Here is a 57,671-nt window from a genome sequence, read left to right on the forward strand (position 1 = left end):
GTACGACCCCGCCGCCGCCACCAGCGTCCTGCCGCAGACCTCCGGCCAGGGCGGCGGGCACGCCGACCCGACCTCGGTCCTGCCGCCGGTGCCGCCCCGCCCGGACGGCCCGCCGCAGCCCGAGGACCCGCACCCCTGGCAGTCCCAGCTCCGGGCGGCCCGCGACCGCAACGAGCAGACCCAGGTCCAGTACCTCGACCCGAGCGAGGACCCGCTGCGCCGCCGCCCCCAGCGGCAGCCCCAGCCCCAGCAGCAACGACAGCCCCAGCAGCAGCGCCGGCAGCCGCAACCGCCGCCGCAGCACCAGCAATACCAGCAGCCGCAGCAGTACCAGCCGCAGCGGCAGCAGCAGTATCAGCCGCAGCCCCAGCCCCCGCAGCAGTACGCGCCCCCGCAGCAGCCGCAGCCCCAGCCCCAGCAGCCGGCCCCCCGGCCGCCCCGCGAGCCGCGGCAGCGCAGCGCCAACCCGATGCGGATCCCCGGCCTCGGCTGCCTCAAGGGCTGCCTGTTCACCCTGATCCTGCTCTTCGTCGCGGGCTGGCTGATCTGGGAGCTGACCCCGCTGCAGGACTGGATCGGCCAGGGCAAGAGCTACTGGAAGGCGATCACCGACGCGGTCTCCACCGTCACCGACTGGATCTCGGAGCTGGGCGGCGGCGACAGCGGCACCGGCACCCCCTGAGCCGTCGGCGCACCAATGAATCTGTAGCTATATCGACTTCTGCGGGCCGGTTTCCACGCATATCGCCCGCAGAAGTGAGGCTTGGCGCCAACCCGGGCACCCAACACCCCGATCGACGCGTAACTTTGTCGACCGGGGGTCATGAGTGACGGTCCATCGCCAGCCGCTGAGGGAGCAGTCTTGGCACGGAATATCGGCAGCCGGTACACCGCCCACCAGATCCTGGGGCGCGGCAGCGCCGGCACGGTGTGGCTCGGCGAGGGGCCCGAGGGCCCGGTGGCCATCAAGCTGCTCCGCGAGGACCTCGCGTCCGACCAGGAACTCGTGGGCCGCTTCGTCCAGGAGCGCACCGCCCTGCTCGGGCTGGACCACCCGCACGTCGTCGCCGTCCGCGACCTCGTGGTGGACGGCAACGACCTGGCCCTGGTCATGGACCTCGTGCGCGGCACCGACCTGCGCACCCGGTTGGACCGCGAACGTCGGCTCGCCCCCGAGGCGGCCGTGGCGATCATCGCGGACGTCGCCGACGGCCTCGCCGCCGCGCACGCCGCGGGCATCGTCCACCGGGACGTCAAGCCGGAGAACATCCTGCTCGACATGGAGGGCCCGCTCGGCCCCGGCGGTTCGCACCCGGCGCTGCTCACCGACTTCGGCGTGGCCAAGCTGATCGACACCCCGCGCCGCACCAAGGCCACCAAGATCATCGGCACGCCGGACTACCTCGCCCCCGAGATAGTCGAGGGCCTTCCGCCCCGCGCCGCAGTCGACATCTACGCCCTCGCGACCGTCCTGTACGAACTCCTCGCCGGCTTCACGCCCTTCGGCGGCGGACACCCCGGCGCGGTCCTGCGCCGGCACGTCACCGAGACGGTCGTCCCCCTCCCCGGCATCCCCGAGGAGCTCTGGCAGCTCCTGGTCCAGTGCCTGGCCAAGGCCCCGGCCTCCCGGCTGCGCGCCTCCGAACTCGCCGCCCGGCTGCGCGAGCAGCTCCCGCAGCTGGCCGGCATCCCGCCGCTCGACGTCGACGAACCGGACGCCGAGGAACCGGAACCCCGGGCCTACGACGGGCAGCAGTACACCCCCGCCCCCGAGGAACCCCGCCGCCGCGGCGCGGTCCCGCTGGTCCCCGGCTCCTCCGCCGACTCCAACCGCGACACCCACACCAGCATGCGGGTCCCGGGCCCCGACGAACTCTCCGGAGGCCCCCGCGGCACGGCCCGCGCCCCCCGTTCCCCCGGCACGCCCCGCCCCGGCTCGGCCCGCAACCGGTCCGCGGCCGTCCGCAAGCGCCGGCTGACCCTGGCCGCCGCGGCGCTGGTGCTGGTGGCGGCGGTGGGCGGCTGGCTGGCCCTGGGCGGCGACGACGGGGGCGCGCCCCCGCAGGAGACGGAGAACTCGGCCCCGGCCGCCCCCTGACCCGGCCCCGGAGCCCCGGAGGCCTCTCCGGTCCCGGCTCCGGAGCCCCGGCGGCGCACGGTCCGCGAGGGCCCGCGGACCCGTCCGCGGGGCGGTGATCATGCGGTCCGAGGAACGTCCGCGCCGACAGCCGTTACGCTGGACCCGTGGCAGTCGTCGATATTTCCGAAGAGCTGAAGTCCCTCTCCTCGACCATGGCGTCGATCGAGGCCGTCCTTGACCTGGATGCGCTGAGGGCGGACGTCGCCGCGCTCGAGGAGCAGGCGGCAGCGCCCTCCCTCTGGGACGACCCGGAGGCGGCACAGAAGATCACCAGCAAGCTTTCGCACCTCCAGGCCGAGGTCCGCAAGGCCGAGGCGCTCCGTGGCCGGATCGACGATCTCGAAGTCCTCTTCGAGCTCGCGCAGGACGAGGGCGACGCCGACGCCCTGTCCGAGGCCGAGTCGGAGCTGGAGTCCGTCCGCAAGGCGCTGGACGAGATGGAGGTCCGCACCCTCCTGTCCGGCGAGTACGACGCGCGCGAGGCCCTGGTCAACATCAGGGCCGAGGCCGGTGGCGTGGACGCCGCCGACTTCGCCGAGAAGCTCCAGCGCATGTACCTGCGCTGGGCCGAGCAGCGCGGCTACAAGACCGAGGTCTACGAGACGTCGTACGCGGAGGAGGCCGGCATCAAGTCGACCACCTTCGCCGTCCAGGCCCCGTACGCCTACGGCACGCTCTCCGTCGAGCAGGGCACGCACCGGCTCGTCCGGATCTCGCCCTTCGACAACCAGGGCCGCCGCCAGACGTCCTTCGCGGGCGTCGAGGTGCTGCCGGTGGTCGAGCAGACCGACCACATCGAGATCGACGAGTCCGAGCTGCGCGTGGACGTGTACCGCTCCTCGGGCCCCGGCGGCCAGGGCGTCAACACCACGGACTCCGCGGTCCGCCTGACCCACCTCCCGACCGGCATCGTCGTCTCCTGCCAGAACGAGCGCTCGCAGATCCAGAACAAGGCGTCCGCGATGAACGTCCTCCAGGCGAAGCTCCTGGAGCGCCGCCGCCAGGAGGAGCAGGCCAAGATGGACGCCCTCAAGGGCGACGGCGGCAACTCCTGGGGCAACCAGATGCGGTCGTACGTCCTGCACCCGTACCAGATGGTCAAGGACCTGCGTACGGAGTTCGAGATGGGCAACCCCGAGGCGGTCTTCAACGGCGAGATCGACGGCTTCCTCGAAGCGGGCATCCGCTGGCGCAAGCAGCGCGAGAAGTAGCCGGACGGGCCCCGGAGGCCCGCGTACGAACGGTTCACGGCGGTGCCGGAATCCCCACGGGGTTCCGGCACCGCCGTTTCCGTCGGGTCGGACTCGGGGCCGCTCCCGGACGGGAGTTGGGGTTCCGGTCGCGGCGGCGCCGTGGCGGGTGCGTCACAGTCGTGATGCTGAATGAGGCTCAACTACGGGCAAAACGGTCCAGATTGCATGGAACGGCCTTGACGTAGTCCTTAACTCTGGACAGGGTGCTAGGGCAGCATGCGTATGTCTGGGACGGGTGTGAACGGGGGCGGGCGGCTTGGCCACGGCGCTACGTGGGCCGGCGTTCGGAGCAAACCCCGCCGGGCCATCGCCCCGCATATGGCTGCTCCACTGACGAGAACAGCTACTGGGGGTAGCAGCACATGACGAAGAAGACGCGTGTACGCGTCGCGCGGATAGCCGCAGGTGCGGTGATCGCCGCAGGTGCCTCGCTCACCGCTGCCGGTGTGGCTTCGGCCGTCGGCGTCGATGTCGACGTCGCCGGTCTGTCGGTCCAGGCCGAGGTCAACGGCGGCGACGGCGAGGACGGCGAGTGCAGCCCGCTCGACCCGCGCTGTGGCGAGGGTGACGGTGGCGGTGACGCGGCTGGTGGCGGTGACGCGGCCGGTGGTGGCGACGCGGCTGGTGGCGGTGACGCCGCTGGTGGTGGCGACGCGGCTGGTGGCGGTGACGCCGCTGGTGGTGGCGACGCGGCTGGTGGCGGTGACGCGGCCGGTGGTGGCGACGCGGCTGGTGGCGGTGACGCGGCCGGTGGTGGCGACGCGGCTGGTGGCGGTGACGCCGCTGGTGGTGGCGACGCGGCCGGTGGTGGCGACGGCGGCAACGGCAACAACGGTGGCAACGGCAACGGCGGCAACCAGGCCGGTGGCAACGGCAACGGTGGCAACCAGGCCGGCGGCAACGGCAACGGTGGCAACCAGGCCGGCGGCACCGGCAACAACGGTGGCAACGGCAACGGTGGCAACCAGGCCGGCGGCAGCGGCAACGGCGGCGGCGACAACGGCGGCACCAGCAACGGTGGCGGCGACAACGGCGGCACCACCGGCAGCGGCACGTCCGGCTCCACCACCGGTGGCGACGGCTGCACCGTCGACCTCGACGGCGCGACCTGCGAGGACAACACCACCCCCGACTCGGTCGGCAACCAGCCGGTCGAGCAGGGCAAGGGCAAGGACGAGCTCGCCGAGACCGGTGCGGCCGAGACCACGTTCCTGCTCGTCGGCGCCGCGACGATGATCGCCGGAGGCATCGGCTTCCGCATCCTCCCGCGCCTGGTGAACGGCCGCACGGCCGCCTGAGGCCCGTAGCGGTACGGACAAGCGCACAGAGGGGCCCGGGAAGCCGATCGGCTTCCCGGGCCCCTCCGCGTACACCTGCACGCCTTCGCGGCCGCGCCCGCCCGTTCCTGGGCGGGTCCGGCCCGCGCGTACGGCCTCGCTACGCCGTCTGGTGCGCCAGCAGCGCCACCGCGCCGAGCAGCACCACCAGCAGGGCCACCAGCATCGCCGGATTCAGCCCGGCGAACATTCCCTGCCCGTGCTCCTGCTGCAGTCGCTCACGGCTCGCCCGGCACACGGGGCAGCGGCCCTCGCTCACGGGCGCCGCGCAGCTCGCGCACACCAGTCGGTCATAGGTCATGCGCTTTCCTCCTCCCGCGCGGCGGAGCCGCATACGCCTTCTCTCCGCACAACGCTCACGGAAACGCAACCGTTCCCTCTACCACTGTGCCAGCTCACGCGGATTTCGGCGCGGCCCGCCGGACATCGCCCGTTCCGTAGTGCTTTCGGCGCCGATCACAGCCGGTACGGATCCGGCATAAAACGCCCATCCTCGGACGCTCGCCTGCATGCCTCGGCCCGGTTCGCGTATGGTCACGCACACCTACTCCCGGCCGACCGTGGTGCATCCGTGATCCGATTCGACAACGTCTCCAAGACCTACCCGAAGCAGAGCCGCCCCGCTCTACGGGATGTGTCCCTCGATATCGAGAAGGGCGAGTTCGTCTTCCTGGTGGGCTCGTCCGGCTCCGGCAAGTCCACCTTCATGCGGCTCATCCTCCGTGAGGAACGCGCCAGTCAGGGTGCGGTCCACGTCCTGGGCAAGGACCTCTCGCGCCTGTCCAACTGGAAGGTGCCGCACATGCGCCGCCAGCTGGGCACCGTGTTCCAGGACTTCAGGCTCCTGCCCAACAAGACCGTCGCGGAGAACGTGGCGTTCGCGCAGGAGGTCATCGGCAAGCCGCGCGGCGAGATCCGCAAGGCCGTGCCCCAGGTCCTCGACCTGGTCGGCCTCGGTGGCAAGGAGGACCGGATGCCCGGCGAGCTCTCCGGTGGTGAGCAGCAGCGCGTGGCGATCGCGCGGGCGTTCGTGAACCGCCCCATGCTGCTGATCGCGGACGAGCCGACCGGCAACCTCGACCCGCAGACCTCCGTCGGCATCATGAAGCTGCTGGACCGGATCAACCGGACCGGCACCACCGTGATCATGGCGACCCACGACCAGAACATCGTCGACCAGATGCGCAAGCGCGTCATCGAGCTGGAGAAGGGCCGTCTCGTACGCGACCAGGCGCGCGGCGTCTACGGCTACCAGCACTGAGCACCGAGCACTGAAAGGACGCCATGCGCGCCCAGTTCGTCCTGTCGGAGATCGGCGTCGGCCTCCGTCGCAACCTCACGATGACCTTCGCCGTCGTCGTCTCCGTCGCCCTCTCGCTCGCCCTGTTCGGCGGCGCGCTGCTCATGCGCGAGCAGGTCAGCACGATGAAGGACTACTGGTACGACAAGGTCAACGTCTCGATCTTCCTCTGCAGCAAGAGCGATGTGACCTCGACGCCCAAGTGCGCGTCCGGGGCCGTCACCGCTCAGCAGAAGAAGGACATCGAGGCCGATCTCGGCAAGATGGACGCCGTCGACACGGTCACCTACGAGTCGGCCGACGAGGCGTACAAGCACTACCAGGACCAGTTCGGCGACTCGCCCATGGCGAGCAACATCACGCCGGACCAGATGCAGGAGTCGTTCCGGGTCAAGCTCCACGACCCGAAGAAGTACAAGGTCGTCGCCACCGCCTTCGCCGGCCGTGACGGGGTGCAGTCGGTCCAGGACCAGAGAAGCATCCTGGACAACCTCTTCGGGCTGATGAACGGCATGAACGTGGCCGCGCTCTTCGTGATGGCGCTGATGCTCGTCATCGCGTTGATGCTGATCGTGAACACCGTCCGGGTGTCCGCGTTCAGCCGACGGCGCGAGACCGGGATCATGCGGCTCGTCGGGGCCTCCGGCTTCTACATCCAGATGCCGTTCATCATGGAGGCCGCGTTCGCCGGTCTCATCGGCGGCGTGCTGGCCTGCGTGATGCTGCTGGCCGGCCGGTACTTCCTGATCGACGGCGGCCTGGAACTGCAGAGCAAGCTGAACCTGATCGACTTCATCGGCTGGGACGCGGTGTTCACCAAGCTGCCCCTGGTCCTGGCAATCGGCCTGCTGATGCCCGCCGTTGCCGCGCTCTTCGCGCTCCGCAAGTACCTCAAGGTGTGACATGCGCCCCCTGTGCCGCACGGTCGACGGGCCGTGCGGCCAGGGGGCGTTGTCCTAGACTCGGCGACATGTCCGACCCCGAGCAGTGTTCCGGGCCCCGCGGTGTGCGCCGCGGGGCGGCTCTGACATTGGTCTTCGCGAGCGTGCTGGCCACCGGGGCGGTCACCGGCTCGTTGCCGCGCGGTGGTCCCAAGTCCTCGGAGATCGCCACCCGTTCCGTCGCCTCCGTCGTCGACGGCGACGAGGTGGCCGCCGCCGCGGCCCGCGCCGAGGCCGAGGGCAAGTCCGGCAAGGAGGCGGCCGAGGAGGTCGTCAGCCGCAGCGGCGACCGCTGGGGCGCGGTCTACGACGAGCGGCAGTACGAGGAGTTCGAGCAGGCCCTGGACGGCGCGTACACCGGCGTCGGGCTCTCCGCGCGACGTTCCGCCGACGGCCGGGTCGAGGTGGCCCGGGTGCAGCCCGGCGGCCCCGCCGACCTGGCCGGCATCCGCTCCGGCGACCTGCTGCGCACGATCGACGGCCACCGCGTCGACCGGCGCCCCGTCGCCGAGGTCGTCGCCCTGCTGCGCGGGGACCGCGAGGAGGCCTCCGAGGGCAGCACCGTCGTCCTGGGGGTCGGACGCGGCACCGCCCTGCGGACCGAGACGCTGCGCAGGGCCAGGCTCAGCACCGAGCCCGTCACCGTGCGACGGATGGGGCCGGAGCGCTCCGGCCCCTCATCGGCCGTGATGATCGAGGTCGACTCGTTCACCAGGGGCTCGGGCACCAAGGTCCGCGACGCGGTCCAGGACGCCCCCACGGGCGCCGGGGTCCTCCTCGACCTGCGCGGCAACTCCGGCGGACTGGTCACCGAGGCCGTCACCGCGGCCTCGGCCTTCCTGGACGGCGGCCTGGTCGCCACGTACGACGTGCGCGGCGAGCAGCGCGCCCTCTACGCGCAGCCCGGCGGCGACACGGACCGGCCCCTCGTCGTCCTGGTCGACGGCGGAACGATGAGCGCCGCCGAGCTCCTGACCGGCGCCCTCCAGGACCGGGGCCGCGCCGTCACCGTCGGCTCGCGCACCTTCGGCAAGGGCTCGGTCCAGATGCCCAGCAGGCTCCCGGACGGTTCGGTCGCCGAGCTGACCGTCGGCCACTACCGCACCCCGGCGGGGCGCAGCGTCGAGGAACGCGGCATCACCCCCGACCTCACGGTCGACTCCAGGGCCGAGCAGCGGGCCGAAACAGTATTGAGTGGCCTCGGGGGTGGGTCGTAGTGCGAAAATGGCCGCACTATGGCTAAGGAAAAGGACACGGGGCGCAAGCTCATCGCGCAGAACAAGAAGGCGCGGCACGACTATCACATCCTCGACACCTACGAGTGCGGCCTCGCGCTCATGGGCACCGAGGTCAAGTCGCTGCGGCTGGGCCGGGCCTCCCTGGTGGACGGCTTCGTCCAGATCGACGGCGGCGAGGCGTGGCTGCACAACATCCACGTCCCCGAGTACGTGCAGGGGACCTGGACCAACCACTCCGCCAAGCGCAAGCGCAAGCTGCTGATGCACCGGGCGGAGATCGACAAGCTGGAGTCGAAGGCGGGCGAGACGGGCCACACGATCGTGCCGCTCGCGCTGTACTTCAAGGGCAGCCGGGTCAAGGTCGAGATCGCGCTCGCCAAGGGCAAGAAGGAGTACGACAAGCGGCAGACCCTGCGCGAGAAGCAGGACACGAGGGAGACCAACCGCGCGATCTCGGCGGCGCGCAGGCGCCAGCGCAGCGCGTAGCGACCGGCTCCCGCCGGCCCCGGCGGGAATAGGCTGGCATCGTCGCGCGTTGGTCACGTACGATGGCATCGCACCTCGCAGAAGGTGCACGCATTGAAAACACAACATGGGGATGATCGGTTTCGACAGCGGCTGTCGAAGCAGGGGAAGCGTGTCGAGGAAGCGGCAATGATCTCGTAAACCATATGTCGCAACCAATAATCGCCAACACCAAGCGCGATTCCTTCGCCCTCGCTGCCTAAGTAGCGACTTGCGAAGTGTCAGCCCGGGGGTGATCCCGACCCGGATCCTGGCATCATCAAGGGATCTAAACTTCTAGACCCGGTCACGGGGCCTGGAAGGAAATCAAACAGTGACTGAGCCCGTCGGAGACTTGTTCGCGTGATCTCCGGGGCCGAGAAAATCGCAGCGAACTGCACACGGAGAAGCCCTGATTCCGCACCGTTGGACGCGGGTTCGATTCCCGCCATCTCCACAATTCCCATGTGAACCTCTGCCCCGCGAGATCCTTCGCGGGGCAGAGGCTTTTTCATGCCCGGCGGGCGGCCGTCCGCCGGACTCACGGCGTGAGCAGGTTCTTCACCGCGGACGGGCCGCCGAACTCCGACGCGACCGCGTCCATGACGATCTCGTCGCAGACCTGGCCGAGCCAGTACCCGGCCCGGCGCAGCGTTCCGGCCTTCTGGAACCCCGCCTTCGTGTAGGCGCTGATCCCCGCGACGTTGGGGGCGAGGACCTTGAGCCACACCATGCGCAGGTTCGTCACGTGGAAGGCGTAGTCGAGCGTGAGTCGGGTGGCCTCGCGGCCCAGACCCCGCCCGCGTGCCTCGGGGGCGATCATGATGACGAATTCGGCCGTCCGCACACCGTGGTCCGGGAGCAGCGTGGTCACCCCGGCCGGCACCGGGCTGCCGCCCGTCAGGTCGTAGACCGTGAACCGGATGTTCTCGCCACGCAACTGGTGGGCCATGCCCTCGGTCCGGGCCTCCAGCGACTCCGGCCCCTGCCGTCCGTAGCCGACCAGGAGCGAGGGGTCCTGTTCCCACCGCCAGTACGTCTCCACGAGGTCGGACCGGTAGGGACCGAGGGCGCAGGTCTTGGTGCCGATCCAGAGAATCGGGTCAGGGCTGGTGATGGGGGTCTCCGATCGTGAGGACGGGTGTGTACGCCCGTGTCGATTCGGGCTCCGCGACTGCGATCCCGTCCCAAGTCTGTACCCAGGCGTGCAGGCGCACCGGGTCGGCGGCGACACCGTGGCACCAGGTGACGGCGAGCCGTCGGGCGGCCAGGAGGAAGACAGCGGCAACGGACTCCTCCAAACAGGCCGTACGTTCCGGGAAACGCCATCCGGCCCGGCGCACGGCCTCGACGGCCCGGACGGCCTGGACCGTGGTGGCGGGGCGGCGACAGGTTGACGCGGCGCACCGTACGGCAGTGGTGAGGCGGTGCATGGTGGTCGGCGTCGGGCCCGCCCGTTTGACGGCGAACACCGCTGCCAGGGCCCATGAGGCGGCGAAGGAAGGGCCATGGGGTGGGCGGACGAGTCCGGCGGGGTGCTCGGTACTGCCCCAGCTCGCTTCGGGGGCAGGCGCGTCCACGGGGGGATTCCACGGTTCTGCCATCGGTGTGGGAACCAGGAGTCCAGCGGCAAGGAGATGACGTGCGGCAGCGGGCGGTACCTGATCCAGACGTCCGGTGATGGCTGCCGCTCGCCACCAAGCTCCGGCTTCGGGGAGCAGACAGCGGACGCGGCCGGTGCGGTAGTCGATCAGGACCAGGACGTGTCCGAAGTCCACGGCACGGACGTGGCCGGGTGCGGTGACATGAGGGAAGAAGCCGGTCACGAGACGCTCCGTGCGGGCCGGGAGGTCCAGGCCGGGGCGGGTTCCCGGTGGTGTGCGACGAGCCATGCCTCGGTGGTCAGTGCCTGCTCAAGCGCGGCGAGCGGCATGGGGATTCCTGCGGCGGCCCGGCACAGGCGGCTTCTCAGGCGCCGGGGGTCGATGAGACCGAGCCCGGCAAGGTGTCCGTCAGCCAGCGCCGAGAGGTCGTCCAGGTTGGCGCGCATTCCCGCGTAGTGATCGGTGTCGAAGCCCCCTTTCGTGGTGCGGGCGGCCACTTCGGGCGGTAACAGATCCCTGACAGCACGGACCAGGAGCGGCTTGTACGCGTGAACGGCCGGCCGGTGCTCCAGCGGGGTGGTGAGCACCGCGTTCACGACGGAGGGGTCCAGAAAGGGGTTGTGGAGGTCGATGCCGCAACGTGCCGCGAGTTCCGCGTCGGCTGCTGCCGTACGGGCCACCTCCCGGATCTCCTCCGTGAGGGTCCGCACGGAGGCGTCGAGCCCGGCCGACCGATCGGCGCGCTCGCCCGCTCGCCCGGCGGCCTCGACGACGTGCCCGACAGCATCCGGCTCGGCCCAGTCGGGAAGGGGCAGCAGCGGAAACCAGCGCACGTTGCCCCGGTGGTCGGCCTTTTGCCCGGTCAGGTGCCCGGCCAGGGTAAAGAGGGCTTCGCGGCGAGGTGTGCGCGCCATGGTGATGGCATCCCGCAGGAGTGGTGTCACGGAGACGCGGCGCAAGCGCGCCCAGCCGAACACTTCGCTCGTTGCCCGCCGCAGGTGCCGGTGGCGAATGAGATCGGCGAGGTGCGCCGGAGGCTGGAAGAGCACACTGTCCCCGCCGTCGCCGGTCAGGTGAGTCCGTGTGCCGAGACGGTCACACATCCATCGGAACTGCTCCCGCAGCCTGGCCTGGGTCAGGGTCGACGGGGCTGGCTCATCGGTGGGCGGCACAGTGGCGATGCGTGTGTAGGGCAGGTGTCGGATGCCCAGGGGGAGCAGGTGGTGCACGATTCGGCCACCGGATGCGGCAGCGGCCAGCCGGGCGTGGCGGAGGTCGGCTCCGTCCTGGTTGCCCTCGGGATGGATGGTGACGGCGTTCAGCCGGTGCGGGGCAGGTAGGGCGTCGGTGGCGAGGACGGCGACAGTGGTGGAGTCCAGACCGCCGGACAGGTCGCTGGAAAGCGTCGGATCGGCCTTGGCCCGCAGCGCGACGGATTCCGAGAGGGCGTGCCGCAGACGCCGATGAGCCAGTCGCGATCCCTCGGGAGCGGGCCTCCACAGGGTGATGCTGTGGGGAGCGGTACCGACGCGCGGCAGCTCTGTGCGGCAGCCAGGCGTCACCTGCTCCACATTCGTGAAGTAGCTGCGTCCGGCGGACAGCACCGGAACCGACGGGGTCAGGATTGCGCAGGCCATCCGCTGCGTATCCGGGCCGGAACCGATGAGGGCGGCGAGCAGCCGGGCGGAGGTGGACCATGCCCAGCCCGACCGCCAGGGCACGGAGTACAGAGGAAAGGCCGACACCGGGTCGGTGTGCAGTACGACATTGTCGGCGTTCTCTTCAACGACCGCGTAGTTCCCCGGCCAGCGCCATGCCACGTCGGTGGGGACGGGCCGATCGGTCAGGGCGGACAGTTCCGCGTCTGTGGCCCCGCACCAGCCGAGAAGCAGTACTCGACGAGTGCCTCCGCCGGTGGTCAGCGTACGGATGGGGGTGGTGCCGAGTCGCCATGTGGATGACGTCGGGGCGATCGGCTCTGCGCCGAGAGGCAAGGGACTTGCGTCCTCTGTTGTGCTGAAGCCGCCGAGGGCCACGGATCTCCTCCAGAGGTGGGTGGGACAGGGGGCGGGCCGGACATGTCCGGCCCGCCCCTACGCCTGCGGGACCGGTCAGCAGTTGTAGGCGCGGCGCTTGTCCTCGCTGTGGCCGCCGCCCTGGCCTTCGGTCAGCACGGCGACGTCGCCGATCTCGACCAGCGCGGCCTCCTCCTCATCGCCTTCGGCGGGCCTGCCCCGGGTGTCCTCGGCGGCGATCGGTTTGCGCATCGGCTTTTCTCCTCTTCCAGAAGGGGGATCGGACAGAATTCGCTGCTGTTGTGTGTGGGCAGCGACCCGAGCCACGTCGTCCGTGCCCTGCGGCGCAGCGGGCGATGTGCCCGGGGGTCTCGGAGCCGGTCTGCAGTGCCGCTCAGGTCCGCCGTTCGTGCCGTTGAACGTGGGATGCGTAGCGGAGCAGGTGGTGGACGGCCTTGCCCAGGAGCCGGAGCATGGCGGCCGGGTCGCCGTCCTGATCGCGGAGCAGGCCGCGGGCGTGTTCCACGGTGCCGGAGGCGATGTCGCGGGCCCGGGGGTCGGTCAGGTCCTTCGCGTACTCCTCGGCCGGGTCGACGAGCAGCCCGATGTGGGAGCGGAGCCGCTTGCGGACCTCGCCGGAGGCCGGTCCGACCGGTCGGCCCTGGGCGAGCACGAGTGCCAGGTCCGCGTCCCGGGCCATGTCGGCCGTGGTCGGGGGCGCGTCGGGGACGGCGCTCACAGCGCGGCGCTTTCGTTGTCATGCCGGAGGTGTTCAGAGCTTTCGCCTTCGCCCGGCAGCGGCCCGGTGCGGGCGAGGAAAGCGTCCCAACCGTGCTGGGCCCGGGCGAGGAGCTCGGTGGACGGATGACTGCCGGGCAGGTTCGAGTCGGGGGCTTGGGTGAGAGACGAGCCGCTCTCGGGACGATCGGTCATCGAGGTCTCCGGTGGCCGGATGTGGTGGACGGCCGCCGCAGGGCCCGCCGGGGAACGGCAGGTCCGGAAGCGACACAGGGGAACCGCGCAGTCAGGAGGCGGGAAGCACGAGACGGATCAGGTTTCCCCAACTCTGAGCGGCTGCGATCAGTGAACCCTCAAACCACTGCCAGGAGTACCTTGTTGGCTACTCACAGTGGTTTATGCGGTTTACCGTCCGGAGGGGACGTCATGGCATCTGTGCGTGAACCCAACGCGGCGTTGGCCCGTGCCATCGCCGAAGCGGGCATGACCAATGAGGCGTTGGCCCATGCCGTGCGGCGTGTGGCAGCGGAGAACGGTGAAACCATCCAGACGAACAAGTCCACCGTGACCCATTGGGTCCGCTACGGTGTGCAGCCGTCCGGGTGCGTCGGACGGTACTTGGTCGAAGCACTCTCGCGCCGCCTGGGACGCGTCGTCGCCCTCGGAGAGATCGGGCTGCCCGAACCCACCCGAGATCCGCTGGATTGGCATACGGATACGCTGAGCGCCCTGGCCGCTCTCGGGAGGACCGACACCGTGGACATGGACCGCAGGCAGGCGCTGGGGAACGCGGCCTATTCGCTCGCAGCCCTCGTCCTGCCCGCCGATGCCTGGTGGACGCGCATGGCCGATCGGGGCAGCGGGCGACGGGCTTCGAGGCGCTCCGTCGGTCTGGGCGACCTCCGGGCCGCTCGCGACATGGCGGCCCTGTTATCCGCCATGGACCAGCGGCACGGCGGGGGCCACGCCCGTACGGCCGTGGTTCGTTACCTCACCACCGAGGTGGCCGGCTACCTCAACGGCACCTTCGCCGACGACGGCGTACGGCGTGGCATGTTCTCCACCGCTGCGGAACTCGCTTACCTCTCCGGGTGGATGGCATTCGACAACGGCGAACACCCCACTGCCCAGCGGCACTTCACTGTGGCGGTGAAACTCGCCGCCGAGGCCGATGACGCCTCCATGGCCGCACACGTGATCAGAGCGATGGCGCACCAGGCGAACGACCTCGGCCACCCCAAGTCGGCTCTGGACCTTGCTGCCGCGTCCGTCGACGGCAGGCGGTACACAGAGGCCGGCCCGCGCGAGCGTGCCCTCCTCGGAGTCGTCCATGCTCGCGCTCTCGCCTCCACCGGTGCAAACCGGACTGCTGTGCAGGCCTTGCTCCGAGCCGAGGACGATCTTTCTGCCGCAGTGCAGGGGGACGATGAGCCGAGCCGCGTGTTCTTCTTCCAGGAAGCCTCCTTGGCCCATGAAACAGCGCTGGCGCTTCGGGACATAGGGGATCTGGCCGGTGCCGAGCAGCAACTTCGCCGGTCCGTCCGCACCCGCAAGGCGGATGAGTTCACCCGAACCCACGCCGTGACCCTCGGCTACCTGGGCGACATCCAGGCACGCCAGCACCGCACCGAAGAGGCCTGCGAGACATGGTCCGCGTCCCTGGACGCCATGGACGGTGTCCGGTCCGCACGCACTCGCAAAGCTGCCTCCGACATGCGGGCCACTCTCTCCCCGCTGCGCCGACGAGGCATCCGGTCCGTCGCCGCCGTGCACACTCGAGCCACGGCCTACCTGGCCGCCACGGCCTGACAGCGAAAGGAACCTGATGGCAGAGAAGTTCGAGGTCGAGGTTCTGGGCCGTGTCGTCGGAGGCCGTACCGAGCCGACCGATGACTACTGGGGCGGCACCCGCGCGATCATTCGTCTGGACGCCCGCTTTCCGGTGGAGGCCACGAAGGGGCTGGAGGAGTTCTCCCACCTCGACGTGGTCTTCCGGTTCCACCTGACCGACCCCGCAGACCTGCCTCTCCACCCCCGTCGGCCCCGGGACAACCCCGACTGGCCCGAGGTCGGCTTCGTCGGGCACCGCAACATGCGCCGCGTCAACCGGCTCGGTGTCTCGCGCTGTCGACTGGTCGGGGTGGACGGGCTGGACCTCCACGTCGAGGATCTCGACGCGGTGGACGGCACCCCGGTCGTCGAAGTGAAGCCCTGGTTCGAGGAGATGGGCCCCCGGGGCGAGGTACGTCAGCCCCGGTGGGTCAGCGACATGCTCGGTGATTACTACGCCCCAGCCAGGGACTGACTCCCGCGCACCCGGGCCCGGCCCGCAGGCCCCTCGGGCCAGGACCGTGGAAACCGGGTTCGGTTCCGGGCCGTCCCGCCGGGCCCGTCACCGGGTCCGAGTGGTTCGTACTCCCACCGCCGTGACGGCCAGGGCCAGGGCCGCCGCGCACATCGGGGCGAGGTAGCCCGTCGTCCCGGCGGTGTGTTCCACCAGCCAGCCGCCGGTCGCCGAGCCCGCTGCGATGCCGCCCAGCAGGGCGGTCACGGCCAGGGTCATGCCCTCGTTCAACTGGCCCTCCGGGGTGAGGCGTTGCACCAGGGTCATGCCGGTGACCATGGTCGGGGCCGTCGCCGCGCCGGCCAGCAGCAGTGCGGCCGCGAGGGCGAGCAGGGAGGGGGTCGAGGAGGCGGCGAGCAGCGGCAGGGACATCAGCGCCGTCATCCCCGTCAGACAGACCAGCAGCCGGCGCCGGATGTCCGCGGCCGGGCGCAGCGAGCCGTACAGGAGGCCCGCCGCGCACGATCCGGCCGCCTGGAGGGCGAGGATCGCGCCCCCGGCGTGGGCGATCGTGACGACCTCCATGGAGCCGAAGACCGCGCCGGTGGCGAGGAAGGCGGCGAGCAGGGCCGGCATGCCCCGGGTACGGAGCGGGGAGCCCGCCGGGGTGCGGGGCGACACGGGCGGCTCGGTGGCGCGCTGGGCGGCGAAGAACAGGATGCCGGTCATCAGCAGGATCGCCCCGACGAGCGTCCCGGCCTCCGGGAAGAGCGTCGCGCACAGCAGGGCGGCCAGGGCCGGGCCGAGCATGAAGCAGAGTTCGTCCACGGCCTGCTCGAAGGAGTTCGCGGTGTGCAGGGCGGCCGGGTCGCCCCGGTGCAGATGGGCCCAGCGGGCCCGGGACATCCCGCCGGTGTTGGGAGTGGTGGCGGTCGCGGCGTAGGAGACGAAGAGGGTCCAGGACGGCGCCCCGTAGTGCACGCAGAGCAGCAGGGCCAGCGAGCCGAGCGCGGCGATCGCGGTGGCGGGCACCGCGACCCGGGCCTGCCCGTACCGGTCGACGAGCCGGGCCGTCCACGGGGCGACCACCGCCGTGGCGGCGAGACCGGTCGCGGTGACGGCACTGGCCAGGGCGTACGAGCCCCGCGAACCGGCGATCATGATGACCGCGCTGACGCTGAACATCCCCATGGGCAGCCGGGCGATGAGGTTGCCCGCGGTGAAGGCGCGGGCGCCCGGGGTGGCGAGCAGCCTGCGGTACGGGTTGCCGGAGGCCCGCCGGGCGGGGGCGGCGGCGCGCGGGGCGATGACCAGCAGATCGCCGGAGAGGGCGAGCACAGGATCGGGGGCGGGAGTTCTCTCGTACGGCATGGAACAAGCCTCGGGGCGGGCGGGCATCGGGGTCCAACACCTTCTCCGGGCCGATTGACGCACCTGTGTTGTAAATTCTGGTGTGACCTCCTCCGCCGGTCCGGGCTCCCGGACGCACGACGCGCACACCGACCCCCGGCTGCTCCGCGCGTTCGTCGCGGTCGCCGAGGAACTGCACTTCACCCGGGCCGCCGCCCGGCTCTACGTCGCCCAGCAGGCGCTGAGCCGGGACATCCGCCGGCTGGAGCGCGAACTGGGCGCGGAGCTGTTCGTGCGGACCACCCGGCAGGTCGCCCTCTCCGCCGACGGCGAGCGGCTCCTGCCGCACGCGCGACGGGTGCTGGACGCCCACGCCGATCTCACGGCGGCCTTCGCCGACCCGGCCGCCAGACCGCTCCTCGTGGACCTCAACACCGACGGCATGACGGCCGCCCGGGTGCTCGCCCGCGCCCGGGAGCTGGCCCCGGCGTGCGAGCTGATGGCGCGCTTCGAGAGCGGGCTGACCTGGGCGGCGGGCGAGATCCTCGCCGGGCGGCTCGACGTCTCCTTCGGCCGCGCCGCCGGGCTCGCCCCCGCGGTGCTGGCCCGGCTCGGGACGCAGCCGGTGCGGTACGAGCCGATGGCCGTCATGCTCCCCGTCGACCACCCCCTCGCCGGGCGGGAGGCGGTGGAGCCGGGCGAACTGGCCGGGGAGACGGTGTACGCGGGCGCCGGCAACCCGCGCACCGAGGAGTGGACGGACCTCGCCCGGATGCTCTTCGCCCGGTGGGGCATCGAACTGGCGCCCCCCGCCCCGCTCGCCGTGGGCGTCGCCGAGTTCCAGCGGATCATGGCCAAGTCCCGGAACCCGGTGCTGGCCGTCGTCGACTTCCCCCCGATGCCCGGCACCGTGGTGCGCCCGCTGGTCCGGCCGGTACCGCTCTCGCCGCTGCTGCTGGTCTGGCGCAAGGGGCTCGGCCATCCCGGCCTCGACGCGCTGCGCGAGGCGGCGGCCCGGCTGGGGGCCGAGGAGGGCTGGCTGGTCCGGCCGGACGGGAGCTGGCTCCCGGGGACCGACGCGCTCCTCATGGCGGGGGCCGACTGATTTGCCCACCCGGCCCGGCGGCGGGGCGGCGGGCGGGGCGTGCGCCGGTATACGTTCGGCGCGCCCGGTACCGTCGGGCGGCGCCCGGCACGCCCGGTGTGCCGGAGGCGATCGTGACCGGTCGGTGTCATGCGACGTAACCGGCGGGAAATACGGGTGAACCAGATCCGTCACGCGCCGTTGGCAGGCTCGCGGATCGGCATCATCGGGCAGCAGCGGGACGAGAGCCGGGAAGACCACATGCACGAGGACGAGCGGTACGGGAACGAGCGGTACGAGGACGAGCGGGGCGGGAACGAGCGGTACGAGCCCCTCGTGGGCTTCACCGTGGGGGTCACCGCCGCCCGGCGCGCGGAGGAGTTCGGCGCGCTGCTGGAACGGCGGGGCGCCAGGGTGCTGCACGCGCCCGCCCTGCGGACCGTGCCGCTCGCCGACGACACCGAACTCCTCGCGGCCACCCGGGCGGTCCTCGAATCCGCGCCCGACGCGGTCGTCGCCACCACCGCGGTCGGCTTCCGGGGCTGGATCGAGGCCGCCGGGGGCTGGGGGCTCGGCGACCGGCTGACCGAGGTGCTGCGCGGCGTCGAGCTGCTGGCCCGCGGCCCCAAGGCCAAGGGCGCCGTCCGGGCCGCCGGGCTGACCGAGACGTGGTCCCCCGCATCCGAGTCCCTGGCCGGGGTGCTGGACCGGCTCCTGGGCGAGGGCGTGGTGGGCCGCCGCATCGCCGTCCAGCTGCACGGCGAACCCGCCCCCGGCTTCGTCGAGGCGCTGCGCGGGGCGGGCGCCGAGGTGGTCGCCGTGCCCGTCTACCGCTGGGAGGACCCCGAGGACCTGGCCCCGCTCGACCGGCTGATCGACACCACCCTGGCCCGGGGCCTGGACGCCGTCACCTTCACCAGCGCCCCGGCCGCCGCCTCGCTGCTGCGCCGGGCCGAGAGGCGCGGACTGCTCCCCGAACTCCTGGGCGCGCTGCGGGACGACGTCCTCGTGGCCTGCGTCGGCCCCGTCACCGCCCTGCCGTTGGAGGAGCGCGGCATCGGCACCGTCCGGCCCGAACGGTTCCGGCTCGCCCCGCTCGTCCAGCTGCTGTGCCGTGAACTGCCCGCCAAGGCGCACGCGTCGACGGTGGCCGGGCACCGGGTCGAGGTCCGGGGCCACGCGGTGCTCGTGGACGGCGTGCCGCGCCCGGTGCCGCCCGCCGGGATGGCGCTGCTGCACGCCCTGGCCCGTCGCCCCGGCTGGGTGGTGTCCCGCGCCGACCTGCTGCGCGCCCTGCCCGGCGGCAGCACGGACGAGCACGCGGTGGAGACGGCCGTGGCGCGGCTGCGCACGGCACTGGGCGTGCCCCACCTCATCCGGACGGTCGTCAAGCGCGGCTACCGACTGGCGCCGGACACGCGGGAGGGCGGACCGGGGAACGGGGCGGGAGGTGCCTCCGCCGGTTAGAACATCCGCCGGAACACCCGTTGTCGGACCCGCCTGTTAGAACGGGAAGGGACGGGGACGACGACACGGGAGGTCTTGTGGGTACCTGGGGCGCGGGCAACTTCGACAGCGACGCGGCGGCCGACCATCTGTCGGACGTCACCGGGCGGCTCGTCTCGCGGATCGGGGAGGCGATGTCCGGCGACCCGGTCGCCCTGGAGCCCGACGACTACGACGGCGTCGCGGTGCCGTGCGACATCGAGCTGCTGTGCCTGATCGCCGAGCAGGGGTACGTCGGCTCGGTGGTGCCGGACGCGGCGGTGGTCGCGGGCTGGCGGAAGACGTTCATGGACGTGTGGGAGCGGACCATCGACGGGCTGGAACCCGATCCGGAGCACAAGGAGGACAGACGCGCGGAGCTGACCCGCACCTTCGACCGGCTGGCGGCCCTGGCGGAGCGGAAGTAGCCGGGGCGGAAACGGCCGGAGCGGGGAGGGCACGCGGCCGGGGCGGGAACCGGAGCGGGCGGGGGCGTGTCGGGATAGCGTGCGGGGATGATTCCTGACACCCACCGACTCGACGCGGAGATACGGCTCCGCCCCACCGTTCCGTCCGACGCGGCCTCCCTCGCCGTCTCGCTGGCCCGCAGCCGCGCGTACATGCAGCCCTGGGAGCCCATCCGGCCCGACGCCTTCTACACCGAGGAGGGTCAGCGGGAACGGCTGGTCGCGCTGTTCGGGGACCGGGACGCCGGCCGGGCGGCGCCGTGGGTGCTCGCCGACGAGGAGGACCGCGCGGTGGGCGGGTTCAACCTCTCCGGCATCGTGCTCGGCCCCCTCCGCAGCGGCACCCTCGGCTACTGGGTCGACGTCGAGTACGCGGGCCGGGGCCTGGCCACGGCCGCCGTGCGGCTGATCTGCGAGATGGCCCGGGACGGGCTGGGCCTGCACCGGATCGAGGCGGGAACGGTGATCGAGAACGCCGCGTCGCAGCGGGTGCTCGCCAAGTGCGGCTTCGAGGAGTACGGCACGGCCCCGCAGTTCCTGTACATCAACGGGCGGTGGCGCGACCACCGGCTCTTCCAGCGCATCCTGCACGACGGCCCGCCGAAGGACCTGCCGACGGCCGCCGAGGGCTGACCGACGGCCGGCGCGGGGCGCCCCGTCGGATCGGCGCGCGGCGCGGGGCGGACCAGTGCGCGGCGCGGATGCCCCGGGACCGGCGCGGATGCCCCGGGACCGGCGCGGGTGCCCTCAGCGGTCGGAGCCGGCCGCCGCGCCGTTCCGCAGCCGGGTGTGCAGGTGCCCGTCCAGCGGCCACGGCGGTCGTGCCGGGAGGATCCCCGCGAGGCCGTACCCGCTCTTCTCCGCGACCCGGCAGGACGCCTCGTTGTCCAGCTGGTGCAGCAGGTCGAGCCGCGTCAGCTCGTCCTCGGCGAACGCCTCGAAGGCCCAGTCGGTGAGTGCCCCGAGCGCCCGCGGGGCGATGCCGCGCCCGCGGGCCGGGGGCATCGTCCAGTAGCCGACCTCCGCGTTGCCGGAGCCCGGCGCGGGGGCCGTGAGCGCCACGTTGCCGACCAGTTCGTCCCCGCGTTCGCGGTCCACCACCGCGAAGCCGAAGTAACTGCGGGACTCCCGGCCCTCCTGCCGCACCCGCAGCCACCGCCACGCCTCCGCCTCGTCAGTGATCTGGCTCCGCAGCGCGGTGCGCATGTCGGGATCGCGGTACGCCTCGACCAGTGCCGGGACGTCCTCGGCGAGCCAGGGCCTGAGCAGGAACGGGCCGGTCGTGAGGGTGGCGGTGGCGAGAGCGTCGTTCATCCGGACACCGTACGGCCCCGTGCCCGGACACCGCCGGGGGTTCGCGCGAGGAACCGTACGGCGGCAGGGGTTCCGGGCGGGCGCCCCGAGGGGCACTCTGGGAAAGGCCCATCGGAGACCCCGAGGCGGTGACATGCGCATGGCGGCAGGTAGGAGTTCGCGCGACTGGCGGTTCGACTCGGGTCGGCCCTGCCTCGATCTGGTGGCGACGGGGGCCGGTACCTCCGGCGCCTGCGAACTGCTCGACGGCGCCGAGCGGCTCGCGGACTGGCTGGTCGCCGCCGGAGTCGTACCGGGCGGCACCCGGCTCGACGCCGTGGACGACAGCTGGGTGGTGCGTTTCCGGCAGCTGCGCACGGGGGTGGACCGGCTGCTGAGCGCCGAACTCGGCGGGCGCAGGGCCGACGCCGCGCTGGAACGGGTCAACGCGCTGGCCGCCGGGGCGCCGCCGGGGCTGCGGGCCGTGCGCGGCAGGAGCGGCGCGCTGGTGCGGACGCTGAGCGCCGACCCCGAGTGCGGGGCCCTCCTGGCCGCCGTCGCCCGCGACGCCGTGGAACTGCTCACCGACCCCGTGGCACGGGCCGGGCTGCGCCGCTGCGAGGCCGACAGCTGCCGCCGCCTCTACCTGGACACCTCGCGCGGACACCGGCGCCGCTGGTGCTCCAGCGAGGTGTGCGGGAACCGGGAACGGGTGGCCCGGCACCGGCGCAGGGCGGCGGCCGTGACCGTACCGGCGCCGACGGCGCCATGAGACCTCCGGCCGGTGCCGGAGAGGGCGCCGGCAGCGGTGGTGACGCCGCCGCGGGACCCGGTCGGTGCGCAGACGTACCTCGCAGGTGCGCGGCGGGCCCCCTTCGCATAGGGTTGACGGCTGCCCAATGCACGTCAGAAGGGGGCCTCGGTGGCCGCGCAGGATGCCGCTGTCGATTCGTTGCGGGACCGGGAGATCGGTGTCGAGCAGGAACATCTCGACCGTGTGTACCACCGCCTTGAGGAGAAGATCCACGAGGCGGAATTTCTCATGAATGACGCCGTCAAGCGGGGTCAGGTCGGCACTCCGGGAGCGCTCGCCGAGCGCGACGCCCAGGTGTTCCGGGCCGGGATCCACCTCAACCGGCTGAACAGCGAGTTCGAGGACTTCCTCTTCGGGAGGATCGACCTGCTGCTCGGCAAGGACGGCGAACGCGGCCCCGACGGTGCCTACACCTCCGTCGAGCCCGCCGACGACGCCGTGCGCGAGGACAACTCGGCCGACATCGCGGAGACCCTGCACATCGGCCGCATCGGGGTCCTCGACGCCGACTACGCGCCGCTGGTCATCGACTGGCGCGCGCCCGCCGCCGCGCCGTTCTACCGGTCGACGCCGAAGGAACCGGGCCGGGTGGTGCGCCGCCGGGTCGTCCGCTCCAAGGGCCGCAAGGTCCTCGGCGTGGAGGACGACCTGATGCGTCCCGAGCTGACCGCGTACCTCGACGGCGACAAGCTGCCCGTCATCGGCGACGGCGCCCTGATGGCGGCGCTCGGACAGGCCCGCAGCCACACCATGCGGGACATCGTCTCCTCCATCCAGGCCGAGCAGGACCTGGTGATCCGGGCCCCCGCCGCCTCCGTCACCGAGGTCTCCGGCGGTCCCGGCACCGGCAAGACCGCCGTCGCCCTGCACCGGGCCGCGTACCTCCTCTACCAGGACCGCAGGCGGTACGCGGGCGGCATCCTCGTCGTCTCGCCGACCCCGCTCCTGGTCGCGTACACCGAGGGCGTGCTGCCCTCGCTCGGCGAGGAGGGGCAGGTAGCGATCCGCGCGGTCGGCTCGCTCTCCGACGAGGCGGCGGGCGTCGAGGGCGCCACCACCTACGACGAACCTCCGGTCGCCCGGATCAAGGGCTCCTCGCGGATGCTCGCGGTGCTGCGCAAGGCCGTCCGCGGCGCGCTGGAACAGCCCGGCACCCCCCGCGGCCCGAAGGGCGAGGAGCGGCAGGACGGCCAGTTGGCCCTCGGCGAGGAGGAGGCGGAGAACAACGGCACGGCCCCGGCCACCCCGACCCGGCTGCGCGTCGTCGCGTTCGGCGCCCGCATCGAGCTGGAGGCCGACGAGCTGCGCCGCATCCGGCAGTCCGTCCTCGGCGGCACCGCCCCCGTCAACCTGCTGCGCCCGCGCGCCCGCAGGATGCTCCTGGACGCCCTGTGGAACAAGTCCTCGGGCCGCGGCCGCTACACCGACCCCGAGCTCGCCGCCGAACTGCGCTCCTCCTTCGACGAGGACGTGTCCACCGAGACGCCCTTCCTCGACTTCCTGAACGCCTGGTGGCCCGAACTCACCCCGCGCGGGGTGCTCGCCGCGATGGCCGACGAGAAGCGGCTCGGCCGCTGGGCGCGCAGGGTGCTCAACCAGGGCGAGGTGCGGCGCCTGGCCCGTTCGCTGAAGCGGCTCGACGACGCGGGCAACGGTCCGCTCTCCGTGCACGACGTGGCGATCCTCGACGAGCTCCAGATGCTGCTGGGCACCCCCGCCCGGCCGAGGAAGAAGCGCGAGTTCGACCCGCTGGACCAGCTCACCGGCCTGGAGGAGCTGATGCCGCAGCGCGAGGAGACCCAGCGCGAGCGGGCCGAACGGCTGGCGGCGGAGCGCACCGAGTACGCGCACGTCATCGTCGACGAGGCGCAGGACCTCACGCCCATGCAATGGCGCATGGTCGGCCGTCGCGGCCGGCACGCCACCTGGACGATCGTCGGCGACCCGGCGCAGTCCTCCTGGTCGGACCCGGACGAGGCCGCCCGGGCCCGCGACGAGGCGCTCGGCAACCGGCCGCGCCGCCGCTTCACCCTCACGGTCAACTACCGCAACCCGGCGGAGATCGCCGAGCTGGCCGCCAAGGTCCTGGCGCTCGCGATGCCCGGGGCGGCGTCACCGGCCGCGGTTCGCTCCACCGGCGTACGGCCGCGCTTCGAGACCGTGCGGGACGGCGACCTGGCCGCCGCGGTGCGCGAGGAGGCCCGGCGGCTGCTGGACGAGGTGGACGGCACGGTGGGCGTGGTCGTGGCGATGAACCGCCGGGCGCAGGCCCGGAAGTGGCTGGCCGGGCTCGGCGAACGGGTGGTGGCGCTGGGCAGCCTGGAGGCGAAGGGACTGGAGTACGACGCCACGGTGGTCGTGTCGCCCGCGGAGATCGCCGACGAGTCCCCGGCCGGCCTGCGGGTGCTGTACGTGGCGCTCACCCGGGCGACGCAGCAGCTCACGGTGGTCTCGGGGGAGCGGGACCTGCCCGACGAGGACGGCGTGCCCGACCTGCTGCGGGACTGATCCCCCGTGGGCCGGTCCACACGACCGGCCCACGGCGCGGGGACCGTGTGCAGGATTGTTTTTGCAGTCAACCCGCACTGCGGGAATCACTTCTTCGGGGTCTTTGTTAGCCTGGTGTCGGCACCGGCTCGATCCAAGCCCCCGGGCCCAACCTTCGTCGCTACGAGCGACCACTTGCCGCGAGGCGAGCATGGCGGGTCGGTGCCGCTCAACTCGATGGACAGACCCGCGTCACCTTCCGGTGGCGCGGGTCTGTTCTCGTTTGGCGGGGCTGTTCGCGTCCACGGGACCGCCCCGGGGCTTCCGCTGAGGACGCCTCTTCTCGTATGGTGGAAAAAACTTTCCGAAGAGTGGCAGTCATTACCGGCTACCAGCCGGTAGGTGCGACGATCGGGGAGCGTGTCCGAGGCGAGCGCCCCGGCCGCGCGGCAATGAAGCTAAGGAAAGCGAAGGACTCGGCCATGGCAACGGCGCCCAGCGTCTCGTACTCGATGACGGTCAGGCTGGAGGTGCCCGCGAGCGGTACAGCGGTCTCCCAGCTCACCACGGCCGTGGAGTCCTCCGGCGGTTCGGTCACCGGCCTCGACGTGACCGCGTCCGGCCACGAGAAGCTGCGCATCGACGTCACCATCGCGGCCACCTCCACCTCGCACGCCGACGAGATCGTCGAGGGGCTGCGCGGCATCGAGGGCGTCGTCCTGGGCAAGGTCTCCGACCGTACGTTCCTGATGCACCTCGGCGGCAAGATCGAGATGGCGTCCAAGCACCCCATCCGCAACCGTGACGACCTCTCGATGATCTACACCCCGGGTGTGGCCCGGGTGTGCATGGCGATCGCCGAGAACCCCGAGGACGCCCGCCGCCTCACCATCAAGCGCAACTCCGTCGCAGTCGTGACGGACGGCTCCGCCGTGCTGGGGCTCGGCAACATCGGCCCGAAGGCCGCGCTGCCCGTGATGGAGGGCAAGGCCGCCCTCTTCAAGCGGTTCGCCGGCATCGACGCCTGGCCGATCTGCCTGGACACCCAGGACACCGACGCCATCGTCGAGATCGTCAAGGCGATCGCCCCCGGCTTCGCGGGCATCAACCTGGAGGACATCTCCGCCCCCCGCTGCTTCGAGATCGAGGCCCGGCTGCGCGAGGCCCTGGACATCCCCGTCTTCCACGACGACCAGCACGGCACCGCGATCGTCGTCCTGGCCGCGCTGACCAACGCGCTGCGCGTGGTGGGCAAGGGCATCGGGGACGTACGGGTCGTCATGTCCGGCGCCGGTGCGGCCGGCACGGCCATCCTGAAGCTGCTCCTCGCGGCCGGCGTCAAGCACGCCGTCGTCGCCGACATCCACGGGGTGGTGCACGCCGGACGCGAGGACCTGGTCTCCGCCGACGCCGACTCGCCGCTGCGCTGGATTGCCGACAACACCAACCCGGAGTCCGTCACCGGCACCCTCAAGCAGGCCGTCGTCGGTGCCGACGTCTTCATCGGCGTCTCCGCCCCGAACGTGCTGGACGGCGCCGACGTCGCCGCCATGGCCGACGGCGCGATCGTGTTCGCGCTCGCGAACCCGGACCCCGAGGTGGACCCGGCAATCGCCCGCCAGACGGCGGCAGTTGTCGCCACCGGCCGCTCCGACTTCCCGAACCAGATCAACAACGTGCTGGTCTTCCCGGGCGTCTTCCGCGGTCTGCTGGACGCCCAGTCCAGCACCGTCAACACGGAGATGATGCTCGCCGCCGCGGGCGCGCTCGCCGACGTGGTCGCCGAGGACGAGCTGAACGCGAACTACATCATCCCGTCGGTCTTCAACGACCGGGTCGCGGGCGCGGTCGCCGGTGCCGTCCGGGACGCGGCGAGGGCGGTCGGCGGCTCCGCCGCGGCGCAGGGCAACCTCGGCTGAGGTCCCGGCACCCGGAGGTCCCCGGGGCCCCGGCGGGCCCGGTGGAGCCCCGGCGGACCCGTCCGGGCCCGGCGACCTCGGCCGGGTCCCGGCTGAGGTCCATGTCACAGCGTTCGCCGCGGGCCCCGGGGCCTGTGGCGTGGACCACGTCCCCGGTGGCCGCACGTCGGCCCGCCGCACGGCGCGTCGCGGGGCACGATGCCCCAAACGCCCCTTTAGGGTGGGCGGGCGGCGCGTCCCATCGAGCCCCGCATCCGCTGCGGACCGCTTCCGGGGAGTCGACGGAACGTCACCACGACGAGGCGGTGGCGCTTTTCGTGTGACTCCGAGGGGTGCCGGATTGGCGTTACCGCCGCAGGTGGGGGCAGGATGCGTAATCGGGCGCGAGGGTCTGACGACAGACCCGGGTCCGGGGACTGTCCGAGGACCCTGGCAGCATCGGCTTCGATCTCACGCCTCACAGGCAAGAAGAACACGGGAGTAACAACATGAACCGCAGTGAGCTGGTGGCCGCCCTGGCCGACCGCGCCGAGGTGACTCGCAAGGACGCCGACGCCGTGCTGGCCGCGCTCGCCGAGACCGTCGGTGAGATCGTCGCCAAGGGCGACGAGAAGGTCACCATCCCCGGCTTCCTGACCTTCGAGCGCACCCACCGTGCCGCTCGCACCGCTCGTAACCCGCAGACCGGCGACCCGATCAACATCCCGGCCGGCTACAGCGTGAAGGTCTCCGCGGGCTCCAAGCTCAAGGAAGCCGCCAAGGGCAAGTAAGTCCCACGGCCCCACAGGCGCGACGAAGGGCGGTCACCCATCCAGGGTGACCGCCCTTCGGTGTACCGGCCGTCAGGACCCCGTTCTGTGCCCCTGCGAAGGCCCGCACCCGGACCGCCCCGCCTCCCGCGTCCGCCCCGCCCCGGCGCCCGGCGTCCCGGAACGGGCTCCGGGAACGCGGAACGGGGGCCCGGGAGCGTGGAGTGGAGACGCGGAACGGAGACGCGGAACGGAGACGCGGAACGGAGACGCGGAACGGAGACGCGGAACGGAGACGCGGAACGGAGACGCGGAACGGAGACGCGGAACGGGGGCCCGGGGCAAGTGCCCCGAACCCCCGTCAGCAGCCGTCGGCGGCCCTTCGAGGACCGCGCCCGGACCGGCGGTCCCGCCCGGTGCGTCCGGCCTCAGACCAGCGGCGAGCCGTTCGGCAGCTCCACCTTCGCGCCGAGCTTCTCCAGCTTCTCCATGAAGTTCTCGTAGCCGCGGTTGATCAGGTCGATGCCGTGCACCCGCGACGTGCCCTGTGCCGCCAGCGCCGCGATCAGGTACGAGAAACCGCCGCGCAGGTCGGGGATGACCAGATCCGCGCCCTGGAGCCGGGTCGGCCCGGACACGACCGCGGAGTGGAGGAAGTTGCGCTGCCCGAAGCGGCAGTCGGAGCCGCCCAGGCACTCCCGGTAGAGCTGGATGTGCGCGCCCATCTGGTTGAGCGCGGAGGTGAAGCCGAGCCGGGACTCGTACACCGTCTCGTGGACGATGGACAGCCCCGAGGCCTGCGTCAGCGCCACCACCAGCGGCTGCTGCCAGTCGGTCTGGAAGCCGGGGTGCACGTCCGTCTCCAGAGCGATGGCGTTCAGCGCGCCGCCCGGGTGCCAGAAGCGGATGCCCTCGTCGTCGATCTCGAACGCGCCGCCGACCTTGCGGAAGGTGTTCAGGAAGGTCATCATCGAGCGCTGCTGGGCGCCCCGCACGTAGATGTTGCCCTCGGTGGCCAGCGCGGCGGACGCCCAGGAGGCCGCCTCCAGACGGTCCGGGATCGCCCGGTGCGTGTAACCGTCCAGCCGGTCGACGCCCGTGATCCGGATCGTCCGGTCGGTGTCCATGGAGATGATCGCGCCCATCTTCTGCAGAACGCAGATGAGGTCCTCGATCTCCGGCTCCACGGCCGCGTTGGACAGTTCGGTGACGCCCTCGGCGAGCACCGCCGTCAGCAGCACCTGCTCGGTGGAGCCCACCGACGGGTACGGCAGCCGGATCTTCGTGCCGCGCAGCCGCTGCGGGGCCTCCAGGTACTGGCCGTCCGCCCGCTTCTCGATGGTCGCGCCGAACTGCCGCAGCACGTCGAAGTGGAAGTCGATCGGCCGGCCGCCGATGTCGCAGCCGCCGAGCCCCGGGATGAACGCGTGGCCCAGCCGGTGCAGCAGCGGGCCGCAGAAGAGGATCGGGATGCGCGAGGAGCCCGCGTGGGCGTCGATGTCGGCGACGTTGGCGCTCTCCACGTGGGTCGGGTCCAGGATCAGCTCACCCGGTTCGTCACCGGGCCGGACCGTCACGCCGTGCAGCTGCAACAGCCCGCGCACCACCCGCACGTCGCGGATGTCGGGCACGTTGCGCAGCCGGCTGGGCCCGCTGCCGAGCAGCGCGGCGACCATCGCCTTCGGCACCAGGTTCTTGGCGCCTCTGACGCGGATCTCGCCCTCCAGCGGGGTTCCGCCGTGGACAAGCAGGACATCGTCTGTGCCGGTCATGAATCTCGCGTTCCGGAGTGGTCGGGCAGGGGGCCAAACGAAAGAGTAATGGCCGACCGCCCCCACTCCGTAAGAGAACGGGGGGTGTACGAACGTCATGAATCCGCCACAACACGCTCTGCTCCCCGGGTCTTGCGGAGGGTTACCGTCCGCATGGCTCCCCGGAACGCGCGCTCCCCGTGCATCCGTGCGCCCTGAGCTGCGCCGCGGCCCGTTCGGGGGTCGGGTGGCCCACTTGGTCCCCGTGAGGAGCGAAGATGCGGGATCATTTCTGCCATGACCGAGGTGTCCTCGCTCACAGGGCGACTGCTCGTGGCCACACCCGCGCTCGCGGACCCGAATTTCGACCGTGCGGTGGTGCTGCTCCTCGACCACGACGAGGAGGGCTCGCTCGGCGTGGTCCTGAACCGTCCGACCCCGGTCGGCGTCCGCGACATCCTCACGCCCTGGGCCGGTCTGGCCGGTGAGCCGGACGTCGTCTTCCAGGGCGGCCCGGTCTCCCTCGACTCGGCGCTCGGGGTGGCCGTCATCCCCGGTGACGAGGGCCCGCTCGGCTGGCGCCGGGTGTACGGGGCGATCGGGCTGGTGGACCTGGAGGCGCCCCCGGAACTGCTGGCCGCCGCGCTCGGTTCGCTGCGGATCTTCGCCGGGTACGCCGGCTGGGGCCCCGGGCAGCTGGAGACGGAACTGGCCGAGGGCGCCTGGTACGTGGTCGAGTCCGAGCCCGGTGACGTCTCGTCCCCGCGGCCCGAACACCTCTGGCGCGCGGTCCTGCGCCGCCAGCGCAGCGAACTGGCGATGATCGCCACGTACCCCGACGATCCCTCGCTCAACTGAGGGCGCCGGCGGCGGGCCCGCCCCTCGCCCGCTCCGCCCCTCGTCGGCCCGCCCCCGCGCTTCCCGCCGCCGGGCGCTCCGAAGCTCCGGGCTCCCAGTACCCTTGGCGGTTATGAGCACTCTTGAGCCCGAGCGCGGGGCAGGAACCGGCACCCTCGTGGAGCCGACACCACAGGTGTCGAACGGCGACGGCGACCACGAGCGCTTCGCCCATTACGTCCAGAAGGACAAGATCATGGCGAGTGCCCTGGAGGGCACCCCCGTGGTCGCACTGTGCGGCAAGGTCTGGGTACCGGGGCGCGACCCCAAGAAGTACCCGGTCTGCCCGATGTGCAAGGAGATCTACGAGTCCATGGGCGCCGGTGGCGACAAGGACAAGGGCGGCAAGGACAAGAAGTAGTCCCGAGCCCTCCGGCGGCATCGCTCCGGGCCCCCGGGGCACGCGTTTCGACGCGTGCCCCGGGGGCCCTTCGCGTTGCACGGGCTGCTCCCACGGGTCACAGAGTGGTTGAGACCACTTGTCGGCGTCCGCACGCGCACCTACTCTCCTGCCAGTTGTGCAGAACGAAACGCGCGTTGCGCATGTTGCAATGCTTGTCGGTAGGGGTTCCGATATGAAGCTTTCTGCCCGAATTGCCGCTCCGGTTGCGGCGCTTGTGCTGGCGGGGCTCACCGCCACCGCCTGCGCGCCGCAGACCTCCGACACCGCGGCCGAGGGGGACGAGAAGACCGGCACGCTGCGGGTCTGGCTGTTCCAGGAGGTCGGCAACAAGCCCAAGGAACAGGTCGTCGACGCGGCGGTCGCCGAGTTCGAGAAGTCCCACGAGGGCGCGGAGGTGGAGGTCGAGTACATCCCGGTCGACACCCGCGCCCAGCGCATCAAGGCGGCGTTCAACGACCCCGGGAGCGCCCCGGACCTCATCGAGTACGGGAACACCGACACCGCCGGATACGTCAAGGACGGCGGACTCGCCGACGTGAGCGCCGAGTTCGCCGCCTGGGACGAGGCGAAGGACACCGACCCGACCGCCCGGCAGTCCGTGACGGTCGACGGCAAGGTCTACGGGGCGCCGCTCTTCGTCGGCGTCCGCGCGCTCTACTACCGCACCGACGTCTTCGACGAACTGGGCATCGGGGCCCCGAAGTCGCAGGCCGAACTGATCTCCACCGCGAAGAAGATCCACAAGAAGAAGCCGGACCTGTACGGACTGGCGGTCGGCGGCGCGTACACCTACGGCGCGATGCCGTTCATCTGGGCCCACGGCGGCGAACTCGCCGACGAGAAGGGCGGTACGTACACCTCGGCCATCAACGGCGACGAGGCCCGCAAGGGCATCGAGGCGTACACCTCGCTCTTCGGCGACGACAACTGCCCGGCCGCCAAGTGCGCCTCCATGGGCGGCAACGCGACCGTCACCGCCTTCGCCTCCGGCAAGGCCGCCATGGCGATCGGCGGCGACTTCAGCCACGCGGCCGTCGAGGCGGGCACGGTGAAGGGCAAGTACGCGGTCGTCCCGCTGCCCGGCGTGGCGAAGGACTCCATAGCCCCGGCGTTCGCGGGCGGGAACAACATCGGCGTGCTGAAGAGCAGCTCGCACCGCACCCTGGCCGTGGACCTGATGAAGTCCCTGACCGGCAAGCGGACCCAGGCGAAGATGTTCGACGCGATGGGCTTCCTGCCGACGTACACGGACGTGCGGGCCGCCGCCGCGAAGAAGGAGCCGTTCGTCGAACCGTTCGTCGAGACGCTCGGCGCGGGCGCCAAGTTCGTCCCGGCCTCGCCGGGCTGGGGACAGATCGACGCCTCGCTGGTCCTGCCGACGATGTTCCAGGAGGTCGTCAGCGGCCGCAAGGACGTGGCGAAGGCCGCGGACGACGCGGCGAAGAAGATGGACGCCGCGTTCGCCGACGCGGGCTGACCATGACCGCGAACACCACGACGTACAAGGCACCCGGCACGTCCGGGGCGGGCGGCACCTCCCCCCGCCCGCCCCGGCGGCGCCCGGCCCCGTCCATGCGCCGCTCCGGCTGGACCCCCTGGCTCTACCTCCTGCCCGCCCTCGTCCTCCTCGGCGGACTGCTCGTCTACCCGATCTACCAGCTCGGCCTGATCTCCTTCCTGGAGTACACCCAGGCCCAGGTCAGCGGCGGCGAACCGACCACCTTCCGGGGATTCGGCAACTACGCGACCCTCTTCGGCGACAGCCAGTTCTGGCAGGTGCTCCTGGCGACCGTGGTCTTCGCCGCCGCCTGCGTCCTGGCCACCCTGCTGGTCGGCTGCGCGCTCGCCGTCCTGCTGACCCGGATCCGGGCCGTGCCGCGGCTCGCCCTGATGCTGGCCGCGCTCGGCGCCTGGGCGACCCCCGCGATCACCGGTTCCACCGTCTGGGTGTTCCTCTTCGACCCCGACTTCGGCCCGGTCAACCGGGTCCTGGGACTCGGCGACTTCTCCTGGACCTACGGACGCTACAGCGCCTTCGCCCTGGTGCTCCTGGAAGTCCTGTGGTGCTCGTTCCCGTTCGTGATGGTGACCGTGTACGCGGGCATCCGGGCGATCCCCGGCGAGGTGCTGGAGGCGGCGGCCCTGGACGGGGCCTCGCAGTGGCGGATCTGGCGGTCGGTCATGGCCCCGATGCTGCGGCCGATCCTCGTCGTCGTCACGATCCAGTCGATCATCTGGGACTTCAAGGTCTTCACCCAGATCTACGTCATGACCAACGGCGGCGGCATCGCGGGACAGAACCTGGTGCTCAACGTCTACGCCTACCAGAAGGCGTTCGCCTCCTCGCAGTACAGCCTCGGCTCGGCGATCGGCGTCGTGATGCTGCTGATCCTGCTGGTCGTCACGCTCGTCCATCTGCGTCTGGTGCGGCGCCAGGGGGAGGAACTGTGAACGCACGGAACATGCTGCGCATCCGCAGGCCCGGCCGGCTGGCCGCCGAGGCGGCGGCCCTGCTGATCGCCGCCGCGGTCGCCTTCCCGCTCTACTGGATGGTGCTCTCCGCCTTCAAACCGGCAGGCGAGATCCAGTCCACCGACGCCCGCCCCTGGACGCTGTCGCCGTCCCTGGACTCGTTCCGCCGGGTCTTCGAACAGAACGACTTCGGCCGCTACTTCCTCAACAGCCTGATCGTCGCCGGCACCGTCGTCCTGGTCTCCGCGCTGGTCGCCTTCCTGGCGGCGACGGCCGTGACCCGGTTCAGGTTCCGCTTCCGCACCACGCTGCTGATCATGTTCCTGATCGCACAGATGGTGCCGGTCGAGGCCCTGGCCATCCCGCTGTTCTTCCTGATGCGGGACTTCGGCCAGCTGAACACCCTCGGCTCGCTGATCCTGCCGCACCTCGCCCTCTCGCTGCCGTTCGCGATCTGGATGCTGCGCGGCTTCGTCAAGGCGGTGCCCGAGGCACTGGAGGAGGCCGCGTACATCGACGGCGCGAGCCGCACCCGCTTCCTGTGGCAGATCCTCTTCCCGCTGGTCTTCCCCGGCCTCGTGGCCACCAGCGTCTTCTCGTTCATCTCCACCTGGAACGACTTCCTGTTCGCGAAGTCGTTCATCATCAGCGACACCTCCCAGTCGACGCTCCCGATGGCGCTGCTGGTCTTCTTCAAACCCGATGAGAACGACTGGGGAGGGATCATGGCCGCCTCGACGGTGATGACCGTTCCCGTGCTGGTCTTCTTCGTACTCGTACAGCGCCGCCTGGTCTCGGGACTCGGCGGAGCGGTAAAGGACTGACGCCCCATGGACATGGACCTGATCCCGGCACCCGTGCGCACCGGTGACGACGGGCGGTGCGGCTTCCTGTTCGACCCGGCCACCACCATCACCGCGGCCCCCGGCACGGAGGGCACCGAACGCTGGCTGCGCACCACCCTCGGCGCCGCCTTCGGCCTGCCGCTCGCCCCCGGCACCGAGGACGCCGGTAACACCGTCCGGCTGCGCGTCGACCCGGCCCTGGAGCCCGAGGGCTACCGGCTGACCACCGGCACCGGGCAGAGCGTCGAGATCACCGGCGGCAGCCCCGCGGGCGTCTTCTGGGGCGCCCAGACCCTCCGTCAGCTCCTGGGACCGGAAGCCTTCCGCCGCGCGCCCGTCAACCCGGACGCACGTCCCGCCGTCCCCTTCGCGGACATCGAGGACCACCCCCGCTTCGGCTGGCGCGGCATGATGCTCGACGTGGCACGGCACTTCCTGCCCAAGGACGACGTGCTGCGCTACCTCGACCTCCTCGCCGCGCACAAACTGAACGTCTTCCACTTCCACCTGACCGACGACCAGGGTTGGCGGATCGAGATCAAGCGCCACCCGCGGCTCACCGAGGTCGGCTCCTGGCGGTCCCGCACCAAGCACGGCCACCGGGCGTCGGAGCTGTGGGACGAGACCCCGCACGGGGGCTTCTACACGCAGGACGACATCCGGGAGATCGTCGCGTACGCCGCCGAGCGGCACATCCGGGTCGTCCCCGAGATCGACATTCCCGGCCACTCGCAGGCCGCCATAGCCGCCTACCCCGAACTGGGCAACGCCGACGTCGTCGACACCACCGCCCTGACGGTCTGGGACACCTGGGGCATCAACGCCAACGTGCTCGCCCCCACCGACAACACCCTGCGCTTCTTCGAGGGCGTCCTCGAAGAGGTGCTCGACCTCTTCCCCGCCGCCACCTCGCCGTTCATCCACATCGGCGGCGACGAGTGCCGCAAGGAGCAGTGGAAGGAGTCCCCGGCCGCCCAGGCCCGGATCGAGGAGTTCGGCCTGGCCAACGAGGACGAGCTGCAGTCCTGGATCATCCGGCACTTCGACGCCTGGCTCACCGCGCGCGGACGCCGCCTCATCGGCTGGGACGAGATCCTGGAGGGCGGCCTCCCGGCGGGCGCGGCCGTCTCCTCCTGGCGCGGCTACGGCGGCGGCGTCATGGCAGCCGAGGCCGGCCACGACGTCGTCATGTGCCCCGAGCAGCACGTCTACCTGGACCACCGCCAGGACGGCGGCCCCGACGAGCCGATGCCCATCGGCTTCGTCCGCACCCTGGAGGACGTCTACCGCTTCGAGCCCGTGCCGCCGGGCCTCTCCGAGGAGGCGGTCCGTCACGTCCTCGGCACCCAGGCCAACGTGTGGACCGAGGTGATGCAGAACCGGGCCCGCGTCGACTACCAGGTCTTCCCGCGCCTCGCGGCGTTCGCGGAGGTCGCCTGGTCGTCGCTGCCGCCCTCCGCCGAACGGGACTACGCCGGCTTCGAACGCCGGATGACCGCGCACTACGCCCGACTCGACGCACTGGGCGTCGACTACCGGCCGCCGGGCGGCCCGCTGCCCCGCCAGCAGCGCCCCGGCGTCCTGGGACGCCCGCTGGAGGGACCGCCCCCGAACGTGTGATCCCGGTCGCATCAGATACCCGGCCGGTACGCCCCCCTCCAGGGGGGTGTGCCGGCCGTCGTTTTTTGTCCGGAACTCGCCCCGTACCCGCCCCGTTCACAGGAAACAACCGGAACGGAACAACCGGTACAAGCCATGCTGAACGGCGGCGATCCGCACTCAGTGCCGAAGCGGTTCAAAACGGGAACATTCTCGCGACCTGGCACGAACACGTCCTTCGCGGACCCTCGCGTCGGTCCGATCCGAAGATGTGCCAGAGTTGCCACGTCCGGGCTCCGAGCACGTACCGTACGGCGAAACAGCCGGACGGCCGGACACCGGGAAGGGGCAGCTGGGTTGACCACGCACGCACCGCAGGCGACGCAGTCCGTGACGCTGCCGGCCTCGCTCGACGAGGCCGTGGCGGCGCTCGGCGCCATGCCCGCCGCCGTTCCCGTGGCGGGCGGAACGGACCTGATGGCAGCCGTCAACAAGGGGCTGCTGCGCCCCTCGGGACTGGTCGGCCTCGGCCGGATCAGCGAGCTGCGCGGCTGGCACTACCAGGACGGCCACGCCCTGCTCGGCGCCGGGCTCACCCACGCGCGCATGGGACGACCCGACTTCGCCGCCCTCATCCCGGCCCTGGCCGCCGCGGCCCGTGCCGCGGGCCCGCCCCAGATCCGCAACGCCGGGACGCTCGGCGGCAACATCGCCACCGCGGCCCCGACCGGCGACTCCCTGCCGGTGCTCGCCGCCCTGGAGGCCGAGCTGGTCGTCGCGGGGCCCGGCGGCGCCCGCCGCGAGATCCCGGTCTCGCACCTGCTGGCCGGCCGCGCCATGCTCGAACCCGCCGAACTGATCGGCTTCGTCCGGGTGCCGCTCCTGCACGCCCCGCAGGTCTTCCTGAAGGCCACCGGCCGCACCGGCCCCGGCCGCGCCACCGCGTCCGTCGCGATAGTCCTCGACCCGGCCCGGCGCGGGGTGCGCTGCGCGGTCGGCGCCATCGCGCCGATGCCGCTGCGGCCGCTGGAGGCCGAGCGCTGGATCGCCTCGCTGATCGACTGGGACGGGGAGCGGGGCCTGGCCCCCGACGCGCTGGCCGCCTTCGGCGAGTACGTCGCCGCTGCCTGCATCCCGGACCAGGAACCGCCCGCCGACGGGGGAGAGGCGCCGCCGCTGCCCCCGGCCGTACTGCACCTGCGGCGCACCGTCGCCGCGCTCGCCCGACGCGCGCTGGGGAGGGCACTGTCGTGAGCAACGAGGACCACAACGATCGGCACGATCAGCACGGGCAGCAGGAATCGCTGCAGTACGGGGGCTGGCAGCCGACGCCGCAGGGCGGCGAGTACGACGACGGCGCGACCGCCTTCGTCCACCTGCCGCCGGAGGACCTGGCGAACATCCCGCTGGCCGCGCCGGGCCAGGGCTTCGTGCCGCCGATGATCCTGCCGCTGACGCCCGCGGCCGGGTTCGACCCGGCGTCCACGGACAACTGGGTCGCGCGGACGCCGGACGGGCAGGAGCCCGGGGCGGCGCCGGAGCAGCAGGCGCCCGAGGCGGTGCACTGGCCGGACCCGAACCAGCAGCAGTCGCCGTACGGGTACGGGTACTCGCAGTTCCAGGAGACCCAGCGCATCCCGCGGATCACGGAGAACGGGCCCGCCCCGTACGCCGAGCAGGACGACCGGACCGGACGGACGGGGCTGCCGCACGAGCAGTACCCGGAGGCGTCGGCCGCGACGGCGGCGACGGGGCAGTGGAACTTCACCGAGTCCACCGAGTACGGCATCCACACGGGACACGTCGAGCACGGTGACCACACGGGGCACGTCGAGCACGGCGGTCACGTCGGGCATGGCGAGCAGGGTGGTCACGGCGGTCACATCGAGCAGGGTGGTCACGGCGGTCACGTCGAGCAGGGTGGCCATAGCGAGCACGGTGGTCACGGCGAGCACGGTGGTCACGCCGGGCACACGGAGCAGTTCGGCCACACGGAGCACGGTGGTCAGTACGGTCACACCGACCACACCGGGCACACCAGTCACACCGGCCAGTTCGGCCATGTGCAGCACGACGGCCAGCCCGACCACAGCGGTCACGGCGGCCATGACGGTCACAGCGGTCACACGGGGCAGTGGACGATCCCGGTCGCCGAGGGCGATCTCCCGGAGGAGTCCGGCGAGTTCTCGGCCTCGGCCCTGGCCGCCCAGTGGTACGGCGACCGGACCCCGCCGGCCACGCTGCCGGGCGGCGCGCCCGCCCCATGGGCGACGCACCAGCCGGAGCCCGGACCGGGAGCCGAGACCGCGGTGGGACCGGCGCCCGAGACGGGTGTCGAGCCGGAGCACGCGCCGAGCGCGGAATTCGCACCGGCGCCCACCGTGATGCCGCCCGCCGAGCCTGCCGCGCCCGCCGAGCCCGTTGCGCCCGTCGCGAGTCCTCCGATGGAGCCGGTGACGTCGTCCATCACGTACGAGGACTCCGGCACGGCACCGTTCCCGGAAGCGGCGCAGGAATCGCCCGCCGCCGGGGACGCCCCCACTCGGGACGTGGACTCCACGGGCACGGACCCCGTGCAGGAGGCGCCCTCCGACGCAGCCACCGCCGCCACCGCCCCGGACGACGCTCCGGAAGGGCACCCGGCGGAGGCCGGTCCCGGCGGGCCGTCCGAGGCCGCTCCCGAGCCCACGCCTCCGGCCGACGGGGCCGAACCGGCACCGCAGGCACAGACCTCCGGGGCCACCGAAACCACCGAGACTCCTGGGACCGCTGAGGCGGCCGAGGCCGCCGGCACCGGGAACCCCGAACCCGAGGCGGAATCGGATCCGGAGCCCGGCCCCGAGGCGGCGGAGGCCACCGAGGCCGCGGAGACCGCGGAGTCGGCAGAGCCCGCGACCGCCGAAGCCACCGGGACCGTCGAGCCCGAGCCCGCGGACCCCACAGGTCCCGCCGAGCCCGTGGACTCCACGGACCCCGCGGACCCGGCGGATCCCGCAGGTCTCGCCGACCCCGCGGGCCTCGTCGAGCCCCAGCCCTTCGGCGTACCCGACGAGCGCCCCGCCATTTCGTACGTCCTGAGCGTGAACGGCGCCGACCGTCCCGTCACCGACGCCTGGATCGGCGAGTCGCTCCTCTACGTGCTCCGCGAGCGCCTCGGCCTCGCCGGTGCCAAGGACGGCTGCTCGCAGGGCGAGTGCGGCGCGTGCAACGTCCAGGTGGACGGCCGGCTCGTCGCCTCCTGCCTGGTCCCCGCGGCGACCACGGCCGGCAGCGAGGTCCGTACGGTCGAGGGCCTGGCCGTGGACGGCGAACCGTCCGACGTCCAGCGCGCCCTCGCCAAGTGCGGGGCCGTCCAGTGCGGCTTCTGCATCCCCGGCATGGCGATGACCGTCCACGACCTGCTGGAGGGCAACCACGCCCCCAGCGAACTCGAGACGCGCAAGGCGCTCTGCGGCAACCTCTGCCGCTGCTCCGGCTACCGAGGCGTCCTCGACGCGGTGAACGAGGTCATCGCGGGCCGCGAGGCGGCCGCCGAACCCGCCGCGCCGGACTCCCCGGCACCGGAGGCCGACGAGAACCGCGTCCCGGCCCAGGCGGTCCCCGGCACCGACGAGGTGTGGAGCCCCCACACCGGCTCCCCGCATCCCGGGCCCGTACCGGACGTGTCCCCGGGCGCCGTCGGCGACGCCCAGCCGCACTCGCAGGACGGAGGCATGGCGTGAGCAACGACGCGGCCACCACTGCCAACGCGACCAGCGCCCGGATCACCACCCCGGCGTTCGAGGGCCCCGAGGCCGAGACGCCCGTGCTCGGCCTGGGCGTCTCCCTGCCGTCCGCCGACACGCGCGCCAAGACCGAGGGCACCTTCCCGTACGCCGCCGACCTCTGGGCCGAGGGCCTGCTGTGGGCGGCCGTGCTGCGCTCCCCGCACCCGCACGCCCGCATCCTGTCCGTCGACACCTCGGCCGCGGTCGGGATGCCGGGGGTACGGGCGGTCATCACGCACGAGGACATCCCCGGGGAGCGCGCGTACGGGCGCAGGATCGTCGACCGCCCGGTCTTCGCCTCCGACCTGGTCCGCCACCACGGCGAGCCGATCGCCGCGGTCGCCGCCGACCACCCCGACACGGCCCGGCTCGCCGCCGCCGCCATCGCCGTCGAGTACGAGGTCCTCGAACCGGTCACCGACCCGGAGAAGTCCTTCGCCGCCGAACCGCTGCACCCCGACGGCAACCTGATCCGCCACATCCCGCTGCGCTACGGGGACCCCGAGGCCACCGGCGAGGTCGTCGTCGAGGGCCTGTACCGCATCGGCCGCCAGGACCCGGCCCCGATCGGGGCCGAGGCCGGACTCGCCGTGCCCCGCCCCGACGGCGGCGTGGAGATCTACACCGCCTCCACCGACCCGCACACCGACCGCGACCTGGCCGCCGCCTGCTTCGGCCTCGAACCGGAACGGGTGAAGATCGTCGTCACCGGGGTGCCCGGAGCGACCGGCGACCGCGAGGACCCCGGCTTCCAGCTCCCGCTCGGGCTGCTCGCGCTGCGCACCGGCTGCCCCGTCAAACTGACCGCCACCCGCGAGGAGTCCTTCCTCGGCCACTCCCACCGCCACCCGACCCTGCTGCGCTACCGCCACCACGCGGACGCCGAGGGCCGGTTGGTGAAGGTCGAGGCGCAGATCCTGCTCGACGCGGGCGCGTACGCGGACTCCTCGTCCGAGTCGCTGGCCGCGGCGGTCGCGTTCGCCTGCGGCCCCTACATCGTCCCGCACGCCTTCATCGAGGGCTGGGCGGTCCGCACGAACAACCCGCCGTCGGGCCATGTGCGCGGCGAGGGTGCGATGCAGGTCTGCGCGGCGTACGAGGGCCAGATGGACAAGCTGGCCGCCAAGCTCGGCATCGACCCGGCCGAACTGCGGCTGCGCAACGCCCTGGCCACCGGCGACATCCTGCCCACCGGCCAGACGGTGACCTGCCCCGCACCCGTCTCCGAACTCCTCACCGCCGTACGGGACTTCCCGCTGCCCGACCTCCCCAAGGACACCCCCGAGGACGACTGGCTGCTGCCCGGCGGCCCGGAGGGTGCGGGCGAACCGGGTGCGGTGCGCCGCGGCGTCGGCTACGCGCTCGGCATGGTCCACATGCTTGGCGCGGAGGGGGCCGACGAGGTCTCCACGGCCACGGTCAGGGTCCACGACGGCGTCGCCACGGTCATCTGCGCCGCGGTCGAGACGGGGCAGGGCTTCTCGACCCTGGCCCGCCAGGTCGTCCAGGAGACCCTGGGCATCGAGGAGGTCCACGTGGCCTCCGTCGACACCGACCAGCCCCCGGCGGGCCCGGCGGCCCACGGCCGGCACACCTGGGTCTCGGCCGGAGCGGTGGAACGGGCCGCGAAGATGGTCCGGACCCAGCTCCTCCAGCCCCTGGCCCACAAGTTCGGCATGTCCACGGAGCTGCTGCAGATCGCCGACGGCAAGATCACCTCGTACGACGGGGTGCTCTCCACGACGGTCACGGAAGCCATGGACGGCAAGGAACTCTGGGCCACCGCCCAGTGCCGCCCGCACCCCACCGAGCCCCTCGACGAGTCCGGCCAGGGCGACGCCTTCGTCGGCCTCGCCTTCTGCGCGATCCGCGCGGTGGTGGACGTCGACATCGAGATCGGCTCCGTGCGGGTCGTGGAGATGGCCCTCGCCCAGGACGTCGGCCGGGTCCTCAACCCGGCCCAACTGGCGATCCGCATCGAGGCCGGCGTCACCCAGGGCATCGGCGCAGCCCTCACCGAGAACCTCCGCAGCGCACGCGGCCTGATCCGCCACCCCGACCTCACCGGCTACACACTGCCGACCGCCCTGGACGCCCCGGACATCCGCATCGTCGAACTCATCGAGGAACGCGACGTGGTCGCCCCCTTCGGCGCCAAACCCGCCTCGGCGGTACCCGTGGTGACCTCCCCGGCAGCCGTGGCGGCAGCAGTACGCGCGGCAACCGGCCGCCCGATCAACCGCCTCCCGATCCGCCCCCAGGCAGCGGTGGCCTCCACCGGGTCCTGAGAGCCGCGCGTATGGCCTGATCCGGTTGCAACTGCAACCTGGAGATGCGCGGTGTCGCCACTCGCTGGTTAAGGTGAACTCCGAGGTGGCGGGCAGCCGTTGCCGAACGGGGGAGGGCGCTGTGGGACAGAGCGGTCCGGGGGCGGAATCACAGGCATACCCATGGAGCGTCATCGGCGCCGTGGGGGCGGCGGGGGCGATGTCTCCGGGCGCGGCGGGCGAACTGGTCACCGAACTCACATCGTTCACGAAGTTTCGCAACCGCATCGACGCACTCCTGCGCGACCTCAAGTCGTCACCGGCCGGCCCGGGGAAGGCCGGCGTGGACGTGATGGGGCGGGAGAAGTTCGGCGGCGGCAAGGGCGAGTGGTCGGAAGCGGACACTCTCCACGGCTCGTACTCCAAGGTCATCAAGGAGCTGGAGGAGCTGTCCCGTCTGCTGTCCGACTCCGTCGAAGGTATGAGCATCGCCGTTCTCGGGGCCCACAAGGGTTACGAACACGTCGACTTGGAAGTGCGCGACCGCATGCGTGCGATCCAGGACAGCATGAATACCCACCACGAGGCCGAACGGGCTGCGGCGAAGCGGGACGAAGGGCATTCGGGCCGGCCGGAGGACACATCCGGCGGTGTGGGTGCGTGATGTGCGACGAATGCCCTGCACGGGGACTACGGGGACGGGAGGGGCAGCGACGTGAGCTCGAATTTTGATGACATGAGCCACGAGCGGATGCTGGAGTGGCTGGATGCGGCCACCAGCGGCGAGATTCAGGGTGCGGCAGATCGCCTTTTGAGTGCGGCGTCGGAGATCCACGAGATTGCCAAGGAACTGAAGGTCCGTCCGCAATGGGTGGAGTGGAAGGGCCAGGGAGCCGACGCCTTCCGTACGTGGAGTGCGGATTTGGCCAATGCGACGCTGCGCCTCGGGGAGTACAGCGAGGGCGTTGCGAAGTGGCTCGGCGAGGCGTCGAACGCGATCGCGTCGGCGCAGGCGTCGATTCCGCGGACCGAGGCAGGTGCGCAGGCGAACCTGGCGGCGGCTCTTGCCGCACGGAATGATCCGGATGCGTCGGCGGTGGCGAGAAGGTCAGCGGAGACGCTGATCGAGTCCGGGGAGAGGAACCGCGAAGAGGCGGCTGCGCAGATGCGGAAGCTGTCGCAGACGTACTCCTTCTCGGCGTCGCAGATGACGTCGCTGGAGAAGCCGGTGTTTCCGGCGTTGCCGGAGGCGATCGCGCCATCAGTTGTCGACGGACGTGGTGGAGCACAGAGGCAGCGTCTCGGAACCGGGGGCGATCACGCGTCACCTGCGGGGTACGCCGTTGCGCCGGGGCACAGCGCGGGAACGGCACTCGGAGTGGCCTCCCCAGCGGGGGCAACGGCCATCTCTCCGCACCATGCTTCGCCTTCAGCACCGAGCCCGGCGGGCATGAGGATCGACGGGGTGTCCGTGCTGCCGGATACTGCGCCCCCTTCAGCCGGGAATCCTGGGACACTGCCAACCGGGCCAAAGCCTGACACCGTTGCTCCGCCGGCCCCGGGCAGCATTCCCACTGTCCCTCACGTCAGCCCCTCCGCGCCCCGCAGTACGAGTGGAGGAGGCGGAACGACAGGGCTGCCGCGCTCGCCGGTGTCTGCCCCGGGGGTGACTCCGCCGGGTTCCGGGCCGGTGGGCCGTGCTCCCGCGCCCAACGGCATCACCGGCGGCCGTGCCGTATCTCCAGTCCCAGGACGTTCTGCGGTCGGTATCCCGCGTGGGACGGCCATCGGCGGCGAGATCGTCCGCGGCGCAACGCCTGCGGGGCGTGCTTCAAGCATGGGGAGTGCCAACGGCCCCGGAGTCTCACCGAACCCGGTCGTCGGCGGTCGTCGACTGGCCAGGGAAGTGGGTGGGGTGGTCGGAGGACGCCCACAGCAGGGGGGCGCGAGTGCACATCCGTTCACGCCTGGAGGGTCGGGCCTGGTGAGAAGCGGTGCCTCGGGAGACCCCGAGCACGGTGCGAGGCAGGCAGGACGGGGCGGTGGGATCGTCCCTCGCGGTCCTCGGACGCGTGAGACAGGACGGGGCGAGAGTGGCGAGCGGCCGGACTATCTGGTCGAAGACGATGAGACCTGGCAGCAAGGCCGTCGACGGGTTGTCCCGCCAGTTGTCGACTGATCAGCAGCGGAACTCACGAAGGATTCGGATGTGCAGCAGGAGCAGGGGACTCACACGACGGCGAACGATGGTGTCGGCCGCGCTGGGGCTACTTCTGGTGGGCGGTTCTGCTGGGCCCGCGTTCGCTGATTCCACGCGTTCCATGCAGTGGCACCTCGATGTCATGAAAGCCGACGAGATGTGGAAGACGAGTACGGGCAAGGGTGTCGTCGTTGCTGTGATCGACAGTGGTGTGGACTCGACGAATCCGGACCTGGTGGGGCAAGTCCTCAAGGGAAGGAACCTGGAGCCGGACGTCAGAGGCGACGAGCACACCGACTATGACGGTCACGGCACGAGCATGGCTGGACTGATCGCAGGAACAGGCCGAAGTAATGGTGGCAACGGCGCGCTCGGTCTTGCACCGGGAACCAAGATTCTCCCGATCCGCATGCCTGAGTCCGGAGTCGGGGCAAACCAAGCAGTCGAGAACGAGAAGTTCAACAAGGTCGCTCCCGTGGCGATTCGCTACGCGGTTGAGCGCGGAGCAAAGGTCATCAACATTTCTTTGGGAACATATGCAGGATCGCAGGCACTCACGGATGCCGTGAAGTATGCACTCGACAGCGGGGCGCTGATCTTTGCCGCTGCGGGCAACAGCGGTGACAGGGCCAACATGGTCGAGTATCCGTCCGGGACACCAGGGGTCGTCGGCGTCGGTGCAGTTGGACACGATTACAAGAAGACTGATGAGTCCCAGCACGGGCCGCAGATCGATCTCACGGCACCCGGCATCGACATGGTCCACCCCTGCACAGGCGGAACGCAGTTGTGCAAGACGAGCGGAACCAGCGACGCCACCGCCATCGCATCCGCCTCCGCCGCCCTCATCTGGTCCAAGCATCCCGACTGGACCAACAACCAGGTCCTCCGCGTCATGCTGAACACAGCCGGCGCCCCGACCAGCGGCGCGAAGCGCAACAACTATGTCGGCTACGGCATTGTCCGCCCCCGCATCGCCCTGAAGACCCCCGGCGACCCGGGCCCGGCGGACGTGTACCCGCTTCCCGACCTCGCGGCAGCCGAGAGCCCCAGCCCCTCCGCCGAGCCTTCCAAGACGACCGGAAGCCAGGAGAAGAAGGCCGACAGGCCCGCCGCCGCAACCCCTGTATCCGGCGACAGCAACAGCAACGCGGGTTTCTGGATCGGCCTGGGGGTCGGCGCGGTCGCGCTCATCGGCGCCGTGACCGCGGCCCTGGCCATCCGCTCCCGTCGCCGTATGGCCGCCGCTGCGTCGGCCGTACACCAGCCCCCGCGCCCCAACCCGTACCAGCAACCGACCCCCCCGACCTTCGGCCCACCTCCCACGACACCCCCCGGCTCGTACGGCGGGCAGTACCGGTAAGACCTTCACCCGCCACCGAGCATTTCTTTTCGGACATGTGCGCGTTGAATTCCCTGGATTCCGGACAGTGACCCCCGCGCACCCGGTCTCGACGAAGGGGAAGCCGATACGGTGACCGAGGCGGGAGCTCCTTGATCGGGGCACTCAACTGACAAGGATTTCGGGGGAGTTCGTGTCATTCGACGAGGAGTGGGCGGAGCTTCGTGACGCGGCGGCCGCACGGCGCGGCGCCATGCGGATCAACGGCGTTCCGGCCGAGGGCGGCAGGGGCGGTGCCCCCGACCTGGTGGTCAACCGGGACTCCCTCGGCGCCATCGGGAACGACGCCTACGAACTGCGGATCCGGTTGTCGAGGGAGGGCGACCGTGCCCGTCCCGCCACGTTCGACGCGGCGACCGCGCTGACCAACGGCAACTTCGCGAGCGGTTCGGCGGTGCTCAAGGTGCACGATTTCTGGAAGACCCATCTGACGACGTTGCTGGATTCCCTCGCGCACATTTCGAACCACCTGGATTACACCAAGGCCCAGCACGCGAAGGACGAAGCGAAGGTCGAGGGGGATCTGGCACCGATCTCCAAGCTCACGGAGTACTTGAAGTAGGAGCAGAGGGCGGGGAGTACGCGCATGCTGAAGTACGAGGACATCGTCGACGCCCCGGTGGGAAAGCTGAAGGCCGCGGCCGACGACTGGGCCAGGATGGCGAGCGACCTGGACAAGCTTGCCGACGACGCCGCCGACGGAATGAAGGTCAAGTCGGACAAGGCGGATTGGCAGGGCCTCAACGCGGGCGTCACCAAGGCGTTCGTCGCCAAGACGGCCAAGGAGTTCGCGGACGCCGCAGCCGAGGCCAAGGGTGTGAAGGCGATCCTCGAAGAGGGGCACGCGGCCATCAAGAAAGCCAAGGACGCCCTGATCGACATCCGGGACCACGAAGGACCCGCGGCCGGTATCACGGTGGACGGCAAGGGCAAGGTCACCGCACGGCACCCGGTGTCGCAGTCCCCGGCGGCCGGGCACGACCCCGACTATCCTGCGATGCTCCAGCGGGAGAGCAAGAACGTCGAGTCGTGGCAGAAGAGGGTCGACCTCATCGTCGACAACTGCAACGACACCGACGTGTCCCTCAAGAACTCCCTCGAAGCCAATGTGACCGGCCGCAAGGACTTCGCGGCTCCCAAGTACACGAAGATGGACCAGGAAGAGGCGGCCCGAGCCGCTCACCTGGCCGCCAAGGGGCGCGATCTCACACACAAGGAACTCCAGGCCCTCAATGAGCTGCTGAAGGACAACAGCAGATCGGAGGAGTTCTCGAAGGGCTTCTACGAGAAGCTCAAGCCGGAGGGGGCGCTCGCGTTCTTCGGGCAGCTCTCGACGGACACGTACGAGGGCGGAAAGCTCGACAAGGAACGGCTCAAGGACGTCCAGGACCTCCAGAGGAATCTCGGCCTCAACCTGGCGAACGCCTCCCAGAACAAGGAGTTCACCGCCGACTGGGGCCCCGCCCTGCGCAAGCTCGGTACGGAGCGCATCCCGCTGACCAAGTATGACAGCGGAGGGCCGTTCGGATACCAACTGCTGGGCGGGATCATGCGATACGGGAACTACGAAACGAAGTTCTTGAAGCCGATTGCCGAGCACGTGGCGCAGCTGCACCAGAAGGACCCGGACATGTTTGCCGCAAACAAGGCGGTGAACAGCCCCTTCAAGAATCCGTTCAACCCTTCGGGGGTCAACGGATCCGGTTATGACCCGACCGTGTCCATGCTGGAGGCGCTCGGTAACAGCCCCGACGCGGCGAAGCGCTTCTTCCTTGACAAACCGACCGCGTACAACGAGGACGGGACTGTCAACAAGGATGCCGTGGCCGATCTCGGAAAGGACAAGGAAGGTAACGAGATCGAGAAATACCTCGAATTCTTCGGGGTCGAGAAGTGGGATAGCTACGGGGATGTCGACTCGTTCGACGAGAAGGAGCTCAAGGCGTCCCTCAACTACATGCCCGACGCTCTTGGGCATGCGCTGGAAGCGGCGACGCTCGGCTATCCGGCTGGCCACCCCGATGCGAGCTTCGTGAGGGATGACGGCAACGCCGAAATCATGCGAAACGTGATGGTGAAGTACTCGGATGCCAATCTGCTCAAGGCTCAGGAATCATTGTCCGACAGCCTGGGGGTGATGGGTGCGGGGTATATCGATGACATCAATTGGGCGATAGATGACAACAAGAAGAGCAGTGTCTTCGAGCCTGATGGGAAGAGGGGAGGTCACCTGGACTTCTTTGACCCCCTCGGCCCTGAAGGCCGTGAAACCGCCAGAAAATTCCTAGGTGCTCTGGGGCATCACCCGGACGCCTATGCATCCTTGAGCGCCGCCGAGCAGGTCTACACGAGCAGCGTACTTGAGGCGCAGGTGGGAAAGGATGGCGAAATCGATACGGGCGACGTTCGGCGGGCGGTGAAAATCGGAGCCGAGGTTCAGGGGATGCTCGACCAGTCGCGCGCGGACCAGGTCGTGGACGACGGTGTCAAGGCGCACGAGGAATACGAGAAGGCTGCGGAGAAACGGTCTGGCTGGATTGAGTTCGGTGCTACGGCCGCACTCGGGGCCGGAGTTGCGACGGCTGCCTTCTTTCTTCCTGCGGCGCCGGTCATTGGTGCCGGTGCGCTTCTGGTGCCACTTTTCACCGATGTGGGGACCGGGGTCGTTGAGCAGGTCATCGGAGATGTGGTCGGAGGCATGGGGGAGGACGCGATCGACAAGAACAAGGAGAAGGTCGACGATCTCACCTCCGAGCAGAAGGCAGCTGTCTATACGGCAGGAGAGATCTATACAGAGACTCCGGTCGGCAATTTCGTTGACCGCCACAGGGAGGAGATCGACAGGATCGATTCCAGGACGGGCGGAGACTTGGCCGAGGATCTGGACGACGCGAGGCTTATCGGCTATGGGACCGGGAACCTTCGTGCACGCGTCCAGGGTGTGAGCCCGGCATCCTGATTTTTTCGTGGTGAGGGCCGGGCGTGCTGAGGTACTGGAAAGCAGTGGACGCTCCGTGGTCGTTTGGAGATGGAGTGGCGTTGGGCCGGAATGCGTGGAGTCATGCACGCTCGTCGGCCGGTGGCCGACGAATCAACTGATGGCGAGAAGGGGTTGCGGAATGGGCGAAGTGGGTGGGCAGGGGTGAGGCGACGGCTGATGGCTGCCGGTCTGGTGATGGCCTTGGGCGCCGGGGGCGTGGCATGCGCTTCGGAGAAGGAGGAGAAGAGGACGTTCGTCGGGGCCGCGGAGGTCTGCGGTGACGTGTTCGCCGGTCCCTTGGCGGAGATGGTGGAGAAGACGACCGGGGACAAACTCTTCTTCGCGAAGGGCTCGAAGGGCATGGAGAGAGTGGTCACGGCGCTCAAGGAAGGGTATGAGTCCGGGAACCCATGGGCTGCGGGGGATGTGCTCTGCCTGTTGCGTCCGAAGGATGCGAATCAGACGGATGAGGGGGGAGCATATTTCTCCATGTATGCGCCAGAGGATGTGGAGGGCGAAGGGCTTCCGGCCGGCTATGAGCTGTACACCATGGGTGTGGAATCCTCTGTCGGGCGAGGAAAAGCGTCGATCTATTTCGAGTGCGTCACCCCCGGGTTGAAGGGGTCGGACAAAACCCCACTACGCATCCACGGCATTTTCGCGCGTGGCAAGAGTGATGTACCGGATACGCGTGAGTATCGCAACCTGAACATGACCATCCTGCATGCCGTTTCGCTCAAGCTGGTGAAGGAACTCGAATGTGAGAACAACGGCGGTCTGCCGAAGACCCCCGTACTCACACCGAAGCAGCCGCTCCGGCAGTAGTCGGCGAGGGCGTCGGCCCGGCTCCCGGACGTGCGGAACGGCCGCCCCCCGAGCCATGGGGGCGGCCGCTCCGTGTTTCTCGGAGGCCGTGACCGGATTCGAACCGGTGTAACTCGAGTTGCAGTCGAGCCCCTGAGCCACTCGGGCACACGGCCGTGCGTTCCTCGTCGTGGTTCGACCGTAGGGCCCGGCGGGCGTGCGGCTCAAGGGAAGGGGGCGGGGCGCAACACGACTGCCATGCGGCGTTCACGATCGGCGGGCGGTCCTACGACCAAGGGCGGATCGGAGGACCGTCTCACGACAGGGTTCACCCGAGGTCATGCCCCTTACTCTTGGGCTCATGAGTGCCCTGGACCCCCGAGACACCGGCAGTGACGCCGGCACCCACACGGACACGGCCACGACCCCCGGTACCGGTCCCCGTGTCGACATGGCGAAGGCCGTCCCGTCGGCCGGTTCCGGAGGGGTGCTCGGGCGGACCTACCGGGCGCTCAGCGTCGGCATCGTCTCCGTCGTGTTCCTGATCGCCTTCGAGGCGACCGCCGTGGGCACCGCGATGCCGGTCGCCGCCCGTGAGCTGCACGGCATCCCGCTGTACGCGTACGCGTTCTCGGCGTACTTCACGACCAGCCTCTTCGCCATGGTGCTCTCCGGCCAGTGGGCGGACCGGCGCGGCCCGCTGGGGCCGCTCGCCGCCGGGATGAGCTCGTTCGTGGCGGGCCTGCTGCTCTGCGGGACCGCCGGGAGCATGTGGGTCTTCGTCGCGGGCCGGGCCGTCCAGGGGCTCGGCGGCGGTCTGGTGATCGTGGCGCTGTACGTGGTGATCAGCCGGGCGTACCCGGAGCGCCTGCAGCCGTCGATCCTGGCCGCCTTCGCCGCGAGCTGGGTGATCCCGTCCGTCGTCGGGCCGCTCGCCGCCGGGAGCGTGACCGAGCACCTGGGATGGCGCTGGGTCTTCGTCGGCATCCCCGTCCTCGTGGTGTTCCCGCTGGCCCTCGCGCTGCCCGCGATCCGGCAGCGGGCGTCCGGCCCGGCCGACCCCTCGGCCCCCGTCGAGCAGTACGACCGGCGGCGCATCCTGCTCGCGCTCGGGATCTCGGCGGGCGCGGCGCTGCTCCAGTACGCCGGGCAGCAGCGGGACTGGTTCGCGCTGCTGCCGGCCGCCGCCGGCTTCGCGCTGCTCGTCCCGGCGGTGCGCGGACTGCTGCCCCCGGGGACGATCCGGGCGGCACGCGGGCTGCCCGCGGTGGTGCTGCTGCGCGGGGTGGCGGCCGGGTCGTTCATCGCCGCCGAGTCGTTCGTGCCGCTGATGCTGGTGACCCAGCGCGGGCTCAGCCCGACGATGGCCGGTTTCTCGCTCGCGGCCGGGGGCGGGACCTGGGCCCTGGGCTCGTACGTGCAGTCCCGGCCGCGGCTGGAACCGTACCGGGAGCGCCTGATGGTGGGCGGCATGGTGCTGGTCGCCGCGGCGATAGCGGCCGCGCCGTCCGTGCTGATCGACCGGGTGCCGGTCTGGACCGTGGCCGTGGCCTGGGCCTTCGGATGCTTCGGCATGGGCATGGTGATCGCCTCGACGAGCGTGCTGCTGCTGAAGCTGTCGGCGCCGGAGGAGGCGGGGGCGAACTCGGCCGCCCTCCAGATCTCCGACGGGCTGTCGAACGTGCTGCTGCTCACCGCGGGCGGAGCGGCCTTCGCGGCGCTCGGCGGCGGCGCGGTCGGCGCTGTGCACGAGGCGGTGGAGGCGGGGGCCGCCGGGTCGCACCCGGGGGCGTTCGCGGTGGTCTTCCTGCCGATGGCGGGGGTGGCGCTGGTGGGGGCGTGGGTGGCGGCCCGGGTGCGGGCGCGTTAGTTGGTACCAGGTTGGCCCCACCGGTTGGTACCGTTTTGGTATGGCCATGAACCTGCGTCTTCGTGACGACCAGACCGAAGCCCTCAAGCAGCGGGCCGAGCAGGAGGGGATCAGCATGCACGCCATAGTGCTCCGGGCCGTGGACGACTATCTGGCCAGGACCGCCCAGCAGGCCATCGTCCGCAAGACGGCCAAGGAGCAGGCGGCCAAGTGGAGCGAGCTCATGGAGCGGCTCAAGTGACCTGCGTCTACCTGAGCTCCGAGGACGCCCTGGTCGTTGCCGAGCACGCCTGCTCGGACATGCACATCGTCGTGCGCGATGCCGGGCTCCTCGAATCGGCGGCGCACCGTCCGTCCGCGGCCATGTTCGGCGAGGAGGCGTATCCGGACGTGATCGACAAGGCGGCCGCGCTCCTGCAGTCTCTGGCGATCAATCGCCCGCTCTTCGACGGCAACAAGCGCACGGCCTGGCTGTCGTGCGTGACCTTTCTGGCGATGAACGGGGTGGATCTGCGCCCGGACGTCGATGCCGCGGAACGCCTGGTCATCGCGGTGGCCACCGGGGAAATGGACGAGGTGAAGACCATCTCCCAGGGGCTGCGTGCGCTGGTCGTCGACGACGTGTGAGAGCCATCGCAATTCCGTGCGGGGCGGCGCAGTTCGAGGCGGTTCACGCGCCGCGCCCCGGTAGGGTGGCCCGGTTGTCGTATCGCGTGCGGGTCGGTTCCGGCCCCGGCGGACAGCGCCCCACGTACCCGAGAGACCCGAACCGGAGACCGTGACTACTACCGCCTCCCACCACCTCTCACCCGCCTTCCCCGGCCGAGCCCCCTGGGGCACGGCCGGCAAGCTGCGAGCCTGGCAGCAGGGCGCCATGGAGAAGTACATCCAGGAGCAGCCGCGCGACTTCCTCGCGGTCGCCACCCCCGGCGCGGGGAAGACCACCTTCGCGCTGACCCTCGCCTCATGGCTGCTGCACCACCACGTCGTGCAGCAGGTCACCGTCGTCGCACCGACCGAGCACCTGAAGAAGCAGTGGGCCGAGGCGGCGGCCCGGATAGGCATCAAGCTCGACCCCGACTACAGCGCCGGTCCGTTGAGCAGGGAGTACGACGGCGTCGCGGTGACCTACGCCGGTGTCGGCGTCCGCCCGATGCTGCACCGCAACCGCTGCGAGCAGCGCAAGACCCTGGTGATCCTCGACGAGATCCACCACGCCGGTGACTCCAAGTCCTGGGGCGAGGCGTGCCAGGAGGCGTTCGACCCGGCCACCCGGCGGCTCGCGCTCACCGGAACGCCGTTCCGGTCCGACACCAACCCGATCCCCTTTGTTGTGTACGAGGAGGACAAGGAGGGCATCCGGCGCTCCTCGGCCGACTACACGTACGGCTACGGCAACGCGCTCGCCGACGGCGTCGTCCGGCCCGTGATCTTCCTCAGCTACAGCGGCAACATGCGCTGGCGCACCAAGGCCGGTGACGAGATCGAGGCCCGGCTCGGCGAGCCGATGACCAAGGACGCCACCGGGCAGGCCTGGCGCACCGCGCTGGCCCCCACCGGGGAGTGGATCCCCAATGTGCTGGCCGCCGCCGACCGGCGGCTGACCGAGGTGCGCAAGGGCATCCCGGACGCGGGCGGCCTGGTCATCGCCACCGACCAGGACTCCGCGCGCGAGTACGCCAAGATCCTCAAGCGGGTCACCGGGGAGAAGGCCACCGTCGTCCTCTCCGACGAGAAGGCCGCGTCGAAGAAGATCGACCAGTTCAGCGGGGACGACTCCCGCTGGATGGTCGCGGTGCGCATGGTGTCGGAGGGCGTCGACGTGCCGCGTCTCGCCGTGGGCGTGTACGCCACCACGATCTCCACGCCGCTCTTCTTCGCCCAGGCCGTCGGGCGCTTCGTGCGTTCGCGCAGGCGCGGCGAGACGGCCTCGGTCTTCCTGCCGACCATCCCGATGCTGCTCGGCTTCGCCAACGAGATGGAGGTCGAACGGGACCACGCCCTCGACAAGCCCAAGAAGGGCAGCGACGAGGAGAACCCGTTCGCGGAGGAGGACAAGCTCCTCGCCGACGCCGAGAAGCTGGAGGACGAGGAGACCGAGGAGCAGCTGCCCTTCGAGGCCCTCGAATCCGACGCGGTCTTCGACCGGGTGCTGTACGACGGTGCCGAATTCGGCATGCAGGCGCACCCGGGCAGCGAGGAGGAGCAGGACTACCTGGGGATTCCCGGACTGCTCGAACCCGATCAGGTGCAGCTGCTGCTCCAGAAGCGGCAGACCCGGCAGATCGCGCACAGCCGCCAGAAGCCGGCCGGGGAGGCCGACCTGCTGGAGAAGCCGGCCGAGGCGCGGCCGGTGGTCACGCACAAGCAGCTTCTGGGGCTGCGCAAGCAGCTCAACACGATGGTGTCGGCGTACACGCACCAGAGCGGGAAGCCGCACGGCGTGATCCACACCGAGCTGCGGCGGGTGTGCGGCGGGCCGCCCAGCGCGGAGGCGACGGCCGGCCAGATCCAGCAGCGGATCAAGAAGGTCCAGGAGTGGGCCACCCGGATGAGGTGAGCCGGCGGGGACGGCCCCGGTGCGCGGGCGGAGCGATCCGCCCGCACACCGGGGCCGACCGTCGGCGCGACGCGGCGCCGGGCACCTTCGCCGGAAGTTCCGCTCGGGCGGCACGGCCCAGTTCCTCGGCCAGGGCACGGGAAATGTCGTTGAGGACGACCATCTGATTCCGCTCCGTGCTGTCGGGCGCGATCTGTCCCCTCGCAAAGGGATTGCTTTCCCCTGTTTTCCGTTGGGCGCGCGCAGGCCGGAGTGGCGCCGCTGTCCCGGTGCGACCGCGAATTTCCCGAGCGGGTGGACGACCGGGGCGTCCGCCTCTTCCGCGGCCACTTTTTGCGGATCGGTCTGCCCTCGAAGATCGAAGGTCGAAGGTCGAAGTCAATGCTGAGCGTGGGGAATTCGTTTTCCTTGTCGGCCTTCTCGGGATCGCCGCCCGCCCCGGGCCGGTGTCGGCGGTGCGGGGCGGGGGTCGGTGCGGACGGGCCGCCGGTGCGGACGGGCCGGTGGTGCGGGTCGAGGAGCCGGCCGGGGCGGCGTGGTCCTGTCGGGCGGGGCGTCTACCAGACGAACGGCGCGGACTGGTTGGACGTTGCCACGCACGGGACCGTGGCCGACGTCGGTGACGACGCCACGATCTGCAGGGACCAGGTGGTGGCGCTCGGCGGGGCGGGAAGCACCACGGAATTCGTGCTGTCACCCGCCGCCAGGGTGCCGGAGGTGAGCTTCAGCGGGCCCAGGGTGATCGGGCTGCCGCCGCTCATGCCCGGGTTGGTCTTCCCGGAGAACTGCACCTGACTGGTGACGCCGCCCGAGGTCTTGGTGAGCTTGAGCGTCGTCGTGATGCTGTTCGGGTCGGCACTGGTCCCGGGCGGCATGGTGATCGCCGTGGAGGTGATCTTGATGGTCTTGGACGTGCCCGAGTCGGCGGCGGTCAGTGTGGCCAGACCGCTGCCCCAGGCGCCGCAGTCGTACGTGGCCGTCGCGGTGAGCGGGGCCACCGCCTGGGCCGTCGGTGCCAGGGCGAGCGCGCCGGCCAGACCGCAGGCCGCCAGCAGCGCCGGCGGGAGGTGTCTTCGGTAGGACGGGCGCGGGCCCGCCGACCGCACGGTCCGTGACCGTGCTGAAGTGATCGACATGACGGGGGAACTCCTTCCGGTTTCTGAATTCCGCGGCTCCGCCGAAGAAGAACCGAAATCGTGCCGTGCAATCTTCTTGCGGAACTGCGTGCCGGGCCCGGCATGTCGGGTGCAGTGAAACGATGATCATCGAAGAAGTCAAGGGATTTTGTCGGACTCGCTCGGGATGCCTCGAGAAATGCCTTTCGGGCATTTCGAAAAGGATCATTCGGGAAATGATCAACCGGTCGCGGGGCGGTCGGTCAAGGATCAATTGGTTCTCTCTTGACTTCTCCGCACGCGACCTCCTCAATGTGCGCAATCAATGGGCCATGGAGGGGTGTCTGGTGATCCGACGACGAAGACCAGGTATGACCGGTCTGCTCGCCGCCTGCTTCGTACTCTCGCTGGGCTGCGTCGGGGCCACGGCCGCGCCGTCCGCCGGGACGACGGACGGGCAGCGGCCCGCGGGTGTGGTCTCCCCGACCGTCCACTGCGTCCTGCCCGCGGGCCAGGGGGAGGCGACCGGGCCGCAGGAGATGACCGTCGAACTGTCACCCGCGGTCGTCGCCCCGGGCGGCAAGGTGCACGCGAAGGTGACCCTCGGCCCGTCCCCGGCCACCAGCGCCCTCGCCCTGGAGGACGTGCCGACCGTGCCCAGCCTCGACCTCGCCATGTCCGGCGGGGCGAGCGGCACCGTCACGGTGCTGGGCGCCGAGTTCACGATGGACATCCCGGCCGGGAAGCCCATCGAAATCCCGCCCTACGAAGGCGACTTCCTGGTCCCGGCGAACGCCTCCGGGGACGTCTCGTTCACCCCGGTCCGCACGCTGACCCGGACGAAGGTGCTCGGCTCGGTCTTCGAGACGCCCTGCGACGTCGTCGACGGCGCCGGCTCCGTCGGCACCGTCACGGTGGAGGGCACCGGCTCCGAGCCGGCCACCCTGACCGCCCCCGCCGACCCCGTACGCCCCAACACCCCCGTGGCACTGGGCGGCTCGGGCTGGACTCCGGGCGGCACGCCGGTGCCCTCGCTGTGCGCGGTGGGCGGTGGCGGCTGCGATCCGCTGAAGTTCAAGGAGAACGCCCTCACCGTCGACAGCTACGGGACGCTGCACGGCACCGCGACCCTCGCGGAGGCCGGGGCGGTGCCGAACGGCCCGTACGAGGTGAAGGTCAACGACGGCACGAAGGAGGCGACCGCGCCGCTCACCGTCGAGGCCGTCGCGTCCGGCGACCGGGAGATCTCGCTCTCGCAGGACAGCGGCCCCGTCGGCAGCGTGATCACGGTCAGCGGCAGGAACTACAACCCGGACCGCTGGATCAACGTCATCGGACTCGACGCGACGGGCACCGGGATCGATGACAGCGCGGTCTACGTCAAGAGCGGACCGGACGGCACCTTCGCCGTCGAGTTCACCGTGGTCTCCGACGCCGTCACCGCGGTCCGGGCCGACGAGGGCAACGATCCGGCGACCGTGCGGACCGTTCCGTTCACCGTCTCCACGGGCGGGGGAGGGGACGGGACGAGCGCCGACCAGAAGCTGAGCACCTCGGTCCGGGCCGGGACGCTGTCCATGGTCCAGGACGGCGACACCGTCGACTTCGGCACGACGGTCCTGGGCACCGGCAGCGGCGTGCAACGCTCCCGGCTCAACCGGGTCGAGGTCTCGGACGCCCGCGGCGTCAACAGCGGCTGGTCCCTCACCGCCACCCTCACCGACTTCACCGGCGCCGGCGGGAACACCATCCCGGCCGGGGCCGTGCGGTGGACGCCCAGGTGCACGGCGCAGAACGGAAGCGTGGGGGTGCCGGTGGCCGGTTCGCCCACCGAGCTCGGCAGCGAGGCGGCGAGCCTGTGCCGGATGGGGCCGGACGGCTCCCGCCCGTTCACCGGCGGCCGGTTCGACGCCGACGCCGATCTCACGCTCACCCTTCCCGGATTCACCCGCCCCGGAGATTACGGCGCCACCCTGACCCTCACGCTTCTCTGAGAACGGGCCCCTGAACGCGGGCACGAACCGGGCGCCCGCCCGCTCCCCATGCACCGGAGCGGGCGGGCGCCGCCATTCCGGATCCGGAGCGACCCCAGAACACCCCGCAGCCGCGGACGACACCCATGGAGGAGCAGCATGCCCGTCCGGAGAACGAGCAGAACGAGCAGAACGACAAGAGCCGGAAGGACCGGAAGGACTGGAAGGCCGGGCGCGGTGTTGCGCCGCGCCGTCGCCCTCACCGCGGGGGCCGTGCTCGTCTGGACCGGCGGAACCTTCGCACTCGCCCCCGCCGCCCTGGCCGGTACCGTCACCCCGACCGTCCACTGCGCCCTGCCCGCCGGGCAGGGCGAGGCGACCGGGCCGCAGGAGATGAGCGTCGACCTCTCGCCGTCGATCGTCGACCCGGGCGGCAAGGTCCACGCCAAGGTCGCCCTCGGCCCGTCCCCCGCCACCAGCGGGCTCAGCCTGAACGACGTGCCCACCACCCCCAGCATCGACCTCGCCATGTCCGGCGGCGCCACCGGCACCGTCACCGTCACCGGACCCCAGGTCGACCTCGACATCCCGGCCGGCAAACCGATCGAGATCCCGCCGTACGAGGGGGACTTCCTCATCCCGGCCGACGCGAGCGGCCCGATCACCTTCACGCCGGTGCGCAACCTGACACGTACCAAGGTGCTCGGCTCCACCTACGAGACCCCGTGCGACGTGGTGAGCGGCGGCGGCTCCGTCGGCACCGTGACCGCCGAGGGCACCGCGGGCCACCCGGCCACCCTGACCGCGCCCACCACCCCCGTCCGGCCGTCCACCGCCGTCGCCCTGACCGGCAGCCTGTGGACCGCCGGGGCCACCCCCGTACCCTCGCTGTGCGCGGCGGACGGCGGCGGCTGCGACCCCGGCAAGTTCGCCTCCCACACCCTCGCGATCAGTGGCTCGGGAGAACTGACCGGCAGCGCGGTGCTCGCCGCCGCGGGCGCCGTGCCCGACGGCTCGTACCTGGTGAAGGTCGGCGACGGCACCAAGGAGGCGACCGCGCCCCTGACCGTGCGGGCGTTCGTCCCCACCGGACCGCGGGCCATCACGCTCTCCCGCTCCGGCGCACCGGTCGGCAGCGTCGTACGGGTCACCGGCAGCAACTACTTCCAGGACCGGTGGATCAACACCGTCGGCCTGGACGCGAACGGGGCGACCCTCGACGACACCGCCGTCTACGTGAAGAGCGCCCCCGACGGGACGTTCGGCGCCGACTTCACCGTCTCCGATCCGGCCATCACCGCGATCCAGGTGGACGAGGGCAACGATCCGGCCACCGTGCTGACCACCCCGTTCACCGTGACCGACGCCTCCGCGAGCCTCTCCGCGGGCGCGGCGAAGGTGAAACCGGGCGGCACGATCGCCCTCTCCGGCGGCGACTGGCCGACCGGCGTCACCCCCGCGGCCGAGCTCTGCGCCGCCGACGGAAGTGCCTGCGACAGCGCCCGGATCAGCGGCTCCACCCTCCGGATCGGTACCGACGGGGCGCTCGCCGGCACCGTCACCGTGGCCGGATCCACCCCGCGCGCCGTGTACGCGCTGAGGGTCACCGCCGGGGGAGCGCAGGCCCTCACCCCGCTCACCGTCGCCCCGTCCTTCATCGTCCTCACCCCGTCCGCCGGGCCGCGCGGCACCGCCGTCACCGTCGTCGGGCAGGGCTTCGCGAAGGTCGCCACCGTGTCCGTCGTCGGGCTGCGGGCCGACGGC

Annotated in this window: 49 protein-coding genes, 1 tRNA gene and 1 other RNA gene (2 of these 51 cut by a window edge); 39 read left to right on the forward strand and 12 right to left on the reverse strand. The window is 71.1% G+C overall.

Annotation, left to right across the window (positions count from 1 at the left end; genetic code table 11):
• The 4 genes from ABZZ04_RS11535 to ABZZ04_RS11550 form a co-directional block, all read left to right on the forward strand.
• On the forward strand, window positions 1–682 hold the final stretch of the coding sequence (locus ABZZ04_RS11535; protein ID WP_356931987.1) for a serine/threonine-protein kinase. 980 nt of this gene lie to the left of the window's left edge; the window shows 682 of its 1,662 coding nt (coding positions 981–1,662); its start codon lies off the left edge, out of view; its stop codon occupies window positions 680–682.
• A gap of 180 nt (window positions 683–862) precedes the next feature.
• Window positions 863–2,098, forward strand: coding sequence for a serine/threonine-protein kinase (locus ABZZ04_RS11540; RefSeq protein WP_356931988.1), 1,236 nt, complete (start codon window positions 863–865; stop codon window positions 2,096–2,098).
• A gap of 146 nt (window positions 2,099–2,244) precedes the next feature.
• Window positions 2,245–3,351 carry a peptide chain release factor 2 gene (gene prfB, locus ABZZ04_RS11545; RefSeq protein WP_356931989.1) on the forward strand — a complete coding sequence of 369 codons (1,107 nt, stop codon included), beginning with the start codon at window positions 2,245–2,247 and terminating at the stop codon, window positions 3,349–3,351.
• 404 nt (window positions 3,352–3,755) lie between these two features.
• Complete coding sequence (locus tag ABZZ04_RS11550; protein WP_356931990.1) at window positions 3,756–4,691, forward strand: LPXTG cell wall anchor domain-containing protein; 936 nt, start codon at window positions 3,756–3,758, stop codon at window positions 4,689–4,691.
• Window positions 4,692–4,830: 139 nt separating this feature from the next.
• Here the strand turns inward: ABZZ04_RS11550 and ABZZ04_RS11555 are convergent, their stop codons facing one another.
• Window positions 4,831–5,031 (reverse strand): hypothetical protein, encoded by a 201-nt coding sequence (locus tag ABZZ04_RS11555; RefSeq protein WP_148838249.1) that lies wholly within the window; start codon window positions 5,029–5,031, stop codon window positions 4,831–4,833.
• A gap of 270 nt (window positions 5,032–5,301) precedes the next feature.
• Here ABZZ04_RS11555 and ftsE point away from each other — a divergent pair, with 270 nt between their 5' ends.
• The 5 genes from ftsE to ssrA all read left to right on the forward strand — a co-directional run bounded on the left by ftsE (window position 5,302) and on the right by ssrA (window position 9,173).
• Window positions 5,302–5,991 (forward strand): cell division ATP-binding protein FtsE, encoded by a 690-nt coding sequence (gene ftsE, locus ABZZ04_RS11560; protein WP_148838248.1) that lies wholly within the window; start codon window positions 5,302–5,304, stop codon window positions 5,989–5,991.
• Window positions 5,992–6,014: 23 nt separating this feature from the next.
• The gene (ftsX, locus tag ABZZ04_RS11565; protein WP_356931991.1) at window positions 6,015–6,932 is read left to right on the forward strand and encodes a permease-like cell division protein FtsX; all 918 of its coding nucleotides are present in this window, start codon (window positions 6,015–6,017) and stop codon (window positions 6,930–6,932) included.
• A 68-nt stretch (window positions 6,933–7,000) separates the two neighbouring features.
• Window positions 7,001–8,188, forward strand: a complete 1,188-nt coding sequence (locus ABZZ04_RS11570; protein WP_356931992.1) for a S41 family peptidase — start codon at window positions 7,001–7,003, stop codon at window positions 8,186–8,188.
• Window positions 8,189–8,206: 18 nt separating this feature from the next.
• Window positions 8,207–8,695, forward strand: coding sequence for an SsrA-binding protein SmpB (smpB, locus tag ABZZ04_RS11575; protein ID WP_356931993.1), 489 nt, complete (start codon window positions 8,207–8,209; stop codon window positions 8,693–8,695).
• Window positions 8,696–8,803: 108 nt separating this feature from the next.
• Window positions 8,804–9,173: a transfer-messenger RNA gene (gene ssrA / locus ABZZ04_RS11580) on the forward strand.
• An 81-nt stretch (window positions 9,174–9,254) separates the two neighbouring features.
• Here ssrA and ABZZ04_RS11585 read toward each other — a convergent pair.
• The 6 genes from ABZZ04_RS11585 to ABZZ04_RS11610 form a co-directional block, all read right to left on the reverse strand.
• Complete coding sequence (locus tag ABZZ04_RS11585; RefSeq protein ID WP_356932114.1) at window positions 9,255–9,812, reverse strand: GNAT family protein; 558 nt, start codon at window positions 9,810–9,812, stop codon at window positions 9,255–9,257.
• Window positions 9,813–9,816: 4 nt separating this feature from the next.
• The gene (locus ABZZ04_RS11590) at window positions 9,817–10,605 is read right to left on the reverse strand and encodes a lasso peptide biosynthesis B2 protein (RefSeq protein WP_356931994.1); all 789 of its coding nucleotides are present in this window, start codon (window positions 10,603–10,605) and stop codon (window positions 9,817–9,819) included.
• Window positions 10,536–12,353 (reverse strand): albusnodin/ikarugamycin family macrolactam cyclase, encoded by a 1,818-nt coding sequence (locus tag ABZZ04_RS11595; protein ID WP_356931995.1) that lies wholly within the window; start codon window positions 12,351–12,353, stop codon window positions 10,536–10,538. Before ABZZ04_RS11595 ends, ABZZ04_RS11590 begins: the two co-directional genes overlap by 70 nt.
• A gap of 75 nt (window positions 12,354–12,428) precedes the next feature.
• Window positions 12,429–12,584, reverse strand: coding sequence for an albusnodin family lasso peptide (locus ABZZ04_RS11600; protein ID WP_356931996.1), 156 nt, complete (start codon window positions 12,582–12,584; stop codon window positions 12,429–12,431).
• 142 nt (window positions 12,585–12,726) lie between these two features.
• Window positions 12,727–13,071 carry a DUF6415 family natural product biosynthesis protein gene (locus tag ABZZ04_RS11605; protein ID WP_356931997.1) on the reverse strand — a complete coding sequence of 115 codons (345 nt, stop codon included), beginning with the start codon at window positions 13,069–13,071 and terminating at the stop codon, window positions 12,727–12,729.
• Window positions 13,068–13,265 (reverse strand): hypothetical protein, encoded by a 198-nt coding sequence (locus ABZZ04_RS11610; RefSeq protein ID WP_356931998.1) that lies wholly within the window; start codon window positions 13,263–13,265, stop codon window positions 13,068–13,070. Before ABZZ04_RS11610 ends, ABZZ04_RS11605 begins: the two co-directional genes overlap by 4 nt.
• Window positions 13,266–13,496: 231 nt before the next feature.
• Between ABZZ04_RS11610 and ABZZ04_RS11615 the strand changes: the two genes are divergently transcribed.
• Both ABZZ04_RS11615 and ABZZ04_RS11620 read left to right on the forward strand, forming a co-directional pair.
• Window positions 13,497–14,879: a Tat pathway signal protein gene (locus ABZZ04_RS11615; RefSeq protein ID WP_356931999.1), complete on the forward strand. Its 1,383-nt coding sequence runs from the start codon at window positions 13,497–13,499 to the stop codon at window positions 14,877–14,879.
• Between the two features lie 16 nt (window positions 14,880–14,895).
• On the forward strand, window positions 14,896–15,375 hold the full coding sequence (locus tag ABZZ04_RS11620; RefSeq protein WP_356932000.1) for a TrmO family methyltransferase: 480 nt from the start codon (window positions 14,896–14,898) through the stop codon (window positions 15,373–15,375).
• Between the two features lie 87 nt (window positions 15,376–15,462).
• Here the strand turns inward: ABZZ04_RS11620 and ABZZ04_RS11625 are convergent, their stop codons facing one another.
• Window positions 15,463–16,725, reverse strand: a complete 1,263-nt coding sequence (locus ABZZ04_RS11625) for an MFS transporter (protein WP_356932001.1) — start codon at window positions 16,723–16,725, stop codon at window positions 15,463–15,465.
• A gap of 82 nt (window positions 16,726–16,807) precedes the next feature.
• On the opposite strand from ABZZ04_RS11625, the gene ABZZ04_RS11630 reads away from it, so the two are divergent.
• From ABZZ04_RS11630 to ABZZ04_RS11645, 4 genes are all read left to right on the forward strand, one after another.
• Window positions 16,808–17,809, forward strand: coding sequence for a LysR family transcriptional regulator (locus tag ABZZ04_RS11630; RefSeq protein ID WP_356932002.1), 1,002 nt, complete (start codon window positions 16,808–16,810; stop codon window positions 17,807–17,809).
• A 240-nt stretch (window positions 17,810–18,049) separates the two neighbouring features.
• Entirely contained in the window at window positions 18,050–19,255 is a 1,206-nt protein-coding gene (locus tag ABZZ04_RS11635; RefSeq protein WP_356932115.1) for a uroporphyrinogen-III synthase, read from the forward strand.
• Between the two features lie 77 nt (window positions 19,256–19,332).
• Complete coding sequence (locus ABZZ04_RS11640) at window positions 19,333–19,701, forward strand: DUF4259 domain-containing protein (RefSeq protein ID WP_356932003.1); 369 nt, start codon at window positions 19,333–19,335, stop codon at window positions 19,699–19,701.
• An 87-nt stretch (window positions 19,702–19,788) separates the two neighbouring features.
• Window positions 19,789–20,373: a GNAT family protein gene (locus ABZZ04_RS11645; protein WP_356932004.1), complete on the forward strand. Its 585-nt coding sequence runs from the start codon at window positions 19,789–19,791 to the stop codon at window positions 20,371–20,373.
• Window positions 20,374–20,487: 114 nt separating this feature from the next.
• Here ABZZ04_RS11645 and ABZZ04_RS11650 read toward each other — a convergent pair whose 3' ends face one another.
• Window positions 20,488–21,054, reverse strand: coding sequence for a GNAT family N-acetyltransferase (locus tag ABZZ04_RS11650; RefSeq protein ID WP_356932005.1), 567 nt, complete (start codon window positions 21,052–21,054; stop codon window positions 20,488–20,490).
• Between the two features lie 139 nt (window positions 21,055–21,193).
• Here ABZZ04_RS11650 and ABZZ04_RS11655 point away from each other — a divergent pair, with 139 nt between their 5' ends.
• The 4 genes from ABZZ04_RS11655 to ABZZ04_RS11670 all read left to right on the forward strand — a co-directional run bounded on the left by ABZZ04_RS11655 (window position 21,194) and on the right by ABZZ04_RS11670 (window position 27,023).
• Window positions 21,194–21,805, forward strand: a complete 612-nt coding sequence (locus ABZZ04_RS11655; protein WP_356932006.1) for a CGNR zinc finger domain-containing protein — start codon at window positions 21,194–21,196, stop codon at window positions 21,803–21,805.
• Between the two features lie 150 nt (window positions 21,806–21,955).
• Window positions 21,956–24,355: a UvrD-helicase domain-containing protein gene (locus ABZZ04_RS11660; RefSeq protein ID WP_356932007.1), complete on the forward strand. Its 2,400-nt coding sequence runs from the start codon at window positions 21,956–21,958 to the stop codon at window positions 24,353–24,355.
• Window positions 24,356–24,816: 461 nt separating this feature from the next.
• Entirely contained in the window at window positions 24,817–26,253 is a 1,437-nt protein-coding gene (locus tag ABZZ04_RS11665; protein WP_356932008.1) for an NAD-dependent malic enzyme, read from the forward strand.
• 488 nt (window positions 26,254–26,741) lie between these two features.
• Window positions 26,742–27,023, forward strand: a complete 282-nt coding sequence (locus tag ABZZ04_RS11670; protein WP_003968811.1) for an HU family DNA-binding protein — start codon at window positions 26,742–26,744, stop codon at window positions 27,021–27,023.
• Between the two features lie 407 nt (window positions 27,024–27,430).
• On the opposite strand, the gene murA is transcribed toward ABZZ04_RS11670, so the two are convergent.
• Window positions 27,431–28,774: a UDP-N-acetylglucosamine 1-carboxyvinyltransferase gene (gene murA, locus ABZZ04_RS11675; protein WP_148838237.1), complete on the reverse strand. Its 1,344-nt coding sequence runs from the start codon at window positions 28,772–28,774 to the stop codon at window positions 27,431–27,433.
• Window positions 28,775–29,050: 276 nt separating this feature from the next.
• Between murA and ABZZ04_RS11680 the strand changes: the two genes are divergently transcribed.
• The 14 genes from ABZZ04_RS11680 to ABZZ04_RS11745 all read left to right on the forward strand — a co-directional run bounded on the left by ABZZ04_RS11680 (window position 29,051) and on the right by ABZZ04_RS11745 (window position 48,410).
• A complete protein-coding gene (locus ABZZ04_RS11680; RefSeq protein ID WP_351830657.1) occupies window positions 29,051–29,611 on the forward strand; it encodes a YqgE/AlgH family protein in 561 nt (186 codons plus the stop codon).
• A 112-nt stretch (window positions 29,612–29,723) separates the two neighbouring features.
• Window positions 29,724–30,011, forward strand: a complete 288-nt coding sequence (locus ABZZ04_RS11685; RefSeq protein WP_148838236.1) for a DUF3039 domain-containing protein — start codon at window positions 29,724–29,726, stop codon at window positions 30,009–30,011.
• Between the two features lie 214 nt (window positions 30,012–30,225).
• A complete protein-coding gene (locus ABZZ04_RS11690) occupies window positions 30,226–31,530 on the forward strand; it encodes an extracellular solute-binding protein (protein ID WP_356932009.1) in 1,305 nt (434 codons plus the stop codon).
• 2 nt (window positions 31,531–31,532) lie between these two features.
• Window positions 31,533–32,504, forward strand: a complete 972-nt coding sequence (locus tag ABZZ04_RS11695) for a sugar ABC transporter permease (RefSeq protein WP_356932010.1) — start codon at window positions 31,533–31,535, stop codon at window positions 32,502–32,504.
• 11 nt (window positions 32,505–32,515) lie between these two features.
• A complete protein-coding gene (locus ABZZ04_RS11700; protein ID WP_356932116.1) occupies window positions 32,516–33,349 on the forward strand; it encodes a carbohydrate ABC transporter permease in 834 nt (277 codons plus the stop codon).
• Between the two features lie 6 nt (window positions 33,350–33,355).
• Complete coding sequence (locus ABZZ04_RS11705; RefSeq protein WP_356932011.1) at window positions 33,356–34,990, forward strand: beta-N-acetylhexosaminidase; 1,635 nt, start codon at window positions 33,356–33,358, stop codon at window positions 34,988–34,990.
• A gap of 336 nt (window positions 34,991–35,326) precedes the next feature.
• Window positions 35,327–36,223 carry an FAD binding domain-containing protein gene (locus tag ABZZ04_RS11710; RefSeq protein ID WP_283851843.1) on the forward strand — a complete coding sequence of 299 codons (897 nt, stop codon included), beginning with the start codon at window positions 35,327–35,329 and terminating at the stop codon, window positions 36,221–36,223.
• A complete protein-coding gene (locus ABZZ04_RS11715; RefSeq protein ID WP_356932012.1) occupies window positions 36,220–38,691 on the forward strand; it encodes a 2Fe-2S iron-sulfur cluster-binding protein in 2,472 nt (823 codons plus the stop codon). Before ABZZ04_RS11710 ends, ABZZ04_RS11715 begins: the two co-directional genes overlap by 4 nt.
• Window positions 38,688–41,024 (forward strand): xanthine dehydrogenase family protein molybdopterin-binding subunit, encoded by a 2,337-nt coding sequence (locus tag ABZZ04_RS11720; protein ID WP_356932013.1) that lies wholly within the window; start codon window positions 38,688–38,690, stop codon window positions 41,022–41,024. The genes ABZZ04_RS11715 and ABZZ04_RS11720 overlap by 4 nt, the downstream gene beginning before the upstream one ends.
• 181 nt (window positions 41,025–41,205) lie before the next feature.
• A complete protein-coding gene (locus ABZZ04_RS11725) occupies window positions 41,206–41,667 on the forward strand; it encodes a hypothetical protein (protein WP_356932014.1) in 462 nt (153 codons plus the stop codon).
• Between the two features lie 1,657 nt (window positions 41,668–43,324).
• Window positions 43,325–44,566, forward strand: coding sequence for a type VII secretion-associated serine protease mycosin (gene mycP / locus ABZZ04_RS11730; protein WP_356932015.1), 1,242 nt, complete (start codon window positions 43,325–43,327; stop codon window positions 44,564–44,566).
• A gap of 172 nt (window positions 44,567–44,738) precedes the next feature.
• Window positions 44,739–45,167 carry a hypothetical protein gene (locus ABZZ04_RS11735; RefSeq protein ID WP_356932016.1) on the forward strand — a complete coding sequence of 143 codons (429 nt, stop codon included), beginning with the start codon at window positions 44,739–44,741 and terminating at the stop codon, window positions 45,165–45,167.
• 24 nt (window positions 45,168–45,191) lie between these two features.
• Complete coding sequence (locus tag ABZZ04_RS11740) at window positions 45,192–47,564, forward strand: hypothetical protein (protein WP_356932017.1); 2,373 nt, start codon at window positions 45,192–45,194, stop codon at window positions 47,562–47,564.
• 198 nt (window positions 47,565–47,762) lie between these two features.
• Window positions 47,763–48,410: a hypothetical protein gene (locus tag ABZZ04_RS11745; RefSeq protein ID WP_356932018.1), complete on the forward strand. Its 648-nt coding sequence runs from the start codon at window positions 47,763–47,765 to the stop codon at window positions 48,408–48,410.
• Between the two features lie 83 nt (window positions 48,411–48,493).
• Here ABZZ04_RS11745 and ABZZ04_RS11750 read toward each other — a convergent pair.
• Window positions 48,494–48,565 (reverse strand) — tRNA-Cys (locus ABZZ04_RS11750).
• Between the two features lie 185 nt (window positions 48,566–48,750).
• Here ABZZ04_RS11750 and ABZZ04_RS11755 point away from each other — a divergent pair.
• The 4 genes from ABZZ04_RS11755 to ABZZ04_RS11770 all read left to right on the forward strand — a co-directional run bounded on the left by ABZZ04_RS11755 (window position 48,751) and on the right by ABZZ04_RS11770 (window position 52,819).
• Entirely contained in the window at window positions 48,751–50,259 is a 1,509-nt protein-coding gene (locus ABZZ04_RS11755) for an MFS transporter (protein ID WP_356932019.1), read from the forward strand.
• Window positions 50,260–50,299: 40 nt separating this feature from the next.
• Window positions 50,300–50,500 (forward strand): ribbon-helix-helix protein, CopG family, encoded by a 201-nt coding sequence (locus tag ABZZ04_RS11760; RefSeq protein ID WP_356932020.1) that lies wholly within the window; start codon window positions 50,300–50,302, stop codon window positions 50,498–50,500.
• Complete coding sequence (locus tag ABZZ04_RS11765; RefSeq protein WP_356932021.1) at window positions 50,497–50,886, forward strand: Fic family protein; 390 nt, start codon at window positions 50,497–50,499, stop codon at window positions 50,884–50,886. The genes ABZZ04_RS11760 and ABZZ04_RS11765 overlap by 4 nt, the downstream gene beginning before the upstream one ends.
• 151 nt (window positions 50,887–51,037) lie before the next feature.
• Window positions 51,038–52,819 carry a DEAD/DEAH box helicase gene (locus ABZZ04_RS11770; RefSeq protein ID WP_356932022.1) on the forward strand — a complete coding sequence of 594 codons (1,782 nt, stop codon included), beginning with the start codon at window positions 51,038–51,040 and terminating at the stop codon, window positions 52,817–52,819.
• Between the two features lie 557 nt (window positions 52,820–53,376).
• Here ABZZ04_RS11770 and ABZZ04_RS11775 read toward each other — a convergent pair.
• Window positions 53,377–53,955 carry a hypothetical protein gene (locus tag ABZZ04_RS11775; protein ID WP_356932023.1) on the reverse strand — a complete coding sequence of 193 codons (579 nt, stop codon included), beginning with the start codon at window positions 53,953–53,955 and terminating at the stop codon, window positions 53,377–53,379.
• Window positions 53,956–54,305: 350 nt separating this feature from the next.
• On the opposite strand from ABZZ04_RS11775, the gene ABZZ04_RS11780 reads away from it, so the two are divergent.
• Window positions 54,306–55,928, forward strand: coding sequence for a WxL domain-containing protein (locus tag ABZZ04_RS11780; protein WP_356932024.1), 1,623 nt, complete (start codon window positions 54,306–54,308; stop codon window positions 55,926–55,928).
• A gap of 216 nt (window positions 55,929–56,144) precedes the next feature.
• On the forward strand, window positions 56,145–57,671 hold the 5' portion of the coding sequence (locus tag ABZZ04_RS11785; protein ID WP_356932025.1) for a hypothetical protein. The gene runs 444 nt beyond the window's last position; 1,527 of the gene's 1,971 nt are visible here — the first part of the coding sequence; the start codon lies at window positions 56,145–56,147; its stop codon lies off the right edge, out of view.

This window comes from Streptomyces sp. NPDC006435 (assembly GCF_040612315.1).
In the GTDB taxonomy this organism is placed as follows: Bacteria; Actinomycetota; Actinomycetes; order Streptomycetales; family Streptomycetaceae; genus Streptomyces.

Coding starts and splice junctions, on each gene's coding strand:
- ABZZ04_RS11600 (WP_356931996.1), bottom strand. CDS start 12,584: ATGCGCAAACCGATCGCCGCCGAGGACACCCGGGGCAGGCCCGCCGAA.
- ABZZ04_RS11550 (WP_356931990.1), top strand. CDS start 3,756: ATGACGAAGAAGACGCGTGTACGCGTCGCGCGGATAGCCGCAGGTGCG.
- ABZZ04_RS11755 (WP_356932019.1), top strand. CDS start 48,751: ATGAGTGCCCTGGACCCCCGAGACACCGGCAGTGACGCCGGCACCCAC.
- mycP (WP_356932015.1), top strand. CDS start 43,325: ATGCAGTGGCACCTCGATGTCATGAAAGCCGACGAGATGTGGAAGACG.
- ABZZ04_RS11705 (WP_356932011.1), top strand. CDS start 33,356: ATGGACATGGACCTGATCCCGGCACCCGTGCGCACCGGTGACGACGGG.
- ABZZ04_RS11685 (WP_148838236.1), top strand. CDS start 29,724: ATGAGCACTCTTGAGCCCGAGCGCGGGGCAGGAACCGGCACCCTCGTG.
- murA (WP_148838237.1), bottom strand. CDS start 28,774: ATGACCGGCACAGACGATGTCCTGCTTGTCCACGGCGGAACCCCGCTG.
- ABZZ04_RS11635 (WP_356932115.1), top strand. CDS start 18,050: ATGCACGAGGACGAGCGGTACGGGAACGAGCGGTACGAGGACGAGCGG.
- ABZZ04_RS11625 (WP_356932001.1), bottom strand. CDS start 16,725: ATGCCGTACGAGAGAACTCCCGCCCCCGATCCTGTGCTCGCCCTCTCC.
- ABZZ04_RS11615 (WP_356931999.1), top strand. CDS start 13,497: ATGGCATCTGTGCGTGAACCCAACGCGGCGTTGGCCCGTGCCATCGCC.
- ABZZ04_RS11745 (WP_356932018.1), top strand. CDS start 47,763: ATGGCTGCCGGTCTGGTGATGGCCTTGGGCGCCGGGGGCGTGGCATGC.
- ABZZ04_RS11620 (WP_356932000.1), top strand. CDS start 14,896: ATGGCAGAGAAGTTCGAGGTCGAGGTTCTGGGCCGTGTCGTCGGAGGC.
- ABZZ04_RS11695 (WP_356932010.1), top strand. CDS start 31,533: ATGACCGCGAACACCACGACGTACAAGGCACCCGGCACGTCCGGGGCG.
- ABZZ04_RS11645 (WP_356932004.1), top strand. CDS start 19,789: ATGATTCCTGACACCCACCGACTCGACGCGGAGATACGGCTCCGCCCC.
- ABZZ04_RS11680 (WP_351830657.1), top strand. CDS start 29,051: ATGACCGAGGTGTCCTCGCTCACAGGGCGACTGCTCGTGGCCACACCC.
- ABZZ04_RS11555 (WP_148838249.1), bottom strand. CDS start 5,031: ATGACCTATGACCGACTGGTGTGCGCGAGCTGCGCGGCGCCCGTGAGC.
- ABZZ04_RS11670 (WP_003968811.1), top strand. CDS start 26,742: ATGAACCGCAGTGAGCTGGTGGCCGCCCTGGCCGACCGCGCCGAGGTG.
- ABZZ04_RS11775 (WP_356932023.1), bottom strand. CDS start 53,955: ATGTCGATCACTTCAGCACGGTCACGGACCGTGCGGTCGGCGGGCCCG.
- ABZZ04_RS11760 (WP_356932020.1), top strand. CDS start 50,300: ATGGCCATGAACCTGCGTCTTCGTGACGACCAGACCGAAGCCCTCAAG.
- ABZZ04_RS11690 (WP_356932009.1), top strand. CDS start 30,226: ATGAAGCTTTCTGCCCGAATTGCCGCTCCGGTTGCGGCGCTTGTGCTG.
- ABZZ04_RS11650 (WP_356932005.1), bottom strand. CDS start 21,054: ATGAACGACGCTCTCGCCACCGCCACCCTCACGACCGGCCCGTTCCTG.
- ABZZ04_RS11570 (WP_356931992.1), top strand. CDS start 7,001: ATGTCCGACCCCGAGCAGTGTTCCGGGCCCCGCGGTGTGCGCCGCGGG.
- ABZZ04_RS11590 (WP_356931994.1), bottom strand. CDS start 10,605: ATGGCTCGTCGCACACCACCGGGAACCCGCCCCGGCCTGGACCTCCCG.
- ABZZ04_RS11740 (WP_356932017.1), top strand. CDS start 45,192: ATGCTGAAGTACGAGGACATCGTCGACGCCCCGGTGGGAAAGCTGAAG.
- ABZZ04_RS11610 (WP_356931998.1), bottom strand. CDS start 13,265: ATGACCGATCGTCCCGAGAGCGGCTCGTCTCTCACCCAAGCCCCCGAC.
- smpB (WP_356931993.1), top strand. CDS start 8,207: ATGGCTAAGGAAAAGGACACGGGGCGCAAGCTCATCGCGCAGAACAAG.
- ABZZ04_RS11700 (WP_356932116.1), top strand. CDS start 32,516: ATGCTGCGCATCCGCAGGCCCGGCCGGCTGGCCGCCGAGGCGGCGGCC.
- ftsX (WP_356931991.1), top strand. CDS start 6,015: ATGCGCGCCCAGTTCGTCCTGTCGGAGATCGGCGTCGGCCTCCGTCGC.
- ABZZ04_RS11780 (WP_356932024.1), top strand. CDS start 54,306: ATGACCGGTCTGCTCGCCGCCTGCTTCGTACTCTCGCTGGGCTGCGTC.
- ABZZ04_RS11655 (WP_356932006.1), top strand. CDS start 21,194: ATGGCGGCAGGTAGGAGTTCGCGCGACTGGCGGTTCGACTCGGGTCGG.
- ABZZ04_RS11665 (WP_356932008.1), top strand. CDS start 24,817: ATGGCAACGGCGCCCAGCGTCTCGTACTCGATGACGGTCAGGCTGGAG.